This window comes from Phocaeicola sartorii JCM 17136 = DSM 21941 (genome assembly GCF_054653615.1).
Map to the genome: position 1 here is coordinate 807,399 of NZ_BAAIFW010000006.1, position 57,671 is coordinate 865,069.

Below are 57,671 nucleotides of genomic sequence, written 5' to 3' on the forward strand. Positions count from 1 at the left end.
TGACATTTTATGGCATAGACTTTACCCGCGCCAAAGTGTACGGAGCCAAAGAAGGCCCCATGCAGTTCAAATACACTTTTGATGACATCAACAAACTTTTCATCACCGAGCCGAAGAAATATGATATTGGCAAAAGACTAGGTGTCAATGTGGAAGTGACCTCATTAGAGGCTGTAAACGATGCCAACAAAACCATCAATCCCGACGAGATCATGACGACCAACAGCGGATACACTCTGGATGAGGAACAGATAGAAGACGTAATCAAGACACTTCCTATTCTCTCCCAAGAAGAAAAAACAGGATTGGTTATGATTGCCATGCTTTTAAACAAGGCAGATGCAAGAGCAACCTATCAAATTGTATTCTTCAACACGAAAACCCGTGAGATCCTATATAGCGCACCCACTAACGGCAAGGCACGCGGTTTCGGGCTACGCAATTATTGGGCAGGTTCCGTACATAGCGCCATGAAGAAATTGGACTAAAATACAGTCCTAGTCCACTGTAGGGGCAGAATATTCCACCCGATACCACATAATCAGTGTATCCGGATAAATTCAATTCACCCCTACGGTGTCAGAACACGATCAGCCATATCCCGATAAGGATAAGTAAACCAAAAGCAAGAGCCTTTTCCTTCTTCCGACTCCACACCAATGCTTCCCCCCATCTGTTCTACCAGACTTTTACAAATGGACAGGCCAAGCCCCGTACCATGAGCAAAGCTATTCAATTTTACAAAACGGTCAAAAATAGTATTTACTTTATTTGAAGGAATCCCCATCCCTGTATCACGGACATAGAACCGCAAATATCCATCCGTCTGCCTATAATATCCCAATGAAATACAGCCCGAAGAAGTAAACTTTAAAGCATTATTGATAAAGTTGGAAATGACTTGATTCAAACGATTCTTGTCCGCCCATACATGGCACCCGGGCAAGCATTCTTTAAACACCAGTTCCACACCGGGCGATGCCTTCATGCGTAAAGAACGGATAATCTCATCACAGAGCAGATTAACATCCGTATCACTGTTGGCAAACTCGAAAGTTCCGGATTCCATCTTCGACAAATCAAGGATATCCGAAATAAGCTGGAGCAGCAATTCCGTATTCTCCTGCACGATATCCATATACAGCTGGCGCTCCTCCGTATCTTCCGTTTCCGTCAAAAGATTGGAAAACCCCACAATAGCATTCAGCGGAGTACGGATTTCATGGCTCATATTAGCCAGAAAGGCAGATTTCAACCGGTCCAACTCTTCCGCTTTATCCTTTGCCGCTATCAGTTTCCGTTCCGTTTCTTTCAGTTCGGTTATATCATAATTGACACAAACCATATCAATGATCCCGTCTTCCGGACGGAAATCACGCACCATCACATTAATCCGTGTCCATGTATAAGTACCGTCTTCCCGTAATATACGTACATCACGTCTCAAATGACTGGCCTCACGCATCAATACCTGATCAAAGAAACAGAGCATCATTCTACGGTCATCCGGATGAAAATGGGGATGCGCCTTGATAATCTCATTGAGCGGAGTGCCCTCTTTCTCACCTATATTCCGATACCAGCTGTTCACCGCATAACCATCACAAGTCAAAGCATTGAAGTGGGCATATCCTACTTTGGCATAATTCCCTATCAAAGTAAAGAACTCTTCAAACTCCTGTATCTTGCTATAAGCATTGGTCGTCTCCGTATTATCAATATTGATAAGTAATATATTGATTAAATTGCCCAAAGCATCATAGAGCGGAGCAAATTTGGAAACTAAATTAATGGTACCTGTACGAGTGGTGAAATAATAACCGTTCAGACGATCAAAGTCATATATAAAGGACATGTCCAACGAGTTTCCTGCCTTCAATCTTTCTTTCAGTTCCTGCGATAACAAAGGATTATCAAATAAATTCATTCCCAGCACATCTTCTTTATGCCGCAAACCGAATATTTCGACTTCTTTGTCATTAAGATCTGTCATAAACCCCTCCTTATCATACAATTCAACACCTACAGGAAGGTTCTTAAGAATATTCTGAAGAAAAGCTTTCTCCATGCGGGCCTCAGATTCAGAACGTCTCAACTCCATACAGATACTGATCATATTCCCCAAAGAAACAAACCATTGATAATCCTCATTACACCAGTTCCGGTGCTCATGCACCATATCAACCCCTATATAGCCCCATACACCATCCTTTGAATTCAAAGGTACAACCATGATGGATTTCACCCCGTATTCTTCCTGTCTGAGTTTATCCGCACCAGCAGAAGCGGGAAGTGAATTCAATGTAAAAAGAATGATTGGGTTTCCGGTCAATATCTGGTTCATCCACCAGGAGTCTTCAACGATAGAAGATTCCGCCACCGGCTCCTTACGCCCCCTTATCCCCTCTACAGTTATTTCATAAATACAGAATTGCGTATGCAGCTTTCTGTCAAACTCAAAGATATAAGTACGGTCGGCCTGAAATTGACGTAGTACATCTTTTAAAATCTTATTGATAACCAAGGTGATATCATCAGAATGCAAAAAATCGAGCAATGACTTGGAAATACCGTTCAAACGGGATAGCAAAGAGTTCAAGCGGTCTACCATCTGTTCCTGCATGTTCATCCGCTGTCGGGAAATACATTGCAGCATCCCCATGACGCGGACATGCCCTTCTTCATTGATATATTTTTCACCCACCTTCGTACTGACCCACATCACCCCGTATTTGGAATGTATCGGAAAGACCTGCTCATAAATCTCCATCATCCGGAAAGAACGGAATTCTTCCTGAACCCGTTCCCTATAATTTTCACAAATAAGGCCGTTGAAATCTTCAAAGGAAATCCTATCTCCCTTTATTCCCAACAAATCAGCAACAAACTCAGAACAGTAGTAAACTCCTTCCTCAAAGTCCACTTCCCACCATCCGATACGTGCCATCGATATAAGTTGCCGCAATCTTGCATCATTTTCTTTAATATTCCCCATATTTACGCTCCCCTTGGAATTTATGTGCCAAGATAATCATTATCTTTCAAAATCAAGTAATGAAACATGAAAAAAGGAGATAAACGATGAATAATCAGCGTTTAAAATCTATTTTTAACGCTGTTCATTTGCAAATGAACACCAAACTATGTATTTTCGTAAAGGAACTACATTACAAACCCTGCAAATTCGTATGACTATGAAACGTAATATCCTATTATTAATAATTTTGACGGTAATATCCATAGGAGCATCCGGACAAAAATATACCATTTATGTGGATGACTTCGACAGTGAAATCAAAGTACCCAACAGAGCGATCAACATGATTCGTCTCGCATTTATCGACGGTATCCGTAATACCAACCGAGTTAATGTAGTGGATGCCGTTTCGGCAGGCAGTGATCTCAGCCTGAGTCCACTGGAAGACGCACGCCGCTTCAAGGCTGAATACCTGCTAAAAGGGAACGTGATGCAACGGGAAGCGACTGATGACGGAAGCTCGCACAGACGTTACCACAGCCGTGAGAACAGTTACAAAGAGAAATTCACCCTGCGTCTCGATTTGATACGGACAAGTGACGGAGTTACTATCAGCACTCGCAATTATGAGGAAACCGGTTCAGCGTCCGGTAAAGACGCCACCCAATACAGCGCTATAGAGCATTCATTAATCAATGTGCCATACGAAATGGGACTTTTTGTTGAAAATTACTTCAAGGTATATGGTTCGATACTGAAAGTGGTTTCCACAAAAAGAGAGAAGGCAAAAACCATTTATATCAATCTGGGATATGATGATCCTATCAAAGCAGGGTTACGCTTTGACGTGGTAGAAAGTGGAATGCTGGAAGGACATTATACAGAGACCAAGATCGGCGAAGTACGGATTGCCGAGATCATGGGACCGAATATCTCTTTATGCAAAGTGAACAAAGGGGGTGCAACGATTCTTGCCGCATTAAATGAAGGAAAGACCTTGAAACTTATTTCCCGGCAAGCCAAACTCTTTGATGAGTGAAAATATTCTTATACTCCACCGGCTTCCTCTATTCCTTCCATGAATAGAGGATTACCGGGCAGGCTCAAAGCCTGCCCTTATTATAACAGGGATAACATGAATCATTTCTCTATAATAGAAGTAAGAGGATGACGATTACCCTTTATCTCTCTCAAGAATGCTTTTGCTGAGCCAAAATTCAAATATAAATCCAAACGCACCGGCAAATGGTTTTTATCATCAGTAACATAAAAAGTTATCACTTCTTTTTCTTTTCCTTTCTTATACTCCACTAAAGAGAAAACCAGACAACGATATTTCACGCCATTCTCTGCCTTAAAGTTCTTCCGGCCACGATAAATCAATGTTTGCTGCTCCACTTTAGTGCCTGTAGCCATATCAAACAATATTTTATCGCCGACTTTATAGTCACTTACATCAAATGAACGTGCCCTCATCAATATGCTCAACATATCAAAGATACACTCATCACTTTGATCCTTCGATCTCACCGTATCCCGTCCTCTCCTCATACGACGCTGATCGGCAATACATTTTCCATTTTCATAGCTGAACCATACTTCGTCCACCGTATAACGGTCGCCCTCTTCCGCCCCTTTACGGAAATAAACAGGCTCCAGACGGCTGCTGGTAATACAAGTCAATGTGTCACGCATCTTAAAAAAGAAATCGACTTGTTTGTTACTGACAGAGATCAGATTACTACGAAAACAAGGTTTCCCTTGATAGGTAATAGCCTGCATGTCCATTTTTGCCTGTCCGGCAGCAACCCAAATAAATTTCCAGTTGAACTTCAAGTCGTACACCAACTCTTCGCCTGCCTGGATAGCTTCGTTTTGTGCCGCACATTGCGCCCTGGTTACCATGATGGCAAACCAGCCACACAATAATATTAGAATAGTTTTTTTCATCGGCCTAGTTTTCTAGCTCTTTCTTTATTTCTATCTTGTACCTTTTTAGTCTCTTCCGGTTTTTGTTTCTTTATTTCATCCAGTTTTTGTTTGTCCGCAGGAATAGCATTCACATCCCAATTCTCTTCAAATTCAAAGTTGGCCTTCATCTCCCATACCTTCGGGAAATAGAATACTTCTTCAGGCTGAATCTTCTTATCATAATCTCCCGTATCCCATACTCCGTTACTATTACGGTCGTTAAACAAACGTATATAATATTTCGTACCCGGATTCAAGAAATAGAAGTCTGCGGTTCCTTCCACCGTCACCGGCTGTTGGCGCAGCACGTTTCCACTGGCATCCAGCAATTCGGCAACAGCATTCGTCCCCGCTCCTTTTATATTCAACAAAATGGTTCCATATTCATCCATTTTCTTCACTTTCACTGTCTGCTGAACCTTATCGGTATGCAAGCCATAGATTCCTTTAAATGCCATAGAGTCAATGGTTAACTGATACTCCTGTTCCGGTTGCCAGTCCGCCAATATCTGATATTGTCGTGGCATCAGCGAGTCTGCCACAAAAAGAAAAGGAGTGGGTTGCCATAGACTATCCACCTTTACTTCCATGTGAATGGCCGAAGTATCGATGCTTGCCACAGGTTCCTCAAAAGATACATAGATATTCCTGTAGATATCGAACGCTGACGGAGCATCAACATTCATCGTCAGGAATTTCGTCGGTTCGACTTGTAAGGTATCCCCCTTCTTCTCCCTCTTTTTACGTTCTTTCTCTTTTTCCTCATTCGCTTTTTTCTGCAACTTTTCACGTTGTTCTCTTGTCAGCTTATTGGCCAGAAAAAGCGTATCGGTTTTAGGAACCAACTGATTCAATGTATCCGTATATAGATAATCCAGTTGGATTTCCAACGTATCCATCTGATAGACCAGCGAATCTTTAATCCAATAACAAATAGAGTCATTACGCGGAGTACTTTCTATAATAAAAGCATCCTTTTCATCAAAATTCAAGCCTTTCAAGGTAGGCAAGGTATCAGCCGCCGCACTAAAAGATAATACAAAATGATTCTCCTTATCACGCTCGCTCCCGGCCAGATACTGGCGGTCATTGATTCCTTTGAATGCCCTCAGAACAATATCATCCGGCAGGAAGCGGGTATAACCCACCGTTTTAATGGTGTCAACAGTAACCGTATCCTTCCACAATGTATCCTGACGCATGGCCGCTTCCATAGTAGGGATAATGATAGAATCACTAAAAGCAATCATCTCCGTTTTGGAATCATACAAATAATTCTGATTGCCATCCATTAAACCGAAAATATGATATTTGCCCGGTGCTATACCACGAATGGAAAAACGGCCACGGCTGTCTGTACGTGAGACACGGTCGAACGGCTTCTTGAGAAAAGCACTGTCATTCAAATCGGAATGCAAACCCACCATCATGCCTTTAACAGGCTCCAGATCGGCAGCGCCTAACACCGTTCCGGAAACTTCCAATGTATCAATGACTTCTCCCGTAGAAAAAGAAAATGAATAGCTGCCCAACGGGTTACCTTCATTATTATCGACAATGGCATCCGAAAAGTCAATGGTATAAGTGGTATTGGGTTTCAATGAGTCCATAAGATTAACCAATACTCTTCTTCCGCTTGCCTTGATATCCGGCTGTTCCAGTTGGGGAGGAGACACCACTACTTTTTCTGATGTTTTCTCCAATTTGATAAACTCATCAAATTCAATGGCTATCTTTTTATCCTTATTACTTGTAGCATAAGGTTTAGGGGAACTTCTGACAAACCTAGGAGGCTCCTCATCATAAGGGCCACCGTCCGGCGTTCCCATGCTGGCACAGGAATACACCACGATCATCAGCATTAACAACGCAGGTAATTTATGTTTTTTCCAATTCATGTTTTTATTGGTTCAAGCTTAGCATTTCTTCTATATAATCACGCGTATTGCTTAATCTCGGCACTTTGTGTTGTCCGCCTAGTTTGCCTTTTTCTTTCAGCCAATCGTGGAACAGATTGTGTCTAGCCACGATTATCTCCAACGGCTGCAAGGTAATGTTTTTATGACGTTTGGCTTCGTAATCGGAGTTAATTTGTTGTAAAGAAGTGTCAAGAACCCGTCCAAAATCCTCTAAAGAGTCTGGCATCACGGCAAACTCTATCAGCCACTGATGACGACACTTGGCATGTGCATCCATGAAAACAGGAGCAGCAGAATAGTCAACAATCTGTGCACCAGTAGCTTCACAGGCTTTCGCCAGTCCTTGTTCCGCATTATCCACCATCAACTCCTCGCCAAATGCGTTGATAAAATGCTTGGTACGCCCTGTTATAACAAATTTATAGGGATGTTTGTTGGTGAACTTCACGGTATCGCCAATCATATAACGCCACAATCCGCAGGAAGTGCTGATGACCATCGCATAATTTTTATTTAATTCCACATCGGCCAGCGGGACAATATGAGGATTTTCAGTACCGACATCTTCCATCGGAATGAATTCATAAAATACCCCATAGTCAATCATCAGCAACATGGACGGATCACTGAAATCATTTTGCAATCCGAAGAACCCTTCACTGGCATTGTATGTTTCCATATAATGCATCTTGTCGCTACGAATAAGCTGTTTGTACTGCTCGCGATAAGGAGTAAAAGCAACCCCCCCATGAAAGAACACTTCCAAGTCAGGCCATACTTCCGCCAAATTATCCGTTCCCTTCACTTCCAGAATATGTTTCAGCACGGCCATCATCCATGACGGTACTCCCGAAAGGTTTGTCACATGCTGATTCATTGTGGCACGGGTGATCCTTTCCACTTTCTCCTCAAAATCACTCAGCAACGCAATTTTCTTCTCAGGCACCCGGATCAGATTGACCAACGGATTCACATTTTCAATCAATATGGCAGAAAGGTCTCCCACAAGGCTCCGTTTCACATTATAGTTTGGTGCATGACTTCCTCCCAAAATCAATCCTTTTCCTGAGAAAAAGCGGCTTTCAGGATTTTGCTGAAGATACAGTGCCACTGCATCCCTGCCACCAGCATAGTGGGTATCGTGAAGACCATCCCTGCTTACAGGAATAAATTTGCTCTTGTCATTGGTCGTTCCCGAAGATTTGGCAAACCAGCGCACTTCGCCACGCCACAGGACATTTTCTTCTCCATGACGCATACGTTCTACGTATGGCTTGATTTCTTCGTAGGTCTGTACAGGTACACGTTGGAAGTCTTGATATCTCTTTATGTCTTTATAGCCATATTTCAATCCCCACTCCGTATTGGCCGCATCATTAATCAGCCGGCAAAATACTTTATGTTGGAGTGCCTCAGCCTGAGTTGCATACAAGGCTGTCGCTTTTTGTCTGGGCTTGAATAGCGTACTAATTAGTCTGGTAGAATTCATTTGTCTTAGTATACAATTCGTTATATCTTGCAAAAATAGCTTATTTCTATATTATAATGGCTGATAACATTATTTTTTTTATAGTTTTCTACATTACTTTTATTTTTTGTTATCTTTACGGTCGTTTACAACTTAACATCAAAGGCTATGAAGATAGGAATATTGACATCAGGAGGAGACTGTCCCGGAATAAACGCCACAATCAGAGGAGTTTGCAAAACAGCGATAAATCACTATGGCATGGAGGTTTATGGAATTCATAGCGGATTCCGGGGATTACTGGACAATGACATAGAGCCATTGACAGAAAAATCATTATCGGGCTTGTTAAATTTGGGAGGAACCATACTAGGTACCTCCAGGGAAAAACCCTTCAAGAAACGTTTGTCGGCGGCCTCGGAAGACAAACCGGCCTTGATGTTAAAAAATATTCACAACCTGGGACTGGACTGCATCGTATGCATCGGTGGAAACGGAACTCAAAAGACCGCAGCCAAACTGGCTCAGACAGGCGTAAATGTTGTTTCTGTACCTAAAACCATAGACAATGATGTTTGGGGAACGGACGTTTCATTCGGATTTGATTCTGCCGTGACCATTGCCACCGACGCCATTGACCGGCTACATTCCACAGCCAGCTCACATCAGCGTGTCATGGTTATCGAGGTTATGGGGCATAAAGCCGGTTGGATTGCACTTTATTCCGGAATGGCGGGAGGCGGTGACGTGATTCTTATTCCTGAGCTTCCATACGACATACATAACATCGGGAATACCATTATTGAACGTTTGAAAAAAGGAAAGCCCTATTCCATTGTCGTTGTCGCAGAAGGTATACAGACCATGGACGGCAAGAAAGCCGCCGAGTACATAGCACAAGAAATTGAATATGAAACCGGATTCGAAACTCGTGAAACTGTATTGGGATATATCCAGCGAGGCGGCTCACCTACTCCATACGACCGTAATCTGGCCACACGCATGGGCGGACATGCTACAGAACTGATCGCCACCGGACAATTCGGACGAATGGTTTCTCTGCAAGGTGCGGAAGTAGGTTCGGTCTCTTTGAATGAAGTGGCCGGTAAGTTAAAACTGGTCAATGAAAACCACGACCTGATTGTACAAGGCAAACGCATGGGAATCTGCTTCGGATAAGAAGCAGATGACTCCTATCATCATTACATACTTATATCCATCTTATCGGGTATTCTTATCCGGGAAATTCCCTAAAACCGATTTAAAACAGAATTATCCCCCAAAAACCTCAAACCAGCCGATATGAATAAAAAACTACTTTTCTCTTTCACTCTCGCTTCGCTGGCGGGAATTCCGGCACAGGCAAAAGAAAAAACATCTCCGGAAGCAACAGAACAGCGTCCCAACATTATCTTATTCATGGTGGATGATATGGGTTGGCAAGATACCTCTTTGCCTTTCTGGACACAGAAAACCCATTATAACGAAGCCTATGAAACCCCTAATATGGAACGCTTGGCAAAGAAAGGGATGATGTTCACACAGGCCTACGCCTGCAACATCAGTTCCGCCACCCGTTGCAGTCTGATAACAGGTGCCAACAATACCCGGCATCGGGTGACCAACTGGACGCTTGAAAAGAACAAAGCCACCGACAGACCAAGCAATACAATACAACCACCAGACTGGAACTACAACGGAGTCAGCCAGGTAGCCGGAACCCCCAATACATTTGTCGGAACCTCTTTCGTCGAATTGCTCAGACAAAGCGGTTATCATACCATCCACTGCGGAAAAGCTCATTTCGGATCCATTGACACTCCGGGGGAAAACCCCGCCCATTGGGGGTTTGAAGTAAATATAGCCGGACATGCCGCCGGTGGCCTGGCTACTTATCTGAGCGAACAGAACTACGGCCATACCCGTGATGGAAAACCCTACTCACTGATGGCTGTCCCCGGTCTGGAAGATTATTGGGGAACCGGTGTATTTGCTACGGAAGCCCTGACACGTGAGGCCATCAAAGCCCTGGATAAAGCCAAAAAGTACAATCAACCCTTCTATCTGTATATGGCGCATTACGCTATCCATATTCCTATTGACAAGGATATGCGCTTCTTCCCCAAATATATCAGAAAAGGACTTAGTGACAAAGAAGCCGCATACGCATCTCTGATTGAAGGTATGGATAAAAGTCTGGGAGATCTGATGGACTGGCTGGAAAAGAACGACGAAGCGGATCATACAGTCGTCATCTTTATGAGTGACAATGGAGGGCTGGCCTCCCAACCCGGATGGCGCGACGGACAGATTTATACTCAAAACTATCCCCTCAACAGTGGCAAAGGCTCCTTATATGAGGGAGGAATACGCGAGCCGATGATTGTAAGCTGGCCCGGAGTAGTCGCTCCGGATACTCGTTGTGACAAATACCTTATGATTGAAGATTTTTATCCTACCATACTTGAAATGGCGGGCATCACAAACTATAAGACTGTCAGCCCTATAGACGGTATCAGCTTTATGCCTCTGCTGAAAGGCACAGGAGACCCATCCAAAGGACGTGCGCTGATATGGAATTTTCCTAATATCTGGGGTAATGACGGGCCGGGCATCAATCTGGACTGTTCTATCCGTAAAGATGAATGGAAACTGGTCTATTATTATGAAACCGGCAAAAAAGAATTGTTCAACATTCCAAACGATATCAGCGAGAAAAATGATGTGGCAGACCGGTATTCCGAAATCGTAAAACGGCTCTCCAAAGAATTAGGGAACTATTTACGGGAAGTAGAAGGGCAGCGTCCCACATTCAAAGCGACCGGAAAACCCTGCCCGTGGCCGGATGAGATCTAAATTCTATCAAAACATTGAATCTGCCCGGCTACATTTCCCTATGTAATCGGGCATTTCAATACATACCTACCAACAAACATTCTCCAAAGACACTTGAAGAACTCACTAAAAAAACTCTTAGATTCAGCTAAATACTCTCTTTGAAAGCAACTTCCTCCGCTTCACTGATCATTTGCTCGTCCATATCCGATTTTTCAATTTCCTCCAAAGAAGAAGCCGGAACAGAAACCCCACTATCAGAAACCGTCACCTCCTCCTGAGGTGACTCACGGGCAGCCTTAGCCGCAAAAATACATTCAATAAAGCTGGAATCATTCTTGATTTTTCTCAAAGCCACATGCGCGGCCATTTGTTGGGACTCTTTTTTAGAATAACCAGTCCCTTTTCCTCCCGAAACACCTTCCACCAAGACTTCACTCTCAAAGGTAGGGCTGTATCCCTGATCGTGCGACTGGGTTATCAACTCAAAAGTGACCTCAAAGCGATTTTTCTGACTCCACTCTATCAGCTTGGATTTAAAGTTCACCTCCTTACGGGAAATCTTCTCCAAATTTATATAAGGGCCAATAATACGATGCTCCATAAAATATTTACAGGCACGATATCCTCTATCTAAATAAATGGCACCTACCAATGCCTCGAACGCATTGCCACACATATAGCTGTTATGAGAAGACTGGCGGGCAGTATATTTGATCAGCTTATCCAAACCAATCTCTATGGCCAAACGATTCAAGGTTTCACGCTGCACTATTTTAGAACGGGTATTCGTCAGAAACCCCTCACGCTTTCCTTCAAACCTTTTGTAAACGATATCTGCCACCACAGCATCCAGAATAGCATCTCCCAAGAATTCCAAACGTTCATTATTAAGTAAACGCCCCTTGTCAGACTTCACCGATGAAGATTTGTGAAGCAAAGCCTGTTCATAGATGCTAATGTCTTTAGGATAGAATCCAAGCATCTTATAAAAACGAAGATAAGACTCCTTATCCTTGCGAAAAAGAAGTCTTATCTTATCCTTTATATTGCTAAACACGATTATTCAGCATATTTTTTTACGATTACACATGCATTATGTCCACCAAAACCAAAGGTATTGCTCAATGCAGCGTTCACAGTACGCTTCTGAGCCTCATTGAACGTAAAGTTCAAATTATAATCGATATTCTCATCGTTATCACCTTCCTCGTGGTTAATAGTCGGCGGAACAATGTCGTTCTTCACAGCCAATACACTGGCAATCGCTTCTACCGCACCGGCAGCGCCCAACAAGTGACCTGTCATAGACTTAGTAGAGCTGATATTCAATTTATAGGCGTGGTCTCCAAACACATCCTTGATAGCTTTCACTTCCGAAACATCACCTACAGGAGTTGAGGTTCCATGTACATTGATATAGTCAATATCTTCCGGCTTCATTTCAGCATCTTCCAATGCATTCATCATCACCAGCTTGGCTCCTAATCCTTCCGGATGAGAGGCTGTCAGGTGGTAAGCATCAGCAGAAGCGCCTACACCGGCAAGTTCCGCATAAATCTTAGCGCCACGTGCTTTTGCATGTTCCAGTTCTTCTAGAATCAGGCAACCTGCGCCTTCCCCCATCACAAAACCATCACGGCTTGCGCTGAACGGACGAGATGCACGCTCCGGATCATCATTACGGGTAGACAAAGCATGCATGGAGTTAAAACCGCCCAAACCAGCTTCAAAGATTGCAGCCTCCGCACCACCTGCCACAATTACATTAGCCTTACCCAGACGAATATAGTTGAATGCATCGGCAATGGCATTTGATGAAGACGCGCAAGCAGAAGTTGTTGTAAAGTTAGGGCCATGAAAGCCATACATGATAGAGATCTGTCCCGATGCGATATCAGCTATCATCTTGGGAATAAAGAATGGGTTAAATTTCGGTCCCACAGTATCTTTGTTCAGCGTATAATTGGCTACTTCTTCTTCAAAAGTATGAATACCCCCGATACCTACACCGTAAATCACACCTATTCTGTTCAAATCTTCTTTTTCGAGGTCCATTCCAGAATCTTCCACCGCTTCTTTAGCAGCTACAATGGCATACTGTGTATACAGATCCATTTTACGAAGTTCTTTGCGGTCAATGTAGTCAGTTCCATTGAAGTTTTTCACTTCGCATGCAAAATGAGTCTTGAATTTAGACGCATCGAAATGAGTAATAGGTCCTGCTCCGCTTACACCCTTCAGTAGATTTCCCCATGTTTCAGCAACATTATTACCTACAGGAGTAAGAGCACCAAGACCTGTTACTACTACTCTTTTTAATTCCATATTATAAAATAGGGATAATTACTTAGCGTTAGCTTCGATATAAGAAACGGCGTCGCCTACTGTACCAATCTTTTCAGCCTGATCATCAGGGATAGAAATACCGAATTCTTTTTCAAATTCCATAATCAGTTCGACAGTATCCAATGAATCTGCTCCCAGATCATTAGTGAAGCTTGCTTCAGTTGTAACTTCTGACTCTTCTACACCTAATTTATCAACGATAATAGCTTTTACTCTTGATGCAATTTCAGACATAACTTTAATTTTTTAGTTAATAAATTGAATTATTTTATTTTCTTTGCGGTTGCAAAGGAATAAATATTTCTTGGGCTGAGCAAATATTCAGGCAAATAAATGCAGGATTTTGCACATTTTTTTGTTTTATGTGCACCAAAACAGGAATTATCATGAAGAAAATTGCAATTCTGGCTTCAGGAGAAGGTACCAATGCCGAAAGGATTATTCGGTATTTTTTAGAGAAAAGAACAGCGGAAGTAGCGTTAGTTATCACCAACAAGGCACAAGCCGGTGTGCTCAAGCGGGCTGAAAGACTGAGTGTTCCGTCACTCATCCTCACAGCTCAAGAATTTGCCGGCGGGAAGGCGCTGGAAGCACTTCACCTATATAATATAGACTTCATCGTACTGGCAGGCTTCCTCCTAAAAGTACCTGATACCATTTTGCATGATTATCCGAATAAAATAGTAAATATTCATCCGGCTCTCCTTCCCAAATTTGGCGGCAAAGGTATGTACGGTTCCCATGTGCACCAAGCTGTCATAGCTTCTAATGAAAAGGAAAGCGGCATCACTATCCATTATATAAACGAGCATTATGATGAAGGAAATACCATTTTCCAAGCCACCTGTCCGGTGTTGCCCGATGACACGCCGGACACATTGGCGGCACGAGTACACCAGTTGGAATATGAACACTTCCCTCGGGTAATCGAAAGAGCTATTCTAGGAAAAAGTCCCTCAATCTGATACGGAAGAACTGAAGGGCTTTGCCCATCCGGTAGTTGACTGTCTGTACCGACACCTCCAGCATATCGGCAATTGCTTTATGAGTCAGTTGCTTGTATCGGCTCATAACATATACTTCCTGCTGTTCTTTAGGAAGAGCATGAAACGCTTCCATATAAGCATTAAATAATTCCGTACTATAATTAGGATCCAATGCCGACAGGGATTTCATCTGTTGGTTCTGATATCGCTCGTACACCTGGCGGGTAATATGGGAACGAGTGATTGAATTCAGTGCCCTGTTTCTGACACTGGTAAATAAAAAAGATTTCAGCGACAAGTCCTCTACCAGCAATTCACGCTTTTCCCACACATACATCATCAAATCCTGCACTATTTCTTCGGCTTCCTCAGAAGACACATACGAGGAACAAAACAAACATAGCGGTTTGTAATAAGAAGCGTAAACCAGAGAAAATACTTTTTGATTTCCCGACTTCAGGGTTCTAATAATTAACCGGTTATCATTAAGGTTCATAGGTCATTTTTAATTTAAGGTCACACAAACATAAGCATTTATTTTGAAGTAAGAGACAAGGATGGGATAAAATATAAAAAATATAAGTTTTTGTTTAGTAACCCGGTCATGATATTTGTATTAATAATGCCGACCGGCTTAAAAAGAGATGAACAGAAACCTTAATAAATAAACCTTGATAAGTTAACCTTAAACTGAGTGCCTATGCGGAAATTACCAAATCAAACCTACTCTATTGGGTAAATATGCCCAATAATCAACAAACCTATTATTCAATCTGAAAACAAAAATCTAATTAAGAATGAACCTCAAAATCTAACCTTATGAGACGAACTTTTACTTTTTTCCTAACATTCCTATTGGGAATGTTTGCAACAGCGATGTATGCACAAACGCATACAGTCAGCGGTACCGTAATAGACAAAGACGCCAACGAACCTCTGATTGGTGCAAACGTATTAATTAAAGGTACAACTATCGGAACGGTAACCGATCTCGATGGGAAATATACCCTGCAAGCCGGTGACAAAGACATACTGGTATTCTCCTATTTAAGTATGAAAACCATAGAGGAGCCAGTGAACGGACGTACAGTTATCAATGTGAAGATGACATCGGACACAGAAACATTAGGCGAAGTCGTAGTGACGGCAATGGGTATCAAACGCCAGTCCGAGACACTGACCTATTCCGCACAGACAGTGGGAGGTAAAGACGTGAACGACATCAAGAGTGTCAACATGATCAACTCCCTGCAAGGTAAAAGTGCCGGTATGATGATTACTCCGAACTCCACCGGAGCCGGCGGGTCTTCTAAAATCCTGTTCCGCGGCAATAAGTCCATCAGCGGCAATAACCAACCATTAGTAGTAGTAGACGGTGTCCCTGTGATGATGAATATCACCGGTTCACAAGTAAACAGCAACTACGGAGGCCAGCGAGACGGTGGTGATGCCATGTCCACAATCAATCCGGATGACATTGCCCAAATCACTTTGCTGAAAGGTGCATCGGCAGCAGCGCTTTATGGTGCGGTAGCAGCCAATGGTGCCATCATGATCACCACCAAATCAGCACAGTCGGGCAAAGTTTCCGTCAATGTATCCAGCAACACCACCATGGAAAACCCAATGGTACTGCCTGAGTTCCAGACTAATTATGGAATGAGCGACAACGGTACTTTCAGTTGGGGTGAAAAGCTAAGCAACAAAGCTCCCAATTATGCTAAGAAATTCTTCCGTACCGGATTTACGACCAATAACTCCATCTCTTTAAGTGGAGGAAATGAAAATATCCAGTCTTATTTTTCTTATGCCAATGTCTATTCACAAGGTATCACTCCACAAAACGACTACCGAAGCCACAATTTAAATTCAAAAGTAGGCTTCAATGTGCTGAAAGACATCCATATTGATTTCACAGCTAAATTCACCAACCAGCACATCGCCAACCAGGCGGCAGCCGGTTATTTGTGGAATCCGCTGACCGGTGTTTATCTCTTCCCCAGAGGAGAAGACTGGAACGGATACAAAGAAAACTTCGAAGTATATGATCCCGCAAGAGGTTGCTATGTTCAGAACTGGACAAATACAAAACAACAGCAGTTCGGCAATCCATATTGGATGCTGAACAGACAGACTCCGGTGACCGACCGTAACCGCTATGAATTCGGCGGAAGCATCAAATGGGACATTACTCCTGATTTGAACATCCAAGGACGTATGCGTTATGAAAGAGGTGAAGAACACTGGGTACACAATGCTTACGCATCCAGCGTGGGAAATCTTTATCCGATGGGGCGTATGAAAGACAACCGCTATTTCAGCGACCAACTTTACGGAGATGTGCTGGTTAGTTACAACCATACATTCAATGATCTTTCCGTGTCTGCTACCGCAGGTTCCAGCTTTACAAAGACCAAAACCTCTCACGTTGACCTATGGGGGGAAGGCTCCCAATTCTCACAGCCCGGTTCCGGAAACATCTATTATCCCAACATCTTTACCCCGAACAATTACTACGGCAATATGTCCACTGTGGGTAAGGACGATAGCTGGATGACTCAAAAACGACTGAACTCTGTATTTGCCACCGCGCAACTGGGTTACCGTGAAGGTATCTTCATTGACATATCAGCGCGTAATGACTGGTCATCAGCATTAGCATTTACCGAAAGCTGCTCATTCTTTTATCCGTCTTTCGGCGGCAGTGTTCTGTTGAATAAATTTATAGATATGGGCAAGAACATCGACTTGTTCAAATTCCGTGCAAGCTATTCTATCGTAGGTAATGACGTACCTGTATTCATGAGTAACCTGCTTTACTCACTAGGTTCTCAAGGTGCCATTACTCCTCCCGACAAAGCCCCGTTCAGAACATTAAAGCCAGAAAAGACTCATTCTCTGGAAATTGGCTTTGACGGTACATTCCTGCAAAACCGTTTGAACATCAACCTGACATATTATAAGACCAACACCAAGAACCAATTCTTCTCTGTTGCGGCTCCTTACGAATCAGGCTTGAGAAACCGCTATGTAAACGCCGGTAATGTAGAAAACAAAGGTTTTGAATTCAATATCGGATGGTACGAGCAGTTCACTGACAACTTCAGCTGGAGTACCAATCTGAATTTCTCATACAACGACAATAAAATCAAAGAACTTGTCGACGACCTTCCCAACGGACTTACATTGACCGATTTCGGAGGTGCGAAAGTCATATTGAAAGAAGGTGGTCACTATGGTGACCTGTATGTGCGCCACCTGATGCGTGACGAAAGCGGTAAACCTTTGCAAAATGAAAAAGGGGAACCTATCGTAAGCGGTGATTCTATGGACGATTTGGAATATGCAGGCAACATGAACGCCAAAGTAAATATGGGATGGACCAACACATTCCGCTACAAGGACTTTTCACTATCCTTCTTGATTGATGCCAAATTCGGTGGCAAGGTAATCGGTATGACCGAAGCGGCTTTAGACGGATGGGGTGTGTCAAAGCGTTCAGGTGAAGCCCGTGATGCCGGCGGTATTACAATAGACGGAGTAAAATTTGATGCCGACAAGTACTATCGTACTACCGGCAACAACAATTTCAACAGTCCATACGCCGTAGAGAACTATGTTTATGACGCTACCAACATACGCCTTCGTGAAATGACCTTCGGCTATACCTTCCGTAACCTGCTGGGTGCGGGCAAGAACCTGACAGCAGCCATCATCGGGCGCAACCTGTTCTTTTTCCATAAGGACGCACCGATGGACCCAGACGTATCAGCAGGTACAGGCAACGGCATACAAGGTGTAGATATGTTTGCACTGCCTACCTCGCGCAGCTTTGGTCTTAATTTAAAACTTAACTTCTAATGCTTGAAACTATGAAACGGAATAAAATATTAACATACGCCTTTTTAATGGCAATTCCAATGACTGTAGGAAGCATCTTCTCTTCCTGCACAGACGACTTTGAGAAATTGAATACCAGCAATATCCAGGTAAACCCGGCAGACCTTCCTTTTGCCGCACAGTGTACCGAACCGATGACCTACTGTTATCCGCCTCAACAAAACATGTTCCAGTTCTGGACCAACCTGACCATTGACCTTTATGGAGGATACTTCATGACTCCCAACGGTAACTTCACCAACGGAGATATGGGCGAAAACCGCGGTCACAGCGGCGGTATGTATGAGAACTATTATCTCCACATCTTCAATAACACCCGCCGCATCATCGCCCAATGCGATGCCAGCGGTGAAAAAGGGTTGTCGGGTGTCATGCGAATCGTTCAGGCTTACGGAACACTGATGACTACGGATGCTTACGGTCCCATACCTTACAGTTCCATCCTGTCGGGAGAAAACGAAGTGTACTTTGAGTTCGACAGCCAGAAAGACCTGTATAAAGCCATGCTTGAAGATTTGAGTACAGCCATTACTGACATCAGCGCCATGGGAGAAGGTGAAATAGCCAAATTAAAATCCTTCGATTGCTGGTGCAACGGCGATAAAGACTTATGGATAAAGATCGCCAATACCATGAAACTGCGTATGGCCTTACGTTTGTCCAAACGGGAAACTGAAGCCGGCAATGCCGGAATGAACCTGAAAGCCATCGCCACCGAAGCTGCCAAAAACACATTGGCAACAGTTAATAAAGACATTCTGATTGACAAGAGTCTTGAAAATGAAATGTGGCTGATGTTCGCTTGGGGCGATTGTGGGTTTAACGCCAATCTGGTAACAATAATGAGTGGAACCAAAGACCCGCGCCAACCATTATACATGACGCTGAATACCGGAGATATAAAGAATGACGCCGGTACCACCACCGTAGCCGCCCAAAGTCAATATTTAGGCATCCGCTTCGCCAGCGGGCTTCCTGCCAAAGCAAACAATTGGGGTAACTTCTCCGGTTGGATCCAAGGTAACAACGGTTCCTCTTATTCCATGCCGTTACCTATCATGAAAGCAGCGGAGGCATACTTCCTGCTAGCCGAAGCGAAGTTAAGATGGGACATCGGAAGCGAAAGCGTAAAGAATTTATATGAAAACGGCATCCGCATTTCCATGGCTAACGAATTGGCCTACCGAGGCAGCTATGCCGGCGTGAAAGAGTATCCGGAAGGAGCAGTAGATGCCTACATCAATGGGACAAGCACTCAGATAGACTATGTAGATCCTGTCAAATCCGAATTAAGCACTCCTGCCGTGAATAAATTAGGTGTAAAATGGGATGAAAGCGCAAGCAATGAAGAAAAATTAGAAAGAATCATCACGCAAAAATGGCTTGCTTTGTTCCCGTTATCCACCGAAGGTTGGGCAGAGCAACGCCGCACCGGTTATCCCCGTTTCTTCCCGGCATTTGTCAATGAAAGCAATGGAGCCGTAAATACAGAAGAAGGAGTACGCCGCGTGATTTATAGCAGCCAGGCTTATGATGCCAACGCTAAGGGAGTAGAAGGCGGACTCAAACTTCTTGATGAGGAGAATTCCAGCAAATTCGGTATCTCCGGCGATAAAGGAGGTACACATCTTTGGTGGGACAACGCTGATAAAGGGAACTTTTAAATATAATATTTTAAGGTAAAAACTGTGATTTTTGTTTTAATAGGTATTTCAGATTAAAATTTCGGATGAGGGTGTCAAAACTCTCTCTTTGAAGAAATCACCCCTGCTACAACTATTTGTCGCAGGGGTGAAACTTTCTGTTTGGGCATTATGACACCCCTCATTTTACTTGACATACTGCATCCTGTCCTCACGGATTATGGAACTCTTATCATAGTAGATATAAAATTCATTTGAATTATTTTGTGAGTGGGTCTTGAACCCCCCAAAAAAAAATTGATGTTTCTATACATTCCGGCAATACGTAAGTTGTAGACTCCATATAATCAAATGGCGTGTATGATTCTTTGCAGCATGATCAGCATTCGGACACAAGCTCGAAAGAAGTCAATTCATCATGTCCGTACCTTTTCCGGAACATCACAATCGCATCATGAATCGATATATTGTTTGATTTGTTCCATAGGTATTCCTAATTGTTCGGATATCTCATTAATTGATGCTTCATTGTTACAGAGCATCTTAACCATGGAGCGAATCATCTGCTCTTTCTGTTCAATGACCTGCTTGTTCTGCTCAATGACCTGCTTGTTCTGCTCAATCACCTGCTCTTTCTGCTCAATCACCTGTTCTTTTTCCTCTATCACCTTATTCTTGAGCATTATTGTCGTATCCCTGTCCTCTATTTCCGAAAGAATCTCGTCCTCTATCTCCATGGCACGGCGCACAGCGGGTGCCGCAGCGGCCTTCAGCAGGCGGTGCACCACATACTTCACTTCCTCGTCCATGTGCTCATCGTTTATTTCCAGATAATGCTCGCTGTCGGGCTGCCGGTATTCCTGGTCGAACACGCTCAGCAGACGTTCCAGGCGGTTGCGGGTACGTCCGGTGAGGAACGGGATCTGTACGATGATGCTGTCATGCGTCAGACTCTCGATGAAAGGGTCAGGAGCAGGGAGCGGATGGTCATCATAGTCCAGATAGCTGCGGCGCACATAAACCACCGGCTCGGTGAGGTCACCCAGGGGATGTCCCAGGATGTAGATGGAAATGATGGGCAGCCCGTACGTACGTCTTTGTCCGTGCTCGTTCTTCTCTTCGACCATGTTCTCCTTGTTGAGGTACTGCGTACCCAGGTATTGGCGGAAGCGCAAGGTCTCCGTAATCAGCCAGGTCTTTTGCAGTTCGATAAGGACAAGGTGTTCCGAACCGTCGCTCTCGCGGATCTTTGCAGAGAAGTCGATGCGGAAGAGCGAGATGCGTGTCTGCTCCATGGATGTATACTCGTGGCGGCGCATCTCCAGGTCTATGATCTCCTTTTTCAGCAATGCGGAGAGCAGTATCTTGGCGACTTTCTTGTCTTCCATCAGGAATTTGAAAACGGCATCGTAAATAGGGTTGGCTATGATGGTCATAATGCTTATGGTTTGATGATGAAGCAAATGTACCTCTTTTTTTTGAATAGCAAGCGAAATCTCTCGTAATTAATTGAAATGATCGTCACTGGCATGAGATGGCTGTGAGGTCTGTTTGGTTGTAAAGAAAAGTATGTGGACTTCGTGAGCCAAGTAAGCGGTGTTACTTTGCCTGGGAACATATCTTACTTTGCCCACGAAGATATCTTACTTTTTTCAGTGGGATATGATCGTTCATGATACTCTATAGAGAAGACTCTGAAGGAAAAATACTAAATACCTATCAGGCAAGCAAACAATCAACATCAAAAACAAAAAAACGTGTGCCTAAATGAAAAAGCCGTGTGGAATGAAAGACTTTTTCCCCTCTTGCTGTTTGACAAATAAAAGAAAAGCCGTAAGTTTGCCATTCAAAACAGAATAGAAACACAGCATGAAACTATCAGCCAAGGAATTTGAATATCATTTCCGCTGCCTTTACCGTCCTCTGAATATGTATGCCTTACGCTATACTGAAAACCTGGATGATGCAGAAGACATTGTCCAGCAAGCTTTTTCCGATGTATGGGAGAAACTTGCCGAAGGCACACCTGTCCAGAACCTGAAAGCCTATATGTATCAAGCGGTGCGCAACCGTTCGCTCTCCCTCATTGCCAACCGTCAAGCACACTGCGATGCAACGGAGCTGACAGATTTGGAAGATTTGACAGAAGAAGAACGCATCATTCGGTCAGAACGAGATGCCCGCCTCTGGACTGCCATCGACCATCTCCCGGCCGAACGCAAAAGAATTTTCCTGCTTTCCAAACGTGACGGACTTACTTATCAGGAAATAGCCAGCGAGCTAGGCATTTCCATCAAAACAGTTGAACATCAAATCAGTAAGGCACTAAAAGCACTGCGAGAGACTGCCATTAAAGTATATACTTTCTTCTTCGGATAAAAAAAAAATCGGCAGGCGGATGGGGGAATTTTGTCTTTTCCCTGTCTTAGTAGTGAAAATGAATAGAAATAACATGGAAAAAGAAGAAAAAGATATCCGCTTTGTGGCCCGGTTCTATCGGGAAAACAGGCTGAACACGACGAAAGCCTGGCAGAAGCTAGGTATCCGAAAAGAGAGAAATCATGCAACCTTGTTATATAGGCTGACGGCCATTGCCGCCGTCGTGGGCTTGATAGCCGGATTCAGCTGGTGGTGGATGTATGACAGACAGGACTGGATTGTCATTGCCTCACCCACTCGCACCGTCAAAGAAATCACACTTCCGGATGACAGCCGCATCACGTTGGCCGAAAACTCAACCCTACGATATGACCGTAAGGCATACGGCAAGAAAAACAGAAACGTCGCATTGGACGGGAAAGCCTATTTCTCGGTCGTACATCAGGAACAATGCTCTTTCACCGTACAAACCGAACTGGCAAACATACAAGTATTAGGCACACGGTTCCAAGTAACGGCAAAAGCAGACCAAACTTCGGCAACCGTAGAATCGGGAAAAGTCCTTTTCTATAACAAAGAACAAAAAGAGGCCATTCTGACAAAAGGGATGCATGCTTCCATAAACCAACAAGGACAGATGCGGATAGACAAACAAAGTGATCCCAATGCTTTTGCCTGGAAAACCCGTGTATTTGTCTATAATGAAACTTCTCTGAAAAAGGTAGTGGAAGAATTGGAAGCAGTTTACAAAGTACATATTAACAGAGTTCCACAGGAAACACATTACCTGACCGCTTCTTTTGACAATATCCCGGTAGAGGAAATCATTGAAATCATTAACCAGACACTCGACACTAAACTAGACATAACTAAATGATGCAATTCCATTCTAAAATTTCTTTGCTTCTGCTCCTATGCCTCATGCACTTCTGCATTGAGGCAAAAGGAACAGAACATGAAGACGAACCGCTTGTTACATTGGATATGCGCCAAGCTCCTGTACAGAAAGTACTGGCAGAAATCACCCGGCAGACAGGTGTAACTTTTTCGTATGAATCATCATTGATAAAACATCTGCCTGCGGTGGACATAACCATGACCGACAAACCGTTGTCTTACTGTTTGCGCATCTTATTACAGAAACTGCCTGTGGAATACATACAGACAGGCAAGTACATCATTCTCAAAAAGAAACAGAAGACGGTGGTAATCAGCGGATTTGTACGAGACAAAGCCTCTTCAGAATCCCTCATAGGCGCCTCCATCTATGATGCGGAAAGCCACCGGGGGACAACCAGCAATGCAGACGGTTTCTTCAGTCTGACATTGAAAGCCGGAAACAACGTCTGCCTGAACATTTCCTACGTAGGATATGACAGTTTCCAGCAGTCATTCACGCAATTGGAACAAGACACTCTGCTCCCAATTCTGCTAAGCAGCCATCAGCAACTTGCCGAAGTAATCATAACCAGCCAATACACCGCTTCCTCGTCAGTCCATACATCCGGAATGGGACACACCCGCCTCAACAAAAACCTAATCCGGCAAACTCCCGTGCTATTTGGAGAGTCCGACATTATAAAAACCCTACAAACCCTGCCAGGGGTATCGGCAGGAATGGCTGGATTGGCAGGCATGCACGTACGAGGCGGTAACGGAGATGATAATCTTTACATGATAGAAGGCAACCCACTGTACCAGATCAACCATGTGGGCGGCTTGTTCTCGGCCTTTAATGCCGAAGCTGTAAAGGACGTGGAATTCTTTAAATCCGCTTTCCCCGCCCGTTACGGGGGAAGGCTGTCCAGCGTGGTCGATATACATACAAAGGACGGAAACATGAAAGAATATCATGGAAGCGCCATGTTGGGACTGACCTCAGGCAGCCTCAATCTGGAAGGACCTGTCGTGAAAGACCGGACTTCATTCAACTTTGCGTTACGCCGTTCATGGATTGACGCCCTTTCCGCCCCAGCCATCGCCATCTGGAATTCTACCAGAGATAAAGGAGACACCGAAATCGTGGCGCGATATGCCTTTACAGACATGAACTTTAAACTCAACCACCAGTTCAATGACCGCAGCCGCGGCTATGCCGGAGTGTACTGGGGAAACGATTTCTTGAAAGGAGGAGAAAAGAGAGATGGGAATAACGGGTACGAAAGCAGAAATACCGGCAAGCTGCGATGGGGAAACATCATGGCATTTACCGGCTGGTCATACGTATTCAGCAACCGACTCTTCGGCAATGTAAACGCCGCCTTCACTCACTACTCCTCCACCCTGAAAGGAGACTATTACCAAGGAACGGAGACCAGCTATGTATCACAAGAAAGTTCAACCCGAAACCGCATCAACGACTTCAGTTTACGCGCCAGCTTTGACTTCCGTCCCAGTACTTCCCATCAGTTGCGCTTCGGAGCTCATTATATCTATCACCGTTTCCACCCTGTAGATGAGAAGTTCCATTTTGCCAATGGTCTGACCGCTCAAACCAGACAAAGCGACAACACCATCCTGCCGGCACACGAATTAGGCATATATATGGAAGAAGACTGGAAAATAAATCAGAAGATACGCTTGAATGCCGGAATCCATATCGGATTGTACACCATCGACTGCAAAACATACACTTCTCTGGAACCCCGGCTCGCAAGCCGTTTACTGATTAGTCCGCAGCTCAGCCTCAAAGCCTCCTATACCCGGATGAGTCAGTATGTACACCAGCTTAATGAAAGCTACATCAATCTGCCTACGGACACGTGGATGCCGGTCAGCCATAAACTGAAACCGATGCAGAGTGACCAAATCGCCTTGGGGGCCTATTATACCACCTATAACCAAACTTACTCTTTTTCCATAGAAGGATATTACAAATGGATGAAACACCTCATAGATTATAAAGACAACTACCAGTTTCTTCCTCCTTCAACCCACTGGGAAGATAAACTGACTCAAGGAAAAGGCCGTTCATACGGCATAGAACTTATAGCCCGCAAAGAAAAAGGAAAAATAACAGGATGGGCAGGCTATACCTTAAGCTGGAATGACAGGCAGTTCACCGAAATAAATAAAGGTAGACGTTTCCCCGCCAAATTCGACAACCGACATAAATTCAATATTGTGGTTAATTGGAAAGTCCGTTCCAAAGTAGAACTGACCGGAAGCTGGACATACATGACCGGAAACCGGATTACGGTTTCTTTTGAGAACTATCAAGTCATATCCCCCCAGTACACCGGACACTACCTCCCGATGCCCGGAAACTCCCTGACCCCTCCCTATATGAGTTCAAACGGGCTGGATTATTACACGGAACGGAATAACTTCCAGCTTCCTGCCTATCACAGGCTCGATTTGGGCATCAATATCTACCGTCCGAAGAAAAAGGAACGGATGGGAATATGGAATATCAGCATCTATAATGTCTATTCCTACATGGCCCCCGTCAGCATACGCAAAGGATGGTGGTATGGTGAAAATTGCTTTCATACATTGGGAGTCATTCCCATCATACCGTCAGTTTCTTACACTTATAAATTTTAAACGATTATGAAACCGCTGTTGTACATGATACTTTCCGGAATTATCCTTACTTCCTGTTATCGGAAAATAGATTTGGACGAATATCGTACCACCCCCAAAATAGTTATAAACAGTACGGTATCGCCCGATACCGTAGTGATGGCTTCCATTACCCGGACCTGGTTTTATCCGGACCGCAGCCCCTATGTCAATCTTCCCCACGCCCGGGTGGAACTCTATATAAACAATCAATACATAGAGACCATGCAATGGAAAACTCTGGATAACCCTGGAAATCCGGACCAGCCAGACACCCTTTTCCTGTCGGATACCGTTCCGGTAGAAGGAGACAAGATAAAGATTGTGGCATCCACCCCCGAATATGGTACGGCAACAGCAGAAGATGTCATACCGAAAAAAGTACCCATAAAAGACATTAAACATACAATTAAAAAAGGTAACGGAGTCTATCAAGGAGAACTCGCCGATTATTATGAAATATATTATGAAATCGTTTTTGATGAATTTCCGGAAAAAAACAATTATTATCTGGCCAGAATCACACAAGCCCAAACAGACTATTACGGTTATCACACCCTTGGAATAGACTATATAGACCCCGTATTCAAAGAACAGGATGCCATATTGGACGGAAGTATGGCCTTCAACGGACTGGAAAAAAGAAGCGGTGCCCTCTTTACCGACCAAAGCATTAACGGGCAAACCTATACTTTACAAATAAAAGAAACAGCGACGAAACTGGGCGAGGCAGAACAAAGAATCATTTCCATCTACTCTCTTTCCGAGTCCTATTTTTTATACCTGCTGTCCTTACAGAAAATAGCCGGAAGCACATTGGAAGGAGGCTTAGGCAACATAGGACTTGCCGAACCCCTCCGCGTCTATAGCAATGTGGTAGGAGGAACCGGCATTTTAGGAGGCAACCAGCACTCGGAAAAAGCGATAACAATAAATAACCCATTTAAAAACAACTGATTATGGATACATTACAACAAACTCCCCCCTTATGGTACTGGAGCGAACCCGCATCGGGATACAGCATTGAAGATTGTGAGCAAATAGTGGCAGAAGAAAGGAAAGACAGCCAAAACTGTCAGCCTTGATGTCTGATGATATTCATCTGGTCATGCTGGACAAAACGAAGAATCTGTCCGCGTCTATATTGTATTCACCGATTTCTTCGCACTGCCCGACATGACCAAACAAAAAGAAATCAAAAAATAGTTTCCCGACCTCCTCCTATGGCAGAAGAAACAATTTCCCGCCTCAACGGATAATTCCCCCTCAAGCGCTCGAACTCCTCAGGATGCCGTTTCAACGCATCACTGTCACGCGTTGGATCATAGACCTGCAGGAAAGCCTCTTCCGGATCGGACGAGTAAGTCATAGGCGGCAAGGCAGGCGGTACTATTTTAAAGTCAGCTTGCAGGTGAAAGAAACGGCACAGCGCCTCCAACGCCATCCGGGTAGCGTTCGACTTTCCATCCGCCGAATAACCTGCAATATGAGGAGTGCCTAAAAAGACCTGCTGCAATAATTCCAGATTAATATCAGGCTCGTTCTCCCATGTATCAATGACAGCATCACTTATCCTCCCCGTTTTCAACGCATCGAGCAAAGCCAGAGTCTCTATGACTTCCCCACGGGAGGTATTGATTATAAGAGGTTTGCGTTGCAATTCCGCAAAAAAACCGGCATCCGCCAGGTGAAACGTATCATATTTCCCATTCCTGTTCAACGGAGTATGGAAAGTAATCATATCACATTCCCGTGCCAACACAGACAAATCCACGAAGCCCGCTTCCCCCCGGTCCGCACGCGGAGGATCATTCAACAACACACGCAGGCCCAATGAACGGGCCATACGCTCAACGCGGCTTCCCACATGACCCACCCCGACAATGCCCAGGCAGGTATCTTCCAGCCTCATCCCCTTCCGGCGTTTCAACAACAGCAACACCGAATGCAGATACTGCTCCACGCTGCCCGCATTGCAACCGGGACAGTTCTGCCATTCAATCCCCGCTTCACGGCAATAATCCACATCAATATGGTCAAAGCCGATGGTTGCCGTAGCAATAAACTTCACCTTGCTGCCTTCCAGCAACTCACGGTTACAACGGGTACGGGTACGGATTACCAATGCGTCAGCATCCCGTACATTTCCGGCGGTGAACCCACTGCCGGACAAATACACCACTTCATCGGCTATCTGTTCAACAGCCTCCCGAATATAGGGTATTTTATTATCTACAATTACTTTCATCTTTAAAAAAACTTGCCGAGTGACAAAGGTAGGCACTTTTACCGAATAATAATTGGTTGATTAGAAAACTTTGCATAGATTTGTCTTTTCAATTATTATAACGATAATAACAAAAATACGTAGCTATGACATTTACAGAACTTTGCAACCCTATTTTTGTCCAAGTCATCAATGACTATCACAAGACAGATAATGTGGATACTCCCATCAACAACCCATACGAGTTGAAAAGTATAGAGTACTATCTTTATCTGAAGAACTGGATTGACACAGTGCAATGGCACTTCGAAGATATCATCCGTGATCCGAATATCGATCCGGTGGAAGCCCTTGTTTTGAAAAGACGCATTGACAAATCAAACCAAGACCGCACCGACCTGGTAGAGCTGATAGACAGTTACTTCCTCGACAAATACAAAGACGTGAAAATAAACGCCGATGCCACAATCAATACCGAAAGTCCCGCATGGGCCATTGACCGTCTTTCCATTCTGGCACTGAAAATATACCACATGCGCCAAGAGGTGGAACGTACCGACACAACTCCCGGGCATCGCGCACAGTGCGAGAAGAAACTGACCATTTTGCTGGAACAGCAAAAGGACTTGTCCTCAGCCATAGACCAACTGATAACCGATATTGAAGCCGGACGCAAATACATGAAAGTATATAAGCAAATGAAAATGTATAACGACCCGGCTCTGAATCCTGTACTATACGGAAAGAAATAAGCAATTGCCTTATGGCCAAAATTCTGGTAATTCGTTTTTCGGCAATCGGTGATGTGGCAATGACCATTCCGGTTATCTATTCATTAGCCACCCAATACCCCCAGCACCAGATCATGGTGTTGAGCCGGGACACGCTTGCCCCTCTGTTCGAGGGGCTGCCCGACAATGTTCTTTTCCGTGGTGTGGACCTCAGAGGCGAACATTCAGGGCTGATGGGGCTGGGATGGCTGTACAATGACCTGAAGGAAGAACAGTTTGATGCCGTGGCCGATTTTCATGACGTTCTCCGCAGCAAATACCTGCGCTGGCGTTTCAAACTGTCGGGCGTCAAAGTGGCGCATCTGGACAAGGGACGCAGTGGAAAACGAAAACTGGTACGCCCCAAGCATAAAGTGATGCAATGCCAGAAATCTTCTTTCCAGCGTTATGCAGATGTCTTAAGGGATATAGGCTACCCCATACAGTTGGATTTCGTATCTTTGTTCGGAGACAAGAAAGGAACCATCCAATGCATGAGTCCACTGACCGGAGACAAGGACAAGAACAAATGGATAGGAATCGCGCCTTTCGCCGCACATGTAGGAAAAATCTACCCCCTGTCCAAACAAGAGCAGGTAATAAAACAACTTTCCACACGGAAAGACACCAAAATATTCCTGTTTGGTGGAGGACGGAAAGAGATAGAGGTATTGGAAAAATGGGCGAAGCAGTTCCCCAATGTCATTTCCACAGCCGGAAAACTGACGCTGAACTCGGAACTGGCATTGATGAGCCATTTAGACGTAATGCTATCCATGGACTCCGCCAATATGCACCTGGCCTCTTTGGTAAACATCCCCGTTATTTCCATCTGGGGGGCTACCCATCCATACGCCGGGTTCATGGGCTGGAAGCAGCTGCCCGCCAATGCCGTCCAGGTAGATCTGCCCTGCCGTCCCTGTTCCGTATTCGGGAACAAGCCTTGTCTTAGAAACGACTATGCATGCCTTCAAGGAATCACTCCCGAAATGGTGGTACAACGTATTGAAAGTGTAATTGATTAAAGAACAAACTGTATATGAAAATAGTAATTCATCCCGAATTCGTTGATGCCGCCGGTTTTATCAAGCGACTTCCCCAATCCTTTGAACAGGAAGGCGAATTGTTGTACGACAGCCGCAATAAAGTGAAACGATATAGGGTGAATGATAAGGATATGGTTGTCAAAAGATATAAGCAGCCTAATATCGTACAAAGAATCGCTTATACCTTTTTCAAGAAAAGCAAGACCGAAAGAGCTTATCTTTTTGCCGGGATGTTGCGCGAAAAAGGCTTTTCCACCCCCCATGAAGTAGCCTATATAGAACGGAAAAAGAACGGTCTGTTTCTGGACGGCTATTTCGTGTCACTCAACTGTAGCTATCCCCCCTTGTCGGAATTATTGCGGAAACACGATTTTGACAGGCATCCGGCTGACGAACTGGCTGCCTATATGGTTGAGTTACATAAAAAAGGAGTGCTTCATGGCGACCTGAACCTGACCAATATTCTGTATCACACAGACCAGGAAGGCCGATACCAATTCACCCTGATAGACACCAACCGTTCAAAGTTCAAACCAGCCCCCACCCGACAAGAGTGCCTGGAAAATCTGAAACGGTTGACACACAGCAAAGCTCTTCTACGCTATATTGTAATGCAATATGCCACTTTACGGGGATGGAATCCCAGAGAATGCGCCTTTATCGTTTTCCGCTACCTGTTGCATTTCGAGCAAAAACGAAAAAGGAAGCGCAAACTTCAATCGTGGATAGGAATAAAAAAATAATTGCTAATGAATATTATATACTATATTGTCTTTTTCTTCTGGTACCTGCTTTCGCTCTTACCACTGCCGGTTCTGTATGTTTTCTCCGACCTGCTCTATTTCCCTTTGTACTACTGCGTCCGTTACCGCCGCCGGATTGTAAGGAAAAACCTCACTGAATCATTCCCGGAACTGTCAAAAGAAAAAGTAATCCGCATAGAGAAGCAGTATTATCATTTTTTCTGCGATTATATCATAGAGACTATTAAACTGTTCTCCATCTCGAAGAAGCAACTGAAAAAACGGATGACATTCGGAGGAGTGGAAGAGATCGTGAGAAAGATGAAAGCAGAGGAGAAGAATTTTTGTTTCGTATATTTAGGGCACTACTGCAACTGGGAGTGGATAGCCTCTCTTCCCTATTGGGCCCCCGATGATATTCTTTGCGGACAAATCTACCACCCTCTGTACAACAAGGCGTTTGACAAACTTTTCCTGCGTCTGCGCAATCAGTTCGGCGGCGAATGTATCCCCATGAAAGAGACACTCCGCCGGATTATAGAATTAAAGCGGGCGAAGCAAAAGACAATCATCGGTTTTATATCCGACCAGACGCCCAAATGGAACAGTATCCACCATTGGACCGAGTTCTTCCATCGGGAAACTCCGGTTTTCATTGGTACAGAGCGTATTGGAAAACAAGTAGACGCACTGATTTATTATGCTGACGTGAAACGAATAAAAAGAGGATATTATCACTGCGAGTTCAAGCAACTGACAGATGATGCCAAATCCGTCCCCGATTATGGACTGACAGACCGGTACACAAAGAAGCTGGAACAGATGATAACCGCCGTGCCCCAATATTGGTTATGGAGTCATAACCGATGGAAACGCACGAAAGAAGAATTTGAAAGAAGAAAACAAGAAGAAAATAAATAGTTATGGAAAAATATGATTACTTAATAGTAGGAGCCGGTTTGTTTGGAGCCGTTTTTGCCCACGAGGCTAAAAAAGCGGGTAAACGTTGTCTGGTCATTGACAAACGCAATCACCGGGGAGGAAATATCTATTGCGAGGATATAGCAGGTATCCATGTACACAAATACGGAGCACATATTTTCCACACAGACAACAAGGAAGTATGGGATTATGTGAACAGTTTTGTAGAGTTCAACCGCTATACCAACTCTCCTTTGGCTTCTTTTGAGGGAAAACTGTACAACCTTCCTTTCAACATGAATACTTTCTACCAACTGTGGGGAGTAAAGACCCCCTCGGAAGCGAAAGCCAAGATAGAAGAGCAACGCAAAGAGTATGCACATCTCACAGAGCCCGCCAACTTGGAAGAACAGGCACTTAAACTTTGTGGAAAGGATATCTACCGCTGCCTGATAAAAGGATATACCGAAAAACAATGGGGGCGTTCAGCCAAAGAACTGCCTGCATTCATCATCAAACGCATCCCTTTCCGTTTCATTTATGACAACAACTACTTTAACGATGCGTATCAAGGTATCCCTAAAGGCGGTTATAATGTATTGATCGACGCGCTACTGGAAGGAATCGAAGTCCGTCTGGACACCAATTATTTTGACCATCGGCAAGAATTGGACGCATTGGCCGACAAGATTCTCTTTACCGGCTGTCTGGATCAATTCTTTGACTACCAATGCGGACACCTGGAATACAGAAGTCTCCGCTTTGACACACAACACTTGGAGATGGAGGATTTTCAGGGTAATGCCGTGGTGAACTATACCGAACGTGAGGTTCCTTATACCCGTGTCATCGAACACAAGCATTTTGAATACGGCACACAGCCCACCACCGTAATCACCTACGAATATCCCGATGATTTCGCACCGGGCAAAGAGCCTTATTATCCGGTAAACGACAAACGGAACACAGAAATGGTAAGAAAATACAAAGAGCTGGCGGCAGAAAGAAAAGAGGTGCTGTTCGGTGGACGACTGGCACAATATGCCTACGCCGATATGGACGACACAGTGGCTGCCGCCCTTACTTTATGGAGAAAACAAACTAAAAACTAAAATACAAAATTATGGAACCATCAAAAAAAAAGGTACTGATAGACCTTTCTAACTTAAAGCATCCAGCTTGTGGATTCGGGCAAATAGCGATCAATTACTCAAAACTGTTTGCCACTCTGCCTGTAGATGACCTGCACTTCGTGTATTTACTTCCCAAAAGAGACAAAAAATACTATGGAGATAATGTCACTCGTGTTCTGTTAAAAGACAGAAAGCTGAAACGATGGTTCCCGTCCCTCACGCTTCCTAAAGTAGATATATGGCATTCAGTAAATCAGTTCAACTGTTTTTACAGGAAAAGTCCGAACCACATACTCACTATACACGATTTGAACTTTCTGTTTGAAGAAGAAGGCAAAGAGAAGCAAAAAGCTCTGCAGATTATGCAGAAAAGAATAGATAGAGCAACAATCATCACCACCATCTCTAACTATGTGGCTGATGAAATAAAGCAATACATGGATCTGAATGGAAAAGAAATTCGTGTCATCTACAACGGAGTAGAACGAATAGACCAACAGCAAGACAAGCGGCCACAGTTTGCCCAAAAGCGCCCTTTCTTCTTCACCATTGGAGAAATACGTGCGAAGAAAAATTTTCATCTGCTAGTAGATGTAATGAAATCCTTTCCTGAATACGACCTATACATTTGTGGAAACGACCAATTCGATCATGCAGAAGAAATAAGAGCACAAATCAAAGAAAAAGGAACAACTAACGTCTATTTAACAGGAACTATAGAACAAACAGAAAAAATATGGTTATACCGCAACTGTGAAGCTTTCTTATTCCCCAGCAGAGGAAAGGGATTCGGACTGCCGGTTATTGAAGCCATGCAATTCGGCAAAGCAGTATTTATCTCCAATTATACCTGTCTTCCCGAAATCAGTAACGGTCTTGCTTTCATCTGGGACAAACTGGAAACTCAAGCAATGGTAGAAAGCATTAGAAAAAATCTCCCTTCCTTCTACAAACAGAAGGAGCGAATTGTACAAACAAAGGAACATGCCTATTCTTTCAGTTACGAAAGACACATCAAGGCATATATCGACTTATATCACGAACTACTCCAAACAAAAAAACAAAATTAAATGAACTGTTACCTTTCACGCAACTACAAAGGCCTGTCCAGCGCCGGGAACAAGGCAAAGACAGACATTGAACGGATCATGGAAGACATGTCCTTCAGAAACGTAGGTTTACAGCAAACGACCTATACTAATGAGATACTATCATTTCTCACCACATTGACCGGTGTGCTAAAATCTCCTTTCTGCCTGCAAAAAGGAGATAAGCTAGTCCTTCAATACCCATTGAAGAAATATTTTACCTTTGTTTGCAACATGGCTCACCTGAGAGGGGCGAAAGTAATTGTGCTCATCCATGATTTGGGAAGTTTCCGCCGTAAGGCATTAACAATAAAACAGGAAATACAACGTCTGAATCATGCCGACTATGTTATAGCACATAATGAAAAGATGAGGAAATGGCTAGAAGACAACGGATGTAAAGCAAAACTTGGGGTATTGGAAATTTTTGATTATCTGTCGGAAACCAAGGCAAGTGCCAAACCGGATGTCAAGAAGCCTTACAGTGTATTATACGCCGGTGCGCTAAACCTGCGCAAAAACACTTTCCTGTACGAAATAGGCGAATATATCCATTCTTTCCATTTCAATCTTTATGGTAACGGATTTGAAATTGACAAGGCTAAAGGTAAGGAACACTTTAATTATATGGGGTTTGTGAAATCAGATGACCTGATAGCTACCGCCCAAGGCGATTTCGGCCTAGTATGGGACGGATTCTCTGCTTCTGCCTGTACAGGTAACTTTGGAGAATATCTTCAATTCAACAATCCACATAAAACCTCTTTATACATCAGATGCGAATTGCCTGTCATTATCTGGAACAAAGCTGCATTAGCCGATTTTGTATGCAAAAACGGAATAGGAATATGTATTGACTCATTGACAGACCTAGAAGATATTTTAAATTCACTGAGTGAAGAGCAATATTTGGAAATGAAAAAGAAAACAGCTCAAATAGGACAACTATTGAGTGAAGGATATTTTGCAAAAAAAGCATTGCAGAAAGCAGTTGAAAGTTTGTAATATCACTTTTTATAAATAATAATTAAACGAATTATCACATGATACCTAAAATCATCCATTTATGTTGGTTCAGCAATGACCCTTTTCCGGTAGAAATCAAAGTTTGCCTGGACACGTGGAAGCGTATACTTCCGGATTTCGAAGTAAAACGCTGGACTTATCAAGATGCTAAAGCCATAGGTTGTCCATTTATTAATGAAGCGCTAGAAGCTAAGAAATGGGCTTTTGCTGCTGATGCCGTCCGTTTCTATGCCCTATACAATGAAGGGGGCATTTATATGGATAGTGACATTTTTATCCTGAAACGTTTCGATCATCTGATACCCAAACACGGCTTTGTCACTTTTCAAGAAAATAAGGCCACACAGCTACAGGCAGCCTTCATGATAGGAGAAAAAGGAAACTCATTCTGCAAAGATGTATTTGAATATTATAAATCAACTCCCTTTTTAAATCCTGACGGTACTTACAATAGCGTTATATCACCTGTCACCATGTACGATGCAGCTTGCAAAAGAGGTTACCTTCCCGAAGACAAAGAACAGCACCTGGCTGACAATGTAACCATTTATCCAGCACACTATGTAACTCCTCGCCATAAATATTTTACCACTTCCGATACCTTTGCTGAACATCGTATCTACGGAAGCTGGAGGACACGCAAATTCGGAAGGAAAGTGGAACTTTATATAAAGCATATCTTGGCAACAGCAAAATACGCAATATTAAGAAAGTAACAGCACCCAATGCCATCTACATTAGTCCATACACACAACCTGTTAAATTATGTTAGGTCGTGCAGCAAAACAAAGAACTTCTCATTTACATTATAGTTACTCTGAACAATCTATCACCAGAATAACAAGAAAATGTAAATAAGAAGTTCTAGATTTTATAACATGATAAGAGAAAAAAAAAGTGTAGCAATTGCTATCCCCTATTATAAGAATAACTTAACAAAAACAGAACAGACATCATTAAAAGCCTGTACTCAGACATTAAGTTCTTATGACATATTTCTTGTATCTCCCATTAAACTAGACACTTCTGATATTTGTAAGGAATACCCTTTGTTGAAAGTGAAAAAATTCAAGAATGATTATTTCAATAATATAAGAGGATATAACAAATTAATGCTATCTGAAGATTTTTACTCTCAATTCACAGATTATTCCTATATCCTTATCTATCAATTGGACGCTTTCGTATTTAAAGATGAGCTCCAAACATGGGTAAATAAAGGCTATGATTATATTGGCGCTCCTTGGATCCATTCATCACAATATACAAATCATAAAGGCGGGACAATAAAATGTAAACTGAAACGTTTTTGGTATAGAATAACAAAAAACAAAAAAAGATTACATAGATATTATTGGGGATATGTGGGCAACGGTGGTTTCTCGCTTAGAAAAGTTAGTAAAATGCTACAAATCACAGAACTTTATAAAGACAAAATAGCAGAACAACTAAATGACGACAAGCCCTTCTATGGAGAAGACATGTGGCTACAGTTTGAATTAAAGTATAAGCATCGTTTAAAAAAACCCACATTCAAGGAGGCTATTCGTTTTTCTATAGAGACTGCACCAGCAAGGGCATATCAATGGAATAACAATACATTACCTTTTGGTTGCCATGCTTTTAACCTCAATCAATACAAAGATTTTTGGGAACCCTTCATAAACAAATCAACCAATAAAATGTTTTTTTAGTAAGAACAGAGAAAATATATAAACAAGACTAAAAGAAAATATGTCAAAAGAATTAATTACTGTGGTAACTGTATGCTTTAATGCAGAAAATGTAATTGAAGAAACGCTTCAAAGTATTTTGGAACAAACTTACAAATCTTTGGAATACATAATCATAGACGGAAATTCTAAAGATAACACCTGCCATATCATAAAAAAATATAAGCCCTTGTTCATTACGAAAGGAGTCTTGTTCAAATTCATTTCTGAAAAAGACAATGGCATATACGATGCCATGAATAAAGGAATAAGGCAAGCAACAGGAAAATGGATAAATTTCATGAATGCTGGTGACAAATTTTGTACTCCAACAGTCATAGAAGAAGTTTTTAACAGAGAAATATCGGATGATGTAAAAGCTGTTTATGGGAATGCAATTATGATAAAGAAAAATAGCAGAAAATGTTTCGTATCTGAAGAGCCCCATGTCATCTTAAAAAAAATGGTGGCCTGTCATCAGGCTATCTTCGCAGAGGTAGAAGATATGAAAGAACACCCGTTTAATTTGGATTATAAAATATCAGCGGACTATCATTATATGTATCAGTTATACAAACGCAACGGAAAATTCCTACCTTTATCCATCAATGTTGCTGATTTTGAAGCAGAGAATGGAATTTCATCCACAAACAGCATAGGATGCAAATGGGAATGCGCAAAAATAGCAGGAATAGATCAAACATGGCAATGGAGATTCAAAATCACTAGAAAAACAATTGAAGTTTATACAGAACGATTCCTTTATAAATATCTTCCTGAAAATTTATTTAATTCCCTACACCAATGGAATTGTAAAAGATTAGAAAGAAGACGCATGAAAAAACAACAAATGAAATTGGTGCTATCTAGATGAACAATTTAGAGTAAGAAAATTCTTAATAAAGTGTATGAGGCAACTGAATCGTCATGAATCAGTTACTTCATACACTTAAGGATTTCTTAAATCTAAAAATCTACATGAAAAATACGAGTACCCACCAACTTCAAAAGTAAAGTAAAAAAATGCTCCTTATAATGCGTCATTTCACCATATTCTAAAATGCAACGATACACCTTCCAAAATGGATAATCTGTTTCATATAAAAGTCTTATAAAACGATACAAGGCCTCATGCTCATACCCTTCCTTTTCTTCCTCTGACAATTGCACCGCTGATAAAGGCAATCTGCTTTTCCACTTTTCCTGATGCAAGCGTATCATGGTACACACCCAATCATTCTTGAATGTTCCTTGTGAAAAATGTTCCAACAATACTCTGTTACACACATAATTCTGATAATGTTCAGCAACCTGTAATGAAAAATCCAAATCATACCCATGAAAACCGGTCAGAAGTACCTCATCAAATTTATGTTCCTCCCACACTTGTTTACGCACGAACAAGCATAAACCATCCAATGTAACACAAGGAGCATAATCCACATGAATATCTAAATTATTCACAAACCATTTTCTATACGGATTAATCCGTTGAACAAAGTTGTTCACACATAAATCTGGAATACTATGGACTGAAGAAAAAGCTTTCGACTTCATGCGTGAACCGGAAAAACCTATCACGCCACAATCCGGTTTCTTTAATTGATTAATAATCGTTTCGCCCCAATTGAGCGAATAAAAAGCTATATCTTCATGTATAAAGCACAAATTATCATACCTGGCTTTTTCCGCACATAAATTATACACCTTTGTTATTCCATATTTAGTCTGCCGGTTGTCAAAGGCTATCATTTCATACTCCACATCTCCTATCGTACACTTTATGTTCTCTTCCAGACAGGCAGCCCTTTCCGGCGATATACTACAAATAATAAAAGAAATCATACACAATCATTATTTTACAGCCTGTATCATTGAGTCCAAGCTTGTTAATATCATACTAGTTTCAGTTTTTTATGCTGTGAAATACAAAGATAAGAAGATTCCGCAGCATTTCTATATTCCAGCTCCTTTTTCTTAAACATATTCAAGACATCAGAAGTACTCATTTTATCTATCTCACTTTATTCGTTTTTTCCAGCCATTTTTCCTAACTTTGCCATAAACTAAACAAGCAAACTATATGAAATCTGCCATCTGCGCCATAAGCCGCAATGAAAACAACTATCTGGAAGAATGGATAACCTATCACCTGCACTTAGGATTCAATCATATTTTCATATACGACAACAATAATCCCGATGACAATAGCACTTCCCAGTTTTGTTCCATCCAATCTTGGAAAGAACAAGTAACCGTCATTGATTATCGAGGCAAACTCGCCGCACAGCTCATCGCTTATAACGATTGTTATACAACCCATTCAAAGGAATTCGACTGGATAGCCTTCATCGACATTGACGAATTTATAACCTTTGGCTCAAAAAGTGCCTATACTCATATCAACAACTACCTTTCCTCTATCACTAATTTTAATGTAGTGGCTATCAACTGGATGTTTTATGGAGATAATGAAGAGGTAAACTTCAAGAAAGGAAGCGTTATCCAACGATTTCCTCACCCCATATCAAATTCGGGCCAGAACAAACATGTCAAAGTCATTGTACGTACCCGGATGGATATCAGGTTCATCCGTAACCCACATTGTGTAGATGGGAAGGTACGAATATGTGATGACTGCCAACAACGAGTCAAAAAGAGCACCCCGTTCAAAGCCCCTTCTTTTAAAAAATTGTACATCCGCCATTACGGGACCAAGAGCATAGAGGAATTCATCACCAACAAAATATTAAGAGGTGCAGCAGATCAAGGCTCCAATCCTTATAAGCTCGATCTGTTTTATCAAACGAACAAAAGAAGCAAGGAAAAACATGGAGTAGAACAAAAATATTTCCATGTGCACAGACCAGTAGAAAATCCGCTGGTCAGTGTCATCATACCAAACTATAACCACAAGAAGTACCTGAAACAAAGAATAGACTCCGTACTATCTCAAACGTTTACAAACTTTGAAGTTATTCTTTTAGATGACTGCTCTACCGACAACAGTCAACAACTTTTATTATCCTATAAAGACCACCCACATGTCAGCTACATTTTTCTCTGTACTAAAAATAGTGGAAGTCCTTTCTTTCAGTGGGAAAAAGGTATTCGTCTAGCTAAAGGGAAATATATATGGATTGCAGAAAGCGATGATTGCGCGTCACCCGATTTTCTATCTGCGACAGTAGAACAATTGGAATTGCACCCTGACGCACAACTATGTATCACTGGCTCTCATGTGATAGACGGTGACAATAATCCCGTTCAAACAAATGAGTTTGACCATTGGGAGGAAGACGGGAAAAGCTATCTGTTCCAATCCGAAAGTTACCTTACTTCACGTATGTTTGAAATAAATTCCGTTTATAATGCCAGCATGGTGCTGTTCCGAAAAGCCGGATGCATTTCTAACATTTCATCACATTATCGGGAAATGCGCTATTGCGGCGACTGGCTGTTTTGGCTAGAACAAATCTGTAAAGGAAATATCATAGAGATTCACCAGAAATTGAATTACTTCAGAAAACATACTACGAATACCACCTATGAAGGTATTCAGAACGGAAACGCATTAGGAGAAATCGCCTTTATAAGGAACTGGTTCTATACACAAATCTTCCAAGATTCCCTAGCTATTCTTCAAGACAAGTACAATTTTTATCGTATGATCAAGCGATTTCCCATATCCACCCATAGACAAAGGAGAAAGGTACTAAAGGAAATTGCAAAAGAAGGGAATATCACCTATTGGCATTATCAAAAATGGAGACTGTACAAAATGTACACCAAGCATGTCAAGCCTTTACTGGAGGGTCAAATCAATAAATGAGCATTTTAAGTAGCCAAGTTCCTTGACGCATCATTCTTTCTCACCAGGAAGTTGGAGGCGTTTATGCTCTCACTTTACGCATAACAGGCTAATTATAAAAGTCTGTCTCGCGCGTCTGAACGTGTAAGATTTCACATACATACGCATAAGCCTGCACGTACGTATGCGTAGCCCTGCATATACGTATGTATAACTCCATACGGACGTACGTGAAAAAACATGCTGACTGACATCAGATTATTCATCTTTAACTGCCTATTTCTTTGATTATTGCAAAAATCTACCTACTTTTGTCAGCTTAAAAGTCATTGTTCCCCTTGTCACTAAAAAAAGATTCAAATAGATGAAAGAATTCTTCCAAATGATGCGACGATTCGTATCACCTTACAAGAAATATTTAGGTTGGGCTGTCCTGTTAAACCTGCTTTCTGCGGTTTTTAATATATTCTCATTCACTTTGTTAATCCCTATTCTGCAAATCCTGTTCAAAATAGACCAGCGGACTTACAGTTTTATCCCTTGGGGCAGCGATATGGGAATGAAAGATATCGCTATCAATAATTTCTATTACTCGGTGAGCCGCATGATTGAAATCCATGGCGCATCAGGAACCCTGCTGTTTTTAGGATTGTTCCTCGCTTTCATGACCATGCTGAAAACCTCTTGCTATTTCGCCTCCTCCGCTGTTATGATTCCCTTACGGACAGGAGTTGTACGCGACATCCGCATCATGGTGTACAGCAAAGTGATGCGCCTGCCGTTACGATTCTTCTCGGAAGAACGGAAAGGAGATATCATTGCCCGCATGAGTGGTGATGTGGGAGAAGTGGAAAACTCCATCACCAGTTCGCTGGATATGCTCATCAAGAATCCGATTTTGATTGTGATGTACTTCGGCACCTTGCTGGTAACCAGCTGGCAGCTGACCCTGTTCACCCTGTTGGTCGTTCCGGGTATGGGATGGGTGATGGGAAAGGTAGGAAAGAAACTGAAACGCCAGTCACTGGAGGCACAAGGCAAATGGAGTGACACAATGACCCAGCTGGAAGAAACATTAGGCGGCCTCCGCATTATCAAGGCTTTCATTGCCGAACAGAAAATGATAGACCGTTTTACACAGTGCAGCAACGAGCTGCGCGATGCCACAAACCGCGTCGCCACCCGCCAAGCCCTGGCACATCCGATGAGTGAATTCCTAGGTACTCTGCTGATTGTACTGGTATTGTGGTTCGGAGGCTCACTTATTCTGGGAGAGCACTCCTCCATTGACGCACCGACTTTTATATTCTATATGGTTATCCTTTACAGTGTCATCAATCCGCTGAAAGAGTTCTCCAAAGCCGGTTACAATATACCGAGAGGACTAGCCTCCATGGAGCGTGTAGACAAGATCCTGAAAGCAGAAAATCCGATCAAAGAAATAGCCGATCCGAAAGTGCTGGATAATCTGAATGACAAGATCGAGATGAAAAATATTTCTTTCAGCTATGACGGGACACGTCAGGTATTAAAGGATATCAATATCACGATCCCCAAAGGAAAGACCATCGCTTTAGTGGGCCAGTCGGGGTCGGGAAAATCAACACTGGTGGATCTGCTGCCACGTTACCACGACATACAGGAAGGAGAAATCCTGATAGACGGAATCAACATCAAGGAATTACGCATAGCCAATCTGCGCAGCCTGATAGGAAATGTGAACCAGGAAGCGATCCTGTTCAATGACTCTTTCTTCAACAACATCGCTTTCGGTGTGGAAAACGCAACCATGGAGCAAGTAATAGCTGCCGCCAAAATTGCCAATGCGCATGATTTCATCATGGAAACAGAGAAAGGGTATGACACCAATATCGGAGACCGTGGCGGCAAACTGTCCGGCGGACAACGCCAGCGTGTCAGCATAGCACGTGCCATCTTGAAAAATCCGCCCATATTGATCCTTGACGAGGCGACTTCCGCTCTCGATACGGAAAGCGAGCGTTTGGTTCAAGAGGCTCTGGAACGTCTGATGAAGACACGTACCACTATCGCTATCGCACACCGGCTTTCCACCATCAAGAATGCGGATGAGATCTGCGTGCTTTATGAAGGTGAAATCGTAGAACGGGGCAAGCACGATGAGTTATTGGCTAAAAACGGCTACTACAAGCGGCTGAATGATATGCAATCACTGGCATAATCCGGAATAAATACGCATCAGCTGCCGCGCCTGTTCTTCTTCCGAAAAACGGCGCACGTAGTTTTTCCCTTCTTCAATCATCCTTGCGCGGACAGCCTGGTTGCCGGAGGCCTGCTTTAAGGCATCGGCCATTCCTTCCACATCGTCAGGATGGACATAAATGGAAGCGGGGCCTCCCGCCTCCTCCAGACAAGAGCCGGTAGCAGCCACTACCGGAACCCCGGAATGAAGGGCTTCTATAATAGGAATGCCAAACCCTTCGAAACGGGAAGGGTAGACAAACACGCCGGCTTGCTGATAAATGGCAGGCAAATCGGCAAAAGGAATCCCATGCAATATTTTCACACGCTCCTCTAAATGATGGGCGTGTATGAATGTATCTATCCGGTCTGTATAAGCAGTCCGTCGCCCCAAAATAACCAGATGCATCTCCTCAGGCAGACGAAGGAGGGCTTTCACTGCCAGAAGCACATTCTTGCGCTCCTCTATACTTCCTACATTCAGGATATAATGCTCGGGCAAACTATATTTCACGCGTACTTCCCGCTTCTTTTCATCAGTGGCCGGTAGAGTGAATGATACATCACAACCTTGATAAACTACTTTTATTTTCTCTTCGGGAATATGGAAATAAGAAATGATATCGCGCTTGGTACACTCGCTGATTGCTATGACCCGATCGGCGTATTCACAAGCCTTGCGGAACTTATAAGCATAGATTTTCCGGTCAATCCAATGATAATACTCCGGATAACGCAAGAATATCAAATCGTGTATAGTGACCACACTCCGGGTATGCCGGGCCTTTCTGATAGTTAAAGGCAGCTCATTGCTGAGCCCGTGAAACAGGTCGATACCTTCCTTATCCAGGCGTGAGGCAATCCCCCAAGTACGCCACGACGACTTGAAATGCTTCCACATGCCTTCCGGATAAATGGTCTTCAGGCGGGGACAATGATGCAACAACTCGTCAAACACCCGGCTCGACCGCCTGCGGGGAGCATAAAGCACATATTCATTCTCCGGAGAAAAACGATATAAAATATCTATGACATAGCGGCTGTAATTCCCCAAGCCCGTGAAATTCTGGACAGCACGTTTACCATCAAATCCTATTCTCATATTCCTTTATTTATCTAAGGCAAAGGTAAATATTTCCCCTCTCCCATACAAAGAATAAGCTAAAAAGAAAAGTACCCTGCCTAAAATAAGGTTTGTGCGTTTAGAATATATATCTTTGCTGATAATTACAAAATTAAAAACTAAATGAAATCTCTTGTTAATTCTCTATTTCCAAAAAAACTTTGGACACGACCGACAATCGTATTCGGAGGAGGACTATTCTTTAAATTTATTTTATTCAATATCATCTGGTGTATGCAAACCACATTCACCTCCTTTTCCTTCCCCGAACTTTATCTGAACGCCGCATTGGCCACTTTGGTTTTACTAGTGCCCTACGCCTGCTTCCGGAAAGGATGGTTACAATGCGTTGTCATGTTCCTGTTAGACGGATTATTGACAGCCAACCTGATGTACAGCCGCACCTACTATTCAGCCATCCCGTTGGACAGCTACGGGCTGGCGGGAAATCTGTCCGACTTCACGGCCAGCGTCTATGACTCCCTGCGCTGGACCGACCTCCTTTTTCCATTATCAACCTTGGCATGCCTTTACCTGTATATCACAGAAAAGAACAAGCCGAAACCTACCATAAAGTGGCATTATCTGGCAACGACAGGTTTTGTATTATTACTTTCCGTAGGGCTGAACACCATCAAAGGCGGCTATAAGGCTGCATACGATTCCTTACAAAACGCCAATTACCATACATGCGGCGTACCGATGTACACTCTGTTCGGACACTTGTATTATAACGCCCTGCAAGCAAAAGACATCTATACTCCGCAAATAGAAGAAACCATCCGTACATGGCAAGCGGAACAACCGGCCTACAAGCCTTTGCCGGACAGCATCCCCGCCCAGACCAACTTAGTGGTCATCCTGTGCGAGTCATTGGAAAGCTGGGTGTTGGAACGAAATGTGGAAGGACATGAAATCACTCCCTGTCTCAACTCTTTGCTGAAAGAACCGACCACCTTATTCGCGCCCAAAGTACTGACACAAGTAGCGGGCGGGCGTTCCATAGATTGCCAATTGTTGCTGAATGCAGGAATGCTACCGATCAAAAGCGGCTCCTATAGCATGAAGTATCCCACTAACACTTTCTTCACACTGACCCAAGCGATGAAAGAGAAATATGGAGCACGCGGATATCTGCTGACTGTTGACAAACAAATAGTATGGAACCAGGGGGCGGTTGCCAAAGCTTTCGGTATAGACACCTTGCTCACCAAACCCTGCTGGATACTGGACGAGAAGGTCGGCTCACGTAAAAAACTGGGAGACGAATCTTTCTTCCGTCAATGTGTGGAGAAACTAAAAAAAGGAGAAATATGGAAGGAGAACGAACCGGCTTACTTCCAGTGTGTGACTTACTCCGGCCACAATCCGTTTATCCTGCCCGAAGAGTCCAGACGCATTACTTTTAAAGGAGACTACCCGCAACGGATGAAAGACTATATGTGCATGGCCAATTACACCGACCACGCCATCAAACAATTCATTGACTATCTGAAAACACGCTCCGATTACAGCCGCACTCTCATTGTTATAACCGGAGACCATGAAGGGCTGGCCGCAGACCGCATTCCCCTCTGCCATTCCGACGGAGGCAAAGATATTGTTTCGGACAAACCTTTTACTCCACTGATCATTGTCAACTCACCAATCGGAATGAGGTATGAAAAAGTAATGGGGCAAGTGGATATGTACACTACCCTACTGAACCTGATGAAGCTGGACGGTTACCCATGGAAAGGCATCGGACAAAGTATTCTGGACCCGGATAAAGCACCATTCGCCATCGGCCCCCAAATGAATGTGGAAGGTGATATACGGCACATTCCGGCAAAAGAAAAAGAACATGCCGAAAAAGCCCATACTATATCTGATATGATGATTCGTTATAACTATCTGGCACGATAATGGAAAGCAGACAAACGTTAAAAGAAGCGGTTCGTTTCGGCATAGTGGGAGTAGTGGCGACAGCAACGCACTATGGTATCTACTATTTATTGCAGCCTCATATCAATGTCAACATAGCCTATACCACAGGATATGCGTTAAGCTTCATCGCCAATTTCTATCTGACTTCCTATTTTACTTTCGGGACAAAACCTTCCTGGAGAAAGCTAATGGGAATGGGAGGAGCGCATTCAGTCAATTATCTGCTGCATCTGGCCTTACTCAATTTATTCTTGTTTATGGGAATCACAAAGACATGGGCGCCTGTCCCGGTATTTGCCATCGCAATTCCTATCAACTTTCTGTTAGTCCGATTTGTATTTAAACATAAAAAGCTATGAATACCATTAAACTTGTCATTGTTGTTCCTTGCTATAATGAGGAAGAAGTACTGAAGGAAACAACCCGGCAACTATCCGGCCTCCTTGCCCTGATGGAAAATGAGGGGAGAATAGAAGACGGAAGAATATTATATGTGGATGACGGAAGTAAAGATGCGACCTGGCCTCTGATAGAACAACTGGCCGGTGCCAACCCTTGCGTCATGGGATTAAAACTGGCCCATAACGTGGGCCACCAGCAAGCGTTGTGGGCCGGTCTGGAGTGGGCGGCGGATAGCAGATACGATGCCGCCGTATCCATTGACGCAGATTTACAGGATGACATAAACGTGATTCCTGAAATGGTGGATGATTGCAACAAAGGTATAGACATTGTATATGGCGTAAGGAAGGAACGGAAAACAGACACCTTCTTTAAAAGACATACTGCACAGCTGTTTTATAAACTGATGAGAACGATGGGGGGAGACATTGTCTATAACCATGCCGATTTCCGGCTGATGAGCAGACGGACTTTACAGGCATTGGTTTCTTATCCGGAGCGTAATCTTTTCCTGCGGGGAATAGTCCCCACCTTAGGTTATCCGTCGGCTTCGGTTTATTATGACCGCAAAGAACGGTTTGCAGGAGAGTCCAAATATCCACTCACCAAAATGCTGAATTTCGCATTGGATGGCATCACCTCATTTTCCGTCAAACCGCTACGATTGATAACCACTGCCGGACTGGTCTTTATGCTGGCATCCGTCATCGCCATTATTTATGCTTTATCGGCTTTCGCCAGCGGACAGGTATTCCCGGGATGGACTTCGTTATTGATCTCTGTATGGTTTATCGGTGGGGCTATTCTGACCGCCATCGGAGTCATCGGCGAATATGTGGGTAAGATTTATAAAGAGGTGAAACACCGCCCGCGTTATTTCATAGAAAAAGAAGTAAACCTTTAACAGGTTTACTTCTTGACAAAATGATACAAATAAATAATATCGCGAATATCACATCCCCGCTTTTTGCTTCTATACACTTCATTGAAAGTATATTCGTTTTCGTACCGGGGTTTAAATCCATTAAAATCATTGGCTCCGACCAACAGATACCCTTCTTGAGGCATATCCCGTTCAAACAAAGCCACACGGTCATTATTATAAAAGTTAACCACATAGAAACGAAGCATATCCACACTGACATAAGAGTATATTTTCCCCTCAGGAACTATCTTGCGGACCTCTTCGGCCAGCCCTTTGTCGGACTTCACATTAAGAACAGCGGGCTGATAAACTCCATCCAAAGACATGAACAAGGCAAATGTCATAGCAATGGCACAATAAATGGCAGAGTCATAATGCCTGGTTCTGTTAATGCGGGTGAAATAGAATATGGCAATGCACAATGGCAACAGGATAAGCAGAAAACTAATAAAAGTGACAGGCATATCTTTCAATGCATCCATGTACAAAATATTCTGGGCGGCGTGCCTTCCCTGGAAAATGCTGTCGGGCACCCATCCGCATTTCACCGCTATAAAAGTAAGAAGCAACAAAATACCGGCTACGGACAGGAAACCACTATATATTTTAATGGCTTTTGAACTGATCCTGACCAGATACACCACATATTCTGCCACAAAATAAGCGATAAACGGATAGATAGGCAGCAGATAGACACTTCGTTTGCTCTTTGGGATGCAATAGAACACAAAGATTAAAACAATACTCAACAATGAGAACAACCGGGTATCATCCATCTCACGTATATAGGTCGTGAACCGGTTCCACCACTCACGCGGTCTTCCGGAAACCTTTCTGTATTTCAAGCTGAACAAAGAAAGCAACACCAACAAGGTGTAAGGTGCATATCCCGCCAATACGGTCAATACATTATAATAGGCAGGATTCTCGTGCGACTCATAAGTCATTTTACCCATAAAACGCCCGAAGTTCTCCTCCATCACCAAGGCTATGAAATTGTCTCCTCCCTGCTGATAGGCTGCAAGATACCAGGCAGCCGGCAAGATACATGAGACAACGGCAACCAGAAGCATGGAAAAAAATGCTTTATAGAACTTCATTCCACGAACCAACAGATAGACTCCTGTAACCAGACAAGGCAGAATGATACCGACAGGGCCTTTGGTCAAAGCAGCACACCCCATGAACAGCGTAGCCACCCACGGGAATCCCCGCTGCCCCTTCTCACACCATTTATAAAGCTGATAAAGCGCCAGCACAATAAAAGCGGTCAGCATCATATCGACACGGCAGTTCATACCCGCGCGATGCACTTCGAAATTGGATAAGGTAATGACAGACATCAGGAAAGCAAGAGAAGCACCTTTACGCTTGGCATAAAACAGAAAGCCCGCCAACACCATAGCTATCAGCGACAAAGCGGACGGCATACGGGATGTATATTCGGTCACTTCACCTGCAACAGATGAAACCGCCGCGATGCACCAATGAAAGAAGGGTGGCTTATAAGCAATATCCCCTCCATTGTTTACGGGCAGAATCCAGTTACCGGTCTCCAACATTGAATAAGCTACTACAGCTTCACGAGGCTCTCCTTTAGTGTGAAAATCTGTCAGCCCCAAAAAAGGAAGAAGAATGACGACACAAATCAGGACTAAAAAGACAAACAGTCTATTTTTCATATTCTCTATAGGGTTTATCCAGATTAAGATAATGGAAATTATGCTGACGCTGTCCCGAATGGGGCGGCACAACCATATATTCGCCGTATTTCTGTTTTAAATAAAGATGCGGATGCTCCACACCCCATACTTCCTTTCCCTCGAACAAGATGGGAGCCGGAGTTCCCAGAATGTGTTTGGGCATCACCCCCTTGAAGCCGTCGTCATGATCCACCACCCAGTCGCACCGGTCAAAATCATAACTCTTCATCATACGGCGCATCGTTTCCTGCACTCCTTTCAATGTAAAGAACTTCCGGCACAACAAAGGTATCCATGAGGACATGCCCTTTCCATGCCGGTAGGGATCACGGTAAATGAAATAAAGTATCTTCTTATAAAAGAAATATTTCATGAAGTGAAGACGCTGGGCCAATTTACTATCCGGCATACCGTCTAAAGGAAAAACATCCAGATAGATGCCGCCCAAATATTTCAGATGCATACGCTCAATCAAAGTAGTACTTCCATCCTGGATTTTAGCAAAAGGCAACGGATAGGTCGTATCATTCTCAAAACAGACAGCTTCGAACGGAGCGGGAAGCCACTCGGCGGCATGAGCCATCAAGAGGTCATAATCCGCACGGGGCATACCGATATCCAAATCATCGTCCCAAGGAATAAAACCTTTATGACGGACGGCTCCCAGCAGCGTGCCGGCTATAATGTAATAACGAAGGTTGTGCTCCTTGCAGACTTTATCGACAGCCATCAGAATATCGAGGATTCTCAGCTGCAAAGGACGTATATCGTATGTTGCCATAGGATCAAAATAAAGATGAAGGAATTAATTGCTGCGCCTGCCTGAAATCCTCTACTGTATCCAGTTCTACAGAATACAAGTCTGTGGTATCAATGACTCCGAAAGTATGCCCTTGCGGAATCAGGCGCTCAAAAGCACGTTCATAAAAGATATTGTCCAAGCCTTCCTTCTCTATCATCTGCTCCAGTTCTTTAAAAAGGGCAGCTGTATAGACTGATGACATTTTCTCTATACCAATAGACTCACCTATAGCGTGTTCGATAGAACAAACTTTGCTGATTTCTTTTACATTTCCTTTCTCGTCCACTATCACCTTTATTTCCTCCTCGCTGAGAGGATGATTGTTCAAAGCCAGCACATCCGGCTTTTCTGATGCCAGTACACGGGATACAATCCGCGGATCGAATAAGATGTCACTGTCCAACAAAAGGATGTCCTGCCCTTCCGCCTCGGAACGGGTGAGCCACAACGAATAAATGTTATTGGTTGAAGCGAACACCTCATTATATATAAAATGAATGTTCTGATCGGGATAATGCGCACCCAGAAAATCCTCTATCTGTTCATGACGATAGCCTGTCACTACAACAAACTCACTGATTCCATTGGCAATCAGTCCGTCAAAAGCACGTTGCAACAAACATCTCTGTCCTATTTGCAAGAGGCATTTAGGCATTGTATCGGTCAACGGGCGAAGGCGGGAAGCAATCCCTGCGGCTAAAATAATGGCTTTCATTGTCTGGCGATTCGTTTGATGGTGTCGGCTACAATACGGTTCTGTTCGGGACGGCCCAGCGTAATACGCAGATGTGTATTGATATCGGGTTCGTTCATAAACTTCACCTTATAGTTTTCTTCAGCAAAAGCAGCCTGCAGAGCCGGCTTCAACTCAATAGGATATTTTATCAATATAAAATTAGCGACAGAATCATAGACTTTAAATCCGGGCAACGCACCGATTTCTTCTTCATACATCTTCCGGCTTTCATTCATCATACGTGCCACTTCACGATAATGCGCATCCGATTTCAATGCGGCAATGGCGATATCTTCCGACAAACGGTTATATCCCAGATATTTGTTGCTGTAACGAATGAATTTCTCAAGCCCTTTACTGATAAACCCGAATCCCATACGCAGTCCCGGCAGGCCATAAAATTTGGAAAGAGTACGGGAGATAATCAGATTATCATACTTATTCACTAATTTACTGATATACGAATTGTCTTCGGTTACAAAAGAAGCGTATGCCTCATCTATGAGTACAATGGTTTCCTTGGGAACAAAGGACAACAGCTCGTCCAGTTCCTCCGGTGTCAGTCCGTTGCCGGTAGGATTATTGGGAGAAGCCAGCAAAAGAATCTTCGGGCGCTCATTCTCCACCATTTCTTTAATAGCGGCTATATCATACTTGAAGGTATTTCCAGCCTCGTACAATGGATATTGCAGCGTACGCCCCTCCACTTCATCGGCGATGGACTTGTAATACCACCACGAGAACTTAGGAATCAGCATGGTCTTGTTGCCGTCCGCCTGAGTCAGGAAATAATGAACAGACTGTTTCAGGATATCTTCCCCACCATAGCCTAATAATACCTGTGACTCATCAACTCCATACAATTCAGAAAGAAAGACAGAAAATATACTTTTCTTTCCTTCATCATAAATCCGAGTGTAAAAACAAAGTTTCTTTATGTCAAAATCTTTTAGTGCTTGTATTACTTCTTCCGAAGGTGAGTAATTAAATTCGTTCCTATCCAGAAATATCAGTTCTTGTTCCATTGAGATTGCTTTTTATTAAAATGCAAAGTAAGCACATTTTTTGTGTATATGAATGCTTTTAGCTGATTATTTTCGTTTCAGGCCTTATTCCTATCGTCTTCCCAAGTCATCATACACACTCTGCAAAATAGCCTTCCCCTTATTTATACGCTGCTCGCTGCCGGCGGGCTCTTCCAACAAGATACTTTCCGAATTATTATCAAATACCGTTACGCCGGTGCTGTCGCGGAAAGAGAAACCATTATTGAAACTATAAAAAGCAAAAGGATACGTGTAATCACTGCCCAGCACATTGCGGCTGAAAGTAAAGGAAGAATGATCCATGCCCAACTGCCCCAGCAAAGTGGCTGCCAGATCGGTCTGGTTCATTATCTTGTCTATTTTCATGGGTTGCTTCACCGCTCCTCCCAGCCAGAGCATCGGAATATGATAAAACTCAGGAGCCGTGTTCAATCCTACACGCGGATAATAGAAGCCATGATCGGGCAGACAAACGACCAGCAGGTTCTCCCAAACCGGAGTCTGCTTCAACTTGTCTATAAATTTCCCCAAGCAATCGTCTGTAAAGGCAAAGGCGTTGGGTATCTTCTCGTCCAAACGATGGTAGGGAACCTCAAAAGGCTCGTGACTGCTTAAAGTCAGAAAGGCGGTATGCCACGGAGCTTCTTTCCGGTCTTTCAACTGATTATAAAGGTATTCAAAAGTAATGTCATCATTTACCCCCCATGCGTTACTGGTCTGTTCCGCCAGAGAGAAATCCTTGTCGGCAGTCAGGTGCTGGTATCCTTTGCTCAGCAAATAGCTCTTCATATTGGTAAAGTTGATATCACCTCCATACAGGAAATCTGTTTTATAACCGGATTTTACCAGCTCTTCCGCAATGGAAGGAAGCGTACGGCTCTTGGCGGGAATCTTCATGACCGACGCCGTAGGCAATCCAAGATAACCGCTGAAAGTACAGACTGTCCCCCGGTCTGTACGGAAACTATTAGCATAACAATTGGTGAAGAAGACACCTTCTTCAGACAAGCGGTTGAAATGAGGAGCGACCTCAGGAATGCCACCCAGCGGACCAATGAAACGCGCACCATAGCTTTCCATTAAAATAATCAGAATATTAGGACGACGGGTATTCAGTACTTGGACAATACTGTCTCCATCTGTTGCCGGATAAAGTCCGTCAAATAATTCAGCCCGCTTCTCTTCCTCAAAAAAGTTGAACTCCGCAGCAAAATCCTGAGATTTGCCCATAGAGGACAACAAGCTGAAATCGGGATTGACCGCCGAATGGTTCAAGAACGGTTCATTACTGAAATACACTTGCCCTATATTGGACGTAGATTCCGTGACACCACCACGTATCATGATGAAAAGCACACCTCCTATCAACAGCATAACAGCCGTTCCCGCCCATCGTCTCCGGGCAGCCTCCAGGACAGAAGGCGTAATTTTCAAAAGCAAGCAGGCATAAAGGACTATCAGTAATAAGATAATCAGAACCCTCAACGCTATAAAACCGGTTGAAACACTTGCCAAAGCTTCTTTCGGCGAATCGACATAAAGAAAAACAGATGCATCCAGCTTGAATCCCCAGAAAGTATATAACGCCATATCTACCACAAAAATAATAGAGACCAAAGTGGCAACCAATATATAATACCCCCAAAGAATCTTCTTCAAAGGAAATTTCTTCAACCAGATGCTGACCAGTACCAACAGGAACGGAAGTGCTGTGAGATATCCCGCTGTAGCGGCATCAAGACTGGCTCCATGCACCATCACCTGCATATAGTCGGCCAGCCCGAACCCTTTTTCAATGGAACCATTATAGAGCATGAACAATGGTTTCTGTAGAATAAATATCAGTAAGACTGTAAAAAAGTACAGGCTGATATAAGCAATCCTCTTTTTCATATCTTCAATTTCTTTCTTATTTCCGTCCGAAATCAGCCGGTACCTCCCCCCATCGGTCGGTTTCCCATTTCAATAAAGGTATGGTATATTTATTTTCTTTCAGCCAGCTCTCGGCCCGTTCTATCATTTGAAAAAGTTTCTCCGTCTTAGGAGTCCGTTCCAGTTTGGTTTTGCATTTCTTCTGTTTCACCCAACTCAGCGCATTACGGCTGTCCGAGTAGACAGGCATATTGATATTCTTCTGCTTCATCAATGCCAGAGCATGGACAATGGCAAGAAACTCTCCGATATTATTCGTGCCATAGACAGGACCGAAATGAAAGACTTCCTGTCCGGTAAGCAAATAAACGCCCCGATATTCCATAGGTCCGGGATTTCCACTGCAAGCGGCATCCACAGCCAGACAGTTCAGATCAAAGTTCTCGGGTAGTTGTTTAGGAGTATCGTCTTTTTTAACAGCATTCTTTCCTATATAATGGAAAGCGGAAGAAGCCAAGGCGTGTTCTGCCTCCTCTTTAGTTCCGAATGCCTTGTATTGTGCGCCATCGTACCCTTTTATCTGTAGCTGGCAGTCAGTCCAGGAGTCATAAACTCCCGGATTGACACCTTTCCATACTACATAATATTTCTGTTTCTTTGCCATTTACATACGTTCAGGCACTTCGATGCCCAGCAAGCCCATCGCTGTCTTCACAATCTTGCCCACATTGGCACTCAGCGCCAGACGGAAGATTTTCAACGCTTCATTTTCTTCACGCAGAATGCTGAAGTCATGATAGAACTGGTTGTATTCCTTCACCAAATCGTATGTATAGTTCGCTATAATGGAAGGATTATAGTCCGAACCCGCCTGCTTGACAACCGATTTAAAATCGGCCAGCATCTGAATCAGACCTTCTTCCTTCGCGCTCAGTTCCAATCCTGCGGGTATTATTTCAGGAATGACGATACCTGCTTCGGCCGCCTTGCGCAATACAGACTGGATACGGGCATACGTATACTGAATGAAAGGTCCCGTATTGCCATTGAAGTCTATCGATTCTTTCGGATTGAAAGTCATGTTCTTACGTGCGTCCACTTTCAGGATAAAATACTTCAAAGCGCCCAGACCAACAATGCGGGCAATATTATCAGCTTCTTCCTGGGTCAGGCCGTCCAATTTACCTAATTCGGCGGAAGTTTCCTTAGCAGTTTCAATCATTGCCTCCATCAAGTCATCGGCATCCACTACTGTACCTTCACGGCTTTTCATCTTGCCCTCGGGCAGTTCCACCATGCCGTATGAGAAATGAACCAGTCCTTTTCCCCATTCAAAGCCCAATTTGTCCAGCAAGATAGAAAGCACCTGAAAATGATAGTTCTGTTCGTTACCCACTACATAAATCATCTTGTTGATAGGGTAATCCTGGAAACGTAACTTGGCTGTGCCGATATCCTGAGTCATATAGACAGAAGTGCCGTCACCACGAAGCAGCAGTTTATGGTCTAATCCTTCGGCAGTCAGGTCAGCCCATACAGAGTTGTCCTCTTTCCGGTAGAAGAAACCTTTTTCCAGTCCTTCCATCACTTTCTCCTTACCTTCCAGATACGTATTCGACTCATAATAAATCTTATCGAAACTAACCCCCATCATCTTATAGGTTTCATCGAATCCGGCATATACCCAGTCATTCATCTTCTTCCACAAAGCACGGATTTCGGGATCATTCGCCTCCCACTTACGAAGCATCTCACGAGCTTCCAGCATCAGAGGAGAGTTTGCCTCCGCCTTCGCTTTAGCCTCTTCTTCATTCAAGCCTTCGGCCTGATACTGAGCCGTCAGTTCCTTTACTTCAGCCTTGTAATGCTTGTCGAAAGCTACATAATAGTCACCGATCAAATGGTCTCCCTTTTTGCCTGATGACTCAGGTGTCTCACCGTTACCATATTTCAACCAGGCCAGCATGGACTTACAGATATGGATACCCCGGTCGTTTACAATATTTGTCTTGACCACCTTATTGCCATTTGCCGCCATGACATTAGCCAAGGCATTCCCCAGCAGATTGTTACGGACATGGCCCAGATGGAGCGGTTTGTTTGTATTGGGAGAAGAATACTCAATCATCACCAACGGAGAGTTCTCCGTTGCCTTTTCAATGCCGTATTCAGAAGCAGCCTGAATGGAATTCAAAAGTTCAATCCAACAATCCGAGGCAATGGTCAGATTAAGAAACCCCTTCACTGCATTGTAAGCCGAGACCAGTTCGGGAGCATGTTCTTTCAAGTATCCGCCAATTTCTTGTGCGGTTTGTTCAGGGCCTTTCTTAGACATTTTCAGAAAGGGGAAAACAACCAATGTAAGGTGTCCTTCAAACTCTTTCTTTGTCTTTTGCAGTTGTACCATCTTCCCGGGTACATCCTGTCCGTACAACGTTTGGATAGCGCTGATAATGGACGCGGTGAGTTTTTCTTCTATATTCATAATATGTACGTACTTATTTGTTATTGAGTTGCAAAGATATGAATTTTAAACGAAATCCGTTCTATTTCTTCTTCAAGTCTTCCGGAGAGACCAATTTATAGAGCTTGTCACTGGGACGTACCTTTTCGGGAACTTTAAAGGACACATGCTGGCCTTTCCTTACCGCATCCACCGGTTTCAGATCCACACGCGCCTCATCCAATGTCAGGAACACCGCTCCTGTAGTAGGGCCTGTGATCAGAAGTTTATCCCCTGCTTTCATCTCAGCGGCTTCCACCAGGAACTCGGCCACACCGATATTGGAGAAATACTTGATTCCCCTGCCCACATACACTTTGCGCTCAGTAGCCTCCGAACCATAGTTCTTGCTCCATTCGCCCAAGCGCTGTCCCAAATAATATCCATTCCAGAATCCGCGATTGAACACAGTCTTCAGCCGTTCATCCCAAACCTGCTTCTTCTCCTCGGTAAAGGTACCCTCCAGATAAGAGTGGATGGCCTCTTTGTAACATTCCACCACGGTACGTACATACTCGGGCCCCCGGGCGCGCCCCTCAATTTTGAAGACACGCACGCCTGCCTCTATCATCTCATCCATAAAATGGATCGTTTTCAAGTCTTTAGGAGACATGATGTATTTATTGTCCACTTCCAGCTCGATGTCACTCTCTCTGTCTTTCACATCGTATGCACGACGGCATATCTGCATGCAAGCCCCCCGGTTGGCGGAAGCATTCATCTCATGCAAGCTGAGGTAGCACTTGCCCGACACTGCCATACAAAGCGCTCCGTGGCAGAACATCTCGATACGGACCAACTTTCCGTCCGGACCTTTAATTTGTTCTTTCTGGATCGTATCATAAATCACCCGCACCTGCTTCAAATTCAATTCACGTGCCAACACCACCACATCAGCAAAGCGAGCATAAAATTTCAACGCTTCAGCATTGCTGATATTCAACTGGGTGGAAAGGTGTACCTCCTGCCCCACCTCGCAACAATAAGCCATTACCGCCACATCCGCAGCAATCACGGCACTGATGCCTGCCTCTTTGGCCGCATCCACAATGGTACGCATCAAGGCAATATCTTCATCATAAATAATGGTATTGATCGTAAGATAGCTCTTGATGCCATGTTCATCACAGATCTGAGCTATCTCGCGTAAGTCATTGACGGTAAATGTACTGGCAGAACGTGCGCGCATATTCAAACTCTCAATTCCAAAGTAAATAGAATCCGCGCCTGCCTGTATGGCCGCCGCCAGCGACTCACGTGAGCCCACAGGAGCCATTATTTCAAAGTCTTTTATAGAAGCTTTCATTATTCTTTTGATTAATGTGTGTGCAAAGGTAGGCTTTTTTCCGTATTTTTGCAGCTAGATTTCACCACAGATTACACAGATTCACACAGATTATAGATTAACGCCCGGATGAATCTGCTCTTTCTGTGACAAAAAGATAAACATAGAATTATGAAGATTAGAAATATAGACTTGGGTAAACACCCCATTTTACTGGCTCCGATGGAGGACGTGACCGATCCTGCTTTCCGCCTGATGTGCAAAAAATTTGGTGCGGACATGGTATATACCGAATTTGTTTCGGCTGATGCGTTGATACGCTCGGTAGGCAAAACCATGCAGAAACTGAATATCAATGATGAAGAACGTCCTGTAGCGATCCAGATTTATGGCAGAGACGTGGAAACAATGGTGGAAGCCGCTAAAATAGTGGAAGAAGCACATCCAGATATCTTAGATATTAATTTTGGCTGTCCTGTAAAGCGTGTGGCAGGCAAAGGGGCCGGCGCAGGTATGCTGCAAAATATCCCGCTGATGCTGGAGATTACCCGTGCTGTTGTGGATGCAGTAAAAATTCCCGTTAGCGTAAAGACACGTCTGGGCTGGGACAATGATCACAAAATCATAGTAGATCTGGCCGAACAATTACAAGACTGCGGC

Annotated in this window: 48 protein-coding genes (2 of these 48 cut by a window edge); 28 read left to right on the forward strand and 20 right to left on the reverse strand. The window is 43.5% G+C overall.

From position 1 onward, the window contains the following. On the forward strand, positions 1-488 hold the 3' portion of the coding sequence (locus ACYQ0C_RS20310; RefSeq protein ID WP_016274652.1) for a hypothetical protein. The gene continues 88 nt to the left of window position 1, outside the view; 488 of the gene's 576 nt are visible here — the last part of the coding sequence; its start codon lies off the left edge, out of view; it ends in the stop codon at positions 486-488. Between the two features lie 83 nt (positions 489-571). Here ACYQ0C_RS20310 and ACYQ0C_RS20315 read toward each other — a convergent pair whose 3' ends face one another. Then, positions 572-2,995 (reverse strand): sensor histidine kinase, encoded by a 2,424-nt coding sequence (locus ACYQ0C_RS20315; RefSeq protein ID WP_016274653.1) that lies wholly within the window; start codon positions 2,993-2,995, stop codon positions 572-574. Positions 2,996-3,194: 199 nt separating this feature from the next. Here ACYQ0C_RS20315 and ACYQ0C_RS20320 point away from each other — a divergent pair, with 199 nt between their 5' ends. Further along, entirely contained in the window at positions 3,195-4,016 is an 822-nt protein-coding gene (locus ACYQ0C_RS20320; RefSeq protein ID WP_016274655.1) for a hypothetical protein, read from the forward strand. A gap of 101 nt (positions 4,017-4,117) precedes the next feature. On the opposite strand, the gene ACYQ0C_RS20325 is transcribed toward ACYQ0C_RS20320, so the two are convergent. The 3 genes from ACYQ0C_RS20325 to ACYQ0C_RS20335 are packed head-to-tail and all read right to left on the reverse strand — an operon-like array spanning position 4,118 to position 8,356. Beyond that, positions 4,118-4,927: a DUF3108 domain-containing protein gene (locus ACYQ0C_RS20325; RefSeq protein WP_016274656.1), complete on the reverse strand. Its 810-nt coding sequence runs from the start codon at positions 4,925-4,927 to the stop codon at positions 4,118-4,120. Further along, positions 4,924-6,846, reverse strand: coding sequence for an Ig-like domain-containing domain (locus ACYQ0C_RS20330; protein ID WP_016274657.1), 1,923 nt, complete (start codon positions 6,844-6,846; stop codon positions 4,924-4,926). The genes ACYQ0C_RS20325 and ACYQ0C_RS20330 overlap by 4 nt, the downstream gene beginning before the upstream one ends. A gap of 4 nt (positions 6,847-6,850) precedes the next feature. After that, positions 6,851-8,356: a GH3 auxin-responsive promoter family protein gene (locus ACYQ0C_RS20335; protein ID WP_016274658.1), complete on the reverse strand. Its 1,506-nt coding sequence runs from the start codon at positions 8,354-8,356 to the stop codon at positions 6,851-6,853. Positions 8,357-8,503: 147 nt separating this feature from the next. Between ACYQ0C_RS20335 and ACYQ0C_RS20340 the strand changes: the two genes are divergently transcribed. Together ACYQ0C_RS20340 and ACYQ0C_RS20345 are read left to right on the forward strand one after the other, a co-directional pair. After that, a complete protein-coding gene (locus ACYQ0C_RS20340; RefSeq protein WP_016274659.1) occupies positions 8,504-9,514 on the forward strand; it encodes an ATP-dependent 6-phosphofructokinase in 1,011 nt (336 codons plus the stop codon). 123 nt (positions 9,515-9,637) lie between these two features. Next, on the forward strand, positions 9,638-11,191 hold the full coding sequence (locus ACYQ0C_RS20345) for a sulfatase (protein ID WP_016274660.1): 1,554 nt from the start codon (positions 9,638-9,640) through the stop codon (positions 11,189-11,191). A 127-nt stretch (positions 11,192-11,318) separates the two neighbouring features. On the opposite strand, the gene rnc is transcribed toward ACYQ0C_RS20345, so the two are convergent. From rnc to ACYQ0C_RS20360, 3 genes are read right to left on the reverse strand one after another with little or no spacing between them, the layout of a single operon-like run. After that, positions 11,319-12,230 (reverse strand): ribonuclease III, encoded by a 912-nt coding sequence (gene rnc, locus ACYQ0C_RS20350; protein ID WP_016274661.1) that lies wholly within the window; start codon positions 12,228-12,230, stop codon positions 11,319-11,321. A gap of 2 nt (positions 12,231-12,232) precedes the next feature. Then, positions 12,233-13,498 carry a beta-ketoacyl-ACP synthase II gene (fabF, locus tag ACYQ0C_RS20355; RefSeq protein WP_016274662.1) on the reverse strand — a complete coding sequence of 422 codons (1,266 nt, stop codon included), beginning with the start codon at positions 13,496-13,498 and terminating at the stop codon, positions 12,233-12,235. An 18-nt stretch (positions 13,499-13,516) separates the two neighbouring features. After that, on the reverse strand, positions 13,517-13,753 hold the full coding sequence (locus ACYQ0C_RS20360) for an acyl carrier protein (protein WP_005844276.1): 237 nt from the start codon (positions 13,751-13,753) through the stop codon (positions 13,517-13,519). Between the two features lie 152 nt (positions 13,754-13,905). Between ACYQ0C_RS20360 and purN the strand changes: the two genes are divergently transcribed. Then, the gene (purN, locus tag ACYQ0C_RS20365) at positions 13,906-14,484 is read left to right on the forward strand and encodes a phosphoribosylglycinamide formyltransferase (RefSeq protein WP_016274663.1); all 579 of its coding nucleotides are present in this window, start codon (positions 13,906-13,908) and stop codon (positions 14,482-14,484) included. Here purN and ACYQ0C_RS20370 read toward each other — a convergent pair. Beyond that, positions 14,456-15,001, reverse strand: coding sequence for an RNA polymerase sigma-70 factor (locus ACYQ0C_RS20370; RefSeq protein ID WP_016274664.1), 546 nt, complete (start codon positions 14,999-15,001; stop codon positions 14,456-14,458). The genes purN and ACYQ0C_RS20370 overlap by 29 nt on opposite strands. Positions 15,002-15,324: 323 nt before the next feature. Here ACYQ0C_RS20370 and ACYQ0C_RS20375 point away from each other — a divergent pair, with 323 nt between their 5' ends. Both ACYQ0C_RS20375 and ACYQ0C_RS20380 read left to right on the forward strand, forming a co-directional pair. Next, positions 15,325-18,366 carry a SusC/RagA family TonB-linked outer membrane protein gene (locus tag ACYQ0C_RS20375; protein WP_025019557.1) on the forward strand — a complete coding sequence of 1,014 codons (3,042 nt, stop codon included), beginning with the start codon at positions 15,325-15,327 and terminating at the stop codon, positions 18,364-18,366. Beyond that, positions 18,366-20,069 carry a SusD/RagB family nutrient-binding outer membrane lipoprotein gene (locus ACYQ0C_RS20380; protein ID WP_016274666.1) on the forward strand — a complete coding sequence of 568 codons (1,704 nt, stop codon included), beginning with the start codon at positions 18,366-18,368 and terminating at the stop codon, positions 20,067-20,069. Before ACYQ0C_RS20375 ends, ACYQ0C_RS20380 begins: the two co-directional genes overlap by 1 nt. 431 nt (positions 20,070-20,500) lie before the next feature. On the opposite strand, the gene ACYQ0C_RS20385 is transcribed toward ACYQ0C_RS20380, so the two are convergent. Next, positions 20,501-21,484 (reverse strand): hypothetical protein, encoded by a 984-nt coding sequence (locus ACYQ0C_RS20385; RefSeq protein WP_016274667.1) that lies wholly within the window; start codon positions 21,482-21,484, stop codon positions 20,501-20,503. Between the two features lie 433 nt (positions 21,485-21,917). Between ACYQ0C_RS20385 and ACYQ0C_RS20390 the strand changes: the two genes are divergently transcribed. From ACYQ0C_RS20390 to ACYQ0C_RS20410, 5 genes are all read left to right on the forward strand, one after another. Next, positions 21,918-22,427: an RNA polymerase sigma-70 factor gene (locus ACYQ0C_RS20390; protein ID WP_016274668.1), complete on the forward strand. Its 510-nt coding sequence runs from the start codon at positions 21,918-21,920 to the stop codon at positions 22,425-22,427. Between the two features lie 73 nt (positions 22,428-22,500). Then, entirely contained in the window at positions 22,501-23,304 is an 804-nt protein-coding gene (locus tag ACYQ0C_RS20395; protein ID WP_025076944.1) for a FecR family protein, read from the forward strand. Further along, on the forward strand, positions 23,301-25,973 hold the full coding sequence (locus tag ACYQ0C_RS20400) for a TonB-dependent receptor (protein ID WP_016274670.1): 2,673 nt from the start codon (positions 23,301-23,303) through the stop codon (positions 25,971-25,973). Before ACYQ0C_RS20395 ends, ACYQ0C_RS20400 begins: the two co-directional genes overlap by 4 nt. 6 nt (positions 25,974-25,979) lie before the next feature. Then, positions 25,980-26,948, forward strand: a complete 969-nt coding sequence (locus ACYQ0C_RS20405) for a DUF4249 domain-containing protein (RefSeq protein WP_016274671.1) — start codon at positions 25,980-25,982, stop codon at positions 26,946-26,948. A gap of 2 nt (positions 26,949-26,950) precedes the next feature. After that, entirely contained in the window at positions 26,951-27,076 is a 126-nt protein-coding gene (locus ACYQ0C_RS20410; protein WP_016274672.1) for a hypothetical protein, read from the forward strand. 110 nt (positions 27,077-27,186) lie between these two features. Here ACYQ0C_RS20410 and pdxB read toward each other — a convergent pair whose 3' ends face one another. Continuing rightward, complete coding sequence (pdxB, locus tag ACYQ0C_RS20415; RefSeq protein WP_016274673.1) at positions 27,187-28,239, reverse strand: 4-phosphoerythronate dehydrogenase PdxB; 1,053 nt, start codon at positions 28,237-28,239, stop codon at positions 27,187-27,189. A gap of 125 nt (positions 28,240-28,364) precedes the next feature. On the opposite strand from pdxB, the gene ACYQ0C_RS20420 reads away from it, so the two are divergent. From ACYQ0C_RS20420 to ACYQ0C_RS20465, 10 genes are all read left to right on the forward strand, one after another. Next, positions 28,365-28,970 carry a DUF4254 domain-containing protein gene (locus ACYQ0C_RS20420; protein ID WP_016274674.1) on the forward strand — a complete coding sequence of 202 codons (606 nt, stop codon included), beginning with the start codon at positions 28,365-28,367 and terminating at the stop codon, positions 28,968-28,970. Between the two features lie 11 nt (positions 28,971-28,981). Further along, a complete protein-coding gene (locus ACYQ0C_RS20425; RefSeq protein ID WP_016274675.1) occupies positions 28,982-30,013 on the forward strand; it encodes a glycosyltransferase family 9 protein in 1,032 nt (343 codons plus the stop codon). Between the two features lie 14 nt (positions 30,014-30,027). Next, the gene (locus ACYQ0C_RS20430; protein ID WP_016274676.1) at positions 30,028-30,777 is read left to right on the forward strand and encodes a lipopolysaccharide kinase InaA family protein; all 750 of its coding nucleotides are present in this window, start codon (positions 30,028-30,030) and stop codon (positions 30,775-30,777) included. A 6-nt stretch (positions 30,778-30,783) separates the two neighbouring features. Next, positions 30,784-31,698: a lysophospholipid acyltransferase family protein gene (locus ACYQ0C_RS20435; RefSeq protein ID WP_016274677.1), complete on the forward strand. Its 915-nt coding sequence runs from the start codon at positions 30,784-30,786 to the stop codon at positions 31,696-31,698. A gap of 2 nt (positions 31,699-31,700) precedes the next feature. Beyond that, on the forward strand, positions 31,701-32,810 hold the full coding sequence (gene glf / locus ACYQ0C_RS20440; RefSeq protein WP_016274678.1) for a UDP-galactopyranose mutase: 1,110 nt from the start codon (positions 31,701-31,703) through the stop codon (positions 32,808-32,810). 11 nt (positions 32,811-32,821) lie between these two features. Then, positions 32,822-33,901, forward strand: a complete 1,080-nt coding sequence (locus ACYQ0C_RS20445) for a glycosyltransferase family 4 protein (RefSeq protein ID WP_128811931.1) — start codon at positions 32,822-32,824, stop codon at positions 33,899-33,901. Continuing rightward, positions 33,902-34,924 (forward strand): glycosyltransferase, encoded by a 1,023-nt coding sequence (locus ACYQ0C_RS20450; RefSeq protein ID WP_016274680.1) that lies wholly within the window; start codon positions 33,902-33,904, stop codon positions 34,922-34,924. A gap of 38 nt (positions 34,925-34,962) precedes the next feature. Then, a complete protein-coding gene (locus ACYQ0C_RS20455) occupies positions 34,963-35,661 on the forward strand; it encodes a glycosyltransferase family 32 protein (RefSeq protein ID WP_016274681.1) in 699 nt (232 codons plus the stop codon). A gap of 162 nt (positions 35,662-35,823) precedes the next feature. Continuing rightward, positions 35,824-36,639, forward strand: a complete 816-nt coding sequence (locus ACYQ0C_RS20460) for a DUF5672 family protein (protein WP_016274682.1) — start codon at positions 35,824-35,826, stop codon at positions 36,637-36,639. Between the two features lie 40 nt (positions 36,640-36,679). Beyond that, positions 36,680-37,531 carry a glycosyltransferase family 2 protein gene (locus ACYQ0C_RS20465; RefSeq protein ID WP_016274683.1) on the forward strand — a complete coding sequence of 284 codons (852 nt, stop codon included), beginning with the start codon at positions 36,680-36,682 and terminating at the stop codon, positions 37,529-37,531. 92 nt (positions 37,532-37,623) lie between these two features. Here ACYQ0C_RS20465 and ACYQ0C_RS20470 read toward each other — a convergent pair whose 3' ends face one another. After that, complete coding sequence (locus ACYQ0C_RS20470; RefSeq protein ID WP_016274684.1) at positions 37,624-38,502, reverse strand: glycosyltransferase; 879 nt, start codon at positions 38,500-38,502, stop codon at positions 37,624-37,626. A 238-nt stretch (positions 38,503-38,740) separates the two neighbouring features. On the opposite strand from ACYQ0C_RS20470, the gene ACYQ0C_RS20475 reads away from it, so the two are divergent. After that, the gene (locus ACYQ0C_RS20475; protein ID WP_016274686.1) at positions 38,741-40,489 is read left to right on the forward strand and encodes a glycosyltransferase family 2 protein; all 1,749 of its coding nucleotides are present in this window, start codon (positions 38,741-38,743) and stop codon (positions 40,487-40,489) included. A gap of 343 nt (positions 40,490-40,832) precedes the next feature. After that, positions 40,833-42,668: an ABC transporter ATP-binding protein gene (locus ACYQ0C_RS20480; RefSeq protein WP_016274687.1), complete on the forward strand. Its 1,836-nt coding sequence runs from the start codon at positions 40,833-40,835 to the stop codon at positions 42,666-42,668. On the opposite strand, the gene ACYQ0C_RS20485 is transcribed toward ACYQ0C_RS20480, so the two are convergent. Then, positions 42,657-43,790, reverse strand: coding sequence for a glycosyltransferase family 4 protein (locus tag ACYQ0C_RS20485; protein WP_016274688.1), 1,134 nt, complete (start codon positions 43,788-43,790; stop codon positions 42,657-42,659). The two genes, ACYQ0C_RS20480 and ACYQ0C_RS20485, sit on opposite strands and share 12 nt — an antisense overlap. A gap of 144 nt (positions 43,791-43,934) precedes the next feature. On the opposite strand from ACYQ0C_RS20485, the gene ACYQ0C_RS20490 reads away from it, so the two are divergent. Genes ACYQ0C_RS20490 through ACYQ0C_RS20500 form a run of 3 tightly spaced genes read left to right on the forward strand, consistent with a single transcriptional unit; the run spans position 43,935 to position 47,043 of the window. Further along, on the forward strand, positions 43,935-45,716 hold the full coding sequence (locus ACYQ0C_RS20490) for an LTA synthase family protein (protein WP_016274689.1): 1,782 nt from the start codon (positions 43,935-43,937) through the stop codon (positions 45,714-45,716). Beyond that, a complete protein-coding gene (locus ACYQ0C_RS20495) occupies positions 45,716-46,096 on the forward strand; it encodes a GtrA family protein (protein ID WP_016274690.1) in 381 nt (126 codons plus the stop codon). The genes ACYQ0C_RS20490 and ACYQ0C_RS20495 overlap by 1 nt, the downstream gene beginning before the upstream one ends. Continuing rightward, a complete protein-coding gene (locus ACYQ0C_RS20500) occupies positions 46,093-47,043 on the forward strand; it encodes a glycosyltransferase family 2 protein (protein ID WP_016274691.1) in 951 nt (316 codons plus the stop codon). Before ACYQ0C_RS20495 ends, ACYQ0C_RS20500 begins: the two co-directional genes overlap by 4 nt. A 5-nt stretch (positions 47,044-47,048) precedes the next feature. On the opposite strand, the gene ACYQ0C_RS20505 is transcribed toward ACYQ0C_RS20500, so the two are convergent. The 8 genes from ACYQ0C_RS20505 to ACYQ0C_RS20540 form a co-directional block, all read right to left on the reverse strand. Further along, the gene (locus ACYQ0C_RS20505; RefSeq protein ID WP_016274692.1) at positions 47,049-48,746 is read right to left on the reverse strand and encodes an ArnT family glycosyltransferase; all 1,698 of its coding nucleotides are present in this window, start codon (positions 48,744-48,746) and stop codon (positions 47,049-47,051) included. Beyond that, a complete protein-coding gene (locus tag ACYQ0C_RS20510) occupies positions 48,736-49,548 on the reverse strand; it encodes a LicD family protein (RefSeq protein ID WP_016274693.1) in 813 nt (270 codons plus the stop codon). Before ACYQ0C_RS20510 ends, ACYQ0C_RS20505 begins: the two co-directional genes overlap by 11 nt. 4 nt (positions 49,549-49,552) lie before the next feature. After that, positions 49,553-50,284 (reverse strand): phosphocholine cytidylyltransferase family protein, encoded by a 732-nt coding sequence (locus ACYQ0C_RS20515; protein WP_016274694.1) that lies wholly within the window; start codon positions 50,282-50,284, stop codon positions 49,553-49,555. Then, positions 50,281-51,330, reverse strand: coding sequence for a pyridoxal phosphate-dependent aminotransferase (locus ACYQ0C_RS20520; RefSeq protein WP_016274695.1), 1,050 nt, complete (start codon positions 51,328-51,330; stop codon positions 50,281-50,283). The genes ACYQ0C_RS20515 and ACYQ0C_RS20520 overlap by 4 nt, the downstream gene beginning before the upstream one ends. Before the next feature lie 90 nt (positions 51,331-51,420). Further along, entirely contained in the window at positions 51,421-53,244 is a 1,824-nt protein-coding gene (locus ACYQ0C_RS20525) for an LTA synthase family protein (protein WP_016274696.1), read from the reverse strand. Between the two features lie 16 nt (positions 53,245-53,260). Further along, a complete protein-coding gene (locus tag ACYQ0C_RS20530; RefSeq protein ID WP_016274697.1) occupies positions 53,261-53,887 on the reverse strand; it encodes a ribonuclease H1 domain-containing protein in 627 nt (208 codons plus the stop codon). Then, a complete protein-coding gene (gene argS, locus ACYQ0C_RS20535; RefSeq protein ID WP_016274698.1) occupies positions 53,888-55,708 on the reverse strand; it encodes an arginine--tRNA ligase in 1,821 nt (606 codons plus the stop codon). It lies immediately after the preceding gene. Positions 55,709-55,769: 61 nt separating this feature from the next. After that, on the reverse strand, positions 55,770-57,032 hold the full coding sequence (locus ACYQ0C_RS20540; RefSeq protein ID WP_016274699.1) for a peptidase U32 family protein: 1,263 nt from the start codon (positions 57,030-57,032) through the stop codon (positions 55,770-55,772). 150 nt (positions 57,033-57,182) lie between these two features. Here ACYQ0C_RS20540 and dusB point away from each other — a divergent pair, with 150 nt between their 5' ends. Beyond that, positions 57,183-57,671: the 5' portion of a tRNA dihydrouridine synthase DusB gene (gene dusB, locus ACYQ0C_RS20545; protein ID WP_016274700.1), read on the forward strand. It continues 501 nt past the right edge of the window; the window shows 489 of its 990 coding nt (coding positions 1-489); the start codon lies at positions 57,183-57,185; its stop codon lies beyond the right edge, outside the window.

Coding starts and splice junctions, on each gene's coding strand:
- ACYQ0C_RS20315 (WP_016274653.1), bottom strand. CDS start 2,995: ATGGGGAATATTAAAGAAAATGATGCAAGATTGCGGCAACTTATATCG.
- ACYQ0C_RS20320 (WP_016274655.1), top strand. CDS start 3,195: ATGAAACGTAATATCCTATTATTAATAATTTTGACGGTAATATCCATA.
- ACYQ0C_RS20325 (WP_016274656.1), bottom strand. CDS start 4,927: ATGAAAAAAACTATTCTAATATTATTGTGTGGCTGGTTTGCCATCATG.
- ACYQ0C_RS20330 (WP_016274657.1), bottom strand. CDS start 6,846: ATGAATTGGAAAAAACATAAATTACCTGCGTTGTTAATGCTGATGATC.
- ACYQ0C_RS20335 (WP_016274658.1), bottom strand. CDS start 8,356: ATGAATTCTACCAGACTAATTAGTACGCTATTCAAGCCCAGACAAAAA.
- ACYQ0C_RS20340 (WP_016274659.1), top strand. CDS start 8,504: ATGAAGATAGGAATATTGACATCAGGAGGAGACTGTCCCGGAATAAAC.
- ACYQ0C_RS20345 (WP_016274660.1), top strand. CDS start 9,638: ATGAATAAAAAACTACTTTTCTCTTTCACTCTCGCTTCGCTGGCGGGA.
- fabF (WP_016274662.1), bottom strand. CDS start 13,498: ATGGAATTAAAAAGAGTAGTAGTAACAGGTCTTGGTGCTCTTACTCCT.
- ACYQ0C_RS20360 (WP_005844276.1), bottom strand. CDS start 13,753: ATGTCTGAAATTGCATCAAGAGTAAAAGCTATTATCGTTGATAAATTA.
- purN (WP_016274663.1), top strand. CDS start 13,906: ATGAAGAAAATTGCAATTCTGGCTTCAGGAGAAGGTACCAATGCCGAA.
- ACYQ0C_RS20370 (WP_016274664.1), bottom strand. CDS start 15,001: ATGAACCTTAATGATAACCGGTTAATTATTAGAACCCTGAAGTCGGGA.
- ACYQ0C_RS20375 (WP_025019557.1), top strand. CDS start 15,325: ATGAGACGAACTTTTACTTTTTTCCTAACATTCCTATTGGGAATGTTT.
- ACYQ0C_RS20380 (WP_016274666.1), top strand. CDS start 18,366: ATGCTTGAAACTATGAAACGGAATAAAATATTAACATACGCCTTTTTA.
- ACYQ0C_RS20385 (WP_016274667.1), bottom strand. CDS start 21,484: ATGACCATCATAGCCAACCCTATTTACGATGCCGTTTTCAAATTCCTG.
- ACYQ0C_RS20390 (WP_016274668.1), top strand. CDS start 21,918: ATGAAACTATCAGCCAAGGAATTTGAATATCATTTCCGCTGCCTTTAC.
- ACYQ0C_RS20395 (WP_025076944.1), top strand. CDS start 22,501: ATGGAAAAAGAAGAAAAAGATATCCGCTTTGTGGCCCGGTTCTATCGG.
- ACYQ0C_RS20400 (WP_016274670.1), top strand. CDS start 23,301: ATGATGCAATTCCATTCTAAAATTTCTTTGCTTCTGCTCCTATGCCTC.
- ACYQ0C_RS20405 (WP_016274671.1), top strand. CDS start 25,980: ATGAAACCGCTGTTGTACATGATACTTTCCGGAATTATCCTTACTTCC.
- ACYQ0C_RS20410 (WP_016274672.1), top strand. CDS start 26,951: ATGGATACATTACAACAAACTCCCCCCTTATGGTACTGGAGCGAACCC.
- pdxB (WP_016274673.1), bottom strand. CDS start 28,239: ATGAAAGTAATTGTAGATAATAAAATACCCTATATTCGGGAGGCTGTT.
- ACYQ0C_RS20420 (WP_016274674.1), top strand. CDS start 28,365: ATGACATTTACAGAACTTTGCAACCCTATTTTTGTCCAAGTCATCAAT.
- ACYQ0C_RS20425 (WP_016274675.1), top strand. CDS start 28,982: ATGGCCAAAATTCTGGTAATTCGTTTTTCGGCAATCGGTGATGTGGCA.
- ACYQ0C_RS20430 (WP_016274676.1), top strand. CDS start 30,028: ATGAAAATAGTAATTCATCCCGAATTCGTTGATGCCGCCGGTTTTATC.
- ACYQ0C_RS20435 (WP_016274677.1), top strand. CDS start 30,784: ATGAATATTATATACTATATTGTCTTTTTCTTCTGGTACCTGCTTTCG.
- glf (WP_016274678.1), top strand. CDS start 31,701: ATGGAAAAATATGATTACTTAATAGTAGGAGCCGGTTTGTTTGGAGCC.
- ACYQ0C_RS20445 (WP_128811931.1), top strand. CDS start 32,822: ATGGAACCATCAAAAAAAAAGGTACTGATAGACCTTTCTAACTTAAAG.
- ACYQ0C_RS20450 (WP_016274680.1), top strand. CDS start 33,902: ATGAACTGTTACCTTTCACGCAACTACAAAGGCCTGTCCAGCGCCGGG.
- ACYQ0C_RS20455 (WP_016274681.1), top strand. CDS start 34,963: ATGATACCTAAAATCATCCATTTATGTTGGTTCAGCAATGACCCTTTT.
- ACYQ0C_RS20460 (WP_016274682.1), top strand. CDS start 35,824: ATGATAAGAGAAAAAAAAAGTGTAGCAATTGCTATCCCCTATTATAAG.
- ACYQ0C_RS20465 (WP_016274683.1), top strand. CDS start 36,680: ATGTCAAAAGAATTAATTACTGTGGTAACTGTATGCTTTAATGCAGAA.
- ACYQ0C_RS20470 (WP_016274684.1), bottom strand. CDS start 38,502: ATGATTTCTTTTATTATTTGTAGTATATCGCCGGAAAGGGCTGCCTGT.
- ACYQ0C_RS20475 (WP_016274686.1), top strand. CDS start 38,741: ATGAAATCTGCCATCTGCGCCATAAGCCGCAATGAAAACAACTATCTG.
- ACYQ0C_RS20480 (WP_016274687.1), top strand. CDS start 40,833: ATGAAAGAATTCTTCCAAATGATGCGACGATTCGTATCACCTTACAAG.
- ACYQ0C_RS20485 (WP_016274688.1), bottom strand. CDS start 43,790: ATGAGAATAGGATTTGATGGTAAACGTGCTGTCCAGAATTTCACGGGC.
- ACYQ0C_RS20490 (WP_016274689.1), top strand. CDS start 43,935: ATGAAATCTCTTGTTAATTCTCTATTTCCAAAAAAACTTTGGACACGA.
- ACYQ0C_RS20495 (WP_016274690.1), top strand. CDS start 45,716: ATGGAAAGCAGACAAACGTTAAAAGAAGCGGTTCGTTTCGGCATAGTG.
- ACYQ0C_RS20500 (WP_016274691.1), top strand. CDS start 46,093: ATGAATACCATTAAACTTGTCATTGTTGTTCCTTGCTATAATGAGGAA.
- ACYQ0C_RS20505 (WP_016274692.1), bottom strand. CDS start 48,746: ATGAAAAATAGACTGTTTGTCTTTTTAGTCCTGATTTGTGTCGTCATT.
- ACYQ0C_RS20510 (WP_016274693.1), bottom strand. CDS start 49,548: ATGGCAACATACGATATACGTCCTTTGCAGCTGAGAATCCTCGATATT.
- ACYQ0C_RS20515 (WP_016274694.1), bottom strand. CDS start 50,284: ATGAAAGCCATTATTTTAGCCGCAGGGATTGCTTCCCGCCTTCGCCCG.
- ACYQ0C_RS20520 (WP_016274695.1), bottom strand. CDS start 51,330: ATGGAACAAGAACTGATATTTCTGGATAGGAACGAATTTAATTACTCA.
- ACYQ0C_RS20525 (WP_016274696.1), bottom strand. CDS start 53,244: ATGAAAAAGAGGATTGCTTATATCAGCCTGTACTTTTTTACAGTCTTA.
- ACYQ0C_RS20530 (WP_016274697.1), bottom strand. CDS start 53,887: ATGGCAAAGAAACAGAAATATTATGTAGTATGGAAAGGTGTCAATCCG.
- argS (WP_016274698.1), bottom strand. CDS start 55,708: ATGAATATAGAAGAAAAACTCACCGCGTCCATTATCAGCGCTATCCAA.
- ACYQ0C_RS20540 (WP_016274699.1), bottom strand. CDS start 57,032: ATGAAAGCTTCTATAAAAGACTTTGAAATAATGGCTCCTGTGGGCTCA.